Annotated in this window: 49 protein-coding genes and 1 riboswitch (1 of these 50 running past the window's edge); of the genes, 22 read left to right on the forward strand and 27 right to left on the reverse strand. The window is 70.7% G+C overall.

Annotation, left to right across the window (positions count from 1 at the left end):
• On the forward strand, positions 1 to 1,141 hold a 1,141-nt coding region (locus ABT367_RS13465), incomplete at its 5' end, for a potassium channel family protein (protein ID WP_352252758.1).
• Here ABT367_RS13465 and ABT367_RS13470 read toward each other — a convergent pair.
• A complete protein-coding gene (locus ABT367_RS13470) occupies positions 1,132 to 2,553 on the reverse strand; it encodes a uracil-xanthine permease family protein (protein ID WP_352252760.1) in 1,422 nt (473 codons plus the stop codon). The genes ABT367_RS13465 and ABT367_RS13470 overlap by 10 nt on opposite strands.
• The gene (locus ABT367_RS13475; protein WP_352252761.1) at positions 2,550 to 3,674 is read right to left on the reverse strand and encodes an aryl-sulfate sulfotransferase; all 1,125 of its coding nucleotides are present in this window, start codon (positions 3,672 to 3,674) and stop codon (positions 2,550 to 2,552) included. Before ABT367_RS13475 ends, ABT367_RS13470 begins: the two co-directional genes overlap by 4 nt.
• Positions 3,675 to 3,840: 166 nt before the next feature.
• Here ABT367_RS13475 and ABT367_RS13480 point away from each other — a divergent pair, with 166 nt between their 5' ends.
• Positions 3,841 to 4,416, forward strand: coding sequence for a helix-turn-helix domain-containing protein (locus ABT367_RS13480; RefSeq protein WP_352252764.1), 576 nt, complete (start codon positions 3,841 to 3,843; stop codon positions 4,414 to 4,416).
• Here ABT367_RS13480 and ABT367_RS13485 read toward each other — a convergent pair.
• Complete coding sequence (locus ABT367_RS13485; protein ID WP_352252767.1) at positions 4,310 to 5,269, reverse strand: EamA family transporter; 960 nt, start codon at positions 5,267 to 5,269, stop codon at positions 4,310 to 4,312. The genes ABT367_RS13480 and ABT367_RS13485 overlap by 107 nt on opposite strands.
• 64 nt (positions 5,270 to 5,333) lie before the next feature.
• Here ABT367_RS13485 and ABT367_RS13490 point away from each other — a divergent pair, with 64 nt between their 5' ends.
• From ABT367_RS13490 to ABT367_RS13515, 6 genes are all read left to right on the forward strand, one after another.
• A complete protein-coding gene (locus ABT367_RS13490; protein ID WP_352252870.1) occupies positions 5,334 to 5,858 on the forward strand; it encodes a MarR family winged helix-turn-helix transcriptional regulator in 525 nt (174 codons plus the stop codon).
• Between the two features lie 231 nt (positions 5,859 to 6,089).
• A complete protein-coding gene (locus ABT367_RS13495; RefSeq protein ID WP_352252769.1) occupies positions 6,090 to 7,136 on the forward strand; it encodes a type III polyketide synthase in 1,047 nt (348 codons plus the stop codon).
• Between the two features lie 126 nt (positions 7,137 to 7,262).
• A complete protein-coding gene (locus ABT367_RS13500; protein ID WP_352252771.1) occupies positions 7,263 to 8,204 on the forward strand; it encodes an aldo/keto reductase in 942 nt (313 codons plus the stop codon).
• A 31-nt stretch (positions 8,205 to 8,235) separates the two neighbouring features.
• The gene (locus ABT367_RS13505) at positions 8,236 to 8,640 is read left to right on the forward strand and encodes a nuclear transport factor 2 family protein (RefSeq protein WP_352252773.1); all 405 of its coding nucleotides are present in this window, start codon (positions 8,236 to 8,238) and stop codon (positions 8,638 to 8,640) included.
• A 15-nt stretch (positions 8,641 to 8,655) separates the two neighbouring features.
• Positions 8,656 to 10,254, forward strand: a complete 1,599-nt coding sequence (locus ABT367_RS13510; RefSeq protein WP_434975458.1) for an acyl-CoA carboxylase subunit beta — start codon at positions 8,656 to 8,658, stop codon at positions 10,252 to 10,254.
• Between the two features lie 86 nt (positions 10,255 to 10,340).
• Positions 10,341 to 10,553 carry a hypothetical protein gene (locus ABT367_RS13515; RefSeq protein WP_352252775.1) on the forward strand — a complete coding sequence of 71 codons (213 nt, stop codon included), beginning with the start codon at positions 10,341 to 10,343 and terminating at the stop codon, positions 10,551 to 10,553.
• 8 nt (positions 10,554 to 10,561) lie between these two features.
• Here the strand turns inward: ABT367_RS13515 and bglX are convergent, their stop codons facing one another.
• The 3 genes from bglX to ABT367_RS13530 form a co-directional block, all read right to left on the reverse strand.
• Entirely contained in the window at positions 10,562 to 12,733 is a 2,172-nt protein-coding gene (gene bglX / locus ABT367_RS13520) for a beta-glucosidase BglX (protein ID WP_352252777.1), read from the reverse strand.
• Positions 12,734 to 12,826: 93 nt separating this feature from the next.
• Positions 12,827 to 13,648, reverse strand: a complete 822-nt coding sequence (locus tag ABT367_RS13525; RefSeq protein ID WP_352252779.1) for a glycoside hydrolase family 16 protein — start codon at positions 13,646 to 13,648, stop codon at positions 12,827 to 12,829.
• A 73-nt stretch (positions 13,649 to 13,721) separates the two neighbouring features.
• The gene (locus ABT367_RS13530; protein WP_352252781.1) at positions 13,722 to 15,341 is read right to left on the reverse strand and encodes an extracellular solute-binding protein; all 1,620 of its coding nucleotides are present in this window, start codon (positions 15,339 to 15,341) and stop codon (positions 13,722 to 13,724) included.
• Between the two features lie 255 nt (positions 15,342 to 15,596).
• Between ABT367_RS13530 and ABT367_RS13535 the strand changes: the two genes are divergently transcribed.
• The 5 genes from ABT367_RS13535 (at position 15,597) to ABT367_RS13555 (ending at position 21,951) form a co-directional block, all read left to right on the forward strand.
• Positions 15,597 to 16,655: a LacI family DNA-binding transcriptional regulator gene (locus ABT367_RS13535; RefSeq protein WP_352252784.1), complete on the forward strand. Its 1,059-nt coding sequence runs from the start codon at positions 15,597 to 15,599 to the stop codon at positions 16,653 to 16,655.
• Between the two features lie 57 nt (positions 16,656 to 16,712).
• Positions 16,713 to 18,314 carry an FAD-dependent oxidoreductase gene (locus tag ABT367_RS13540; protein ID WP_352252787.1) on the forward strand — a complete coding sequence of 534 codons (1,602 nt, stop codon included), beginning with the start codon at positions 16,713 to 16,715 and terminating at the stop codon, positions 18,312 to 18,314.
• A gap of 28 nt (positions 18,315 to 18,342) precedes the next feature.
• Entirely contained in the window at positions 18,343 to 19,314 is a 972-nt protein-coding gene (locus ABT367_RS13545; protein ID WP_352252789.1) for an ABC transporter permease, read from the forward strand.
• A complete protein-coding gene (locus ABT367_RS13550) occupies positions 19,311 to 20,180 on the forward strand; it encodes a carbohydrate ABC transporter permease (RefSeq protein WP_352252792.1) in 870 nt (289 codons plus the stop codon). Before ABT367_RS13545 ends, ABT367_RS13550 begins: the two co-directional genes overlap by 4 nt.
• A gap of 127 nt (positions 20,181 to 20,307) precedes the next feature.
• Positions 20,308 to 21,951 (forward strand): alkaline phosphatase D family protein, encoded by a 1,644-nt coding sequence (locus tag ABT367_RS13555; RefSeq protein ID WP_352252794.1) that lies wholly within the window; start codon positions 20,308 to 20,310, stop codon positions 21,949 to 21,951.
• 70 nt (positions 21,952 to 22,021) lie between these two features.
• Here ABT367_RS13555 and ABT367_RS13560 read toward each other — a convergent pair whose 3' ends face one another.
• From ABT367_RS13560 to ABT367_RS13590, 7 genes are all read right to left on the reverse strand, one after another.
• On the reverse strand, positions 22,022 to 22,654 hold the full coding sequence (locus ABT367_RS13560) for a thymidine kinase (protein ID WP_352252796.1): 633 nt from the start codon (positions 22,652 to 22,654) through the stop codon (positions 22,022 to 22,024).
• Between the two features lie 22 nt (positions 22,655 to 22,676).
• Positions 22,677 to 24,266 (reverse strand): hypothetical protein, encoded by a 1,590-nt coding sequence (locus tag ABT367_RS13565; protein ID WP_352252798.1) that lies wholly within the window; start codon positions 24,264 to 24,266, stop codon positions 22,677 to 22,679.
• The gene (locus tag ABT367_RS13570) at positions 24,266 to 25,447 is read right to left on the reverse strand and encodes an FAD-dependent monooxygenase (protein ID WP_352252800.1); all 1,182 of its coding nucleotides are present in this window, start codon (positions 25,445 to 25,447) and stop codon (positions 24,266 to 24,268) included. Before ABT367_RS13570 ends, ABT367_RS13565 begins: the two co-directional genes overlap by 1 nt.
• A 367-nt stretch (positions 25,448 to 25,814) precedes the next feature.
• Positions 25,815 to 26,465: a thymidine kinase gene (locus ABT367_RS13575; RefSeq protein WP_352252803.1), complete on the reverse strand. Its 651-nt coding sequence runs from the start codon at positions 26,463 to 26,465 to the stop codon at positions 25,815 to 25,817.
• Positions 26,466 to 26,524: 59 nt separating this feature from the next.
• Complete coding sequence (locus ABT367_RS13580) at positions 26,525 to 27,718, reverse strand: alkaline phosphatase family protein (RefSeq protein ID WP_352252805.1); 1,194 nt, start codon at positions 27,716 to 27,718, stop codon at positions 26,525 to 26,527.
• Positions 27,718 to 28,305 carry a DUF5998 family protein gene (locus tag ABT367_RS13585; protein ID WP_352252807.1) on the reverse strand — a complete coding sequence of 196 codons (588 nt, stop codon included), beginning with the start codon at positions 28,303 to 28,305 and terminating at the stop codon, positions 27,718 to 27,720. Before ABT367_RS13585 ends, ABT367_RS13580 begins: the two co-directional genes overlap by 1 nt.
• A 75-nt stretch (positions 28,306 to 28,380) precedes the next feature.
• Positions 28,381 to 31,347 carry a bifunctional acetate--CoA ligase family protein/GNAT family N-acetyltransferase gene (locus ABT367_RS13590; RefSeq protein ID WP_352252809.1) on the reverse strand — a complete coding sequence of 989 codons (2,967 nt, stop codon included), beginning with the start codon at positions 31,345 to 31,347 and terminating at the stop codon, positions 28,381 to 28,383.
• Positions 31,348 to 31,540: 193 nt separating this feature from the next.
• On the opposite strand from ABT367_RS13590, the gene ABT367_RS13595 reads away from it, so the two are divergent.
• On the forward strand, positions 31,541 to 31,822 hold the full coding sequence (locus ABT367_RS13595; protein ID WP_073492738.1) for an HPr family phosphocarrier protein: 282 nt from the start codon (positions 31,541 to 31,543) through the stop codon (positions 31,820 to 31,822).
• Positions 31,823 to 32,008: 186 nt separating this feature from the next.
• Here ABT367_RS13595 and ABT367_RS13600 read toward each other — a convergent pair whose 3' ends face one another.
• The 4 genes from ABT367_RS13600 to ABT367_RS13615 form a co-directional block, all read right to left on the reverse strand.
• Positions 32,009 to 32,695: a GntR family transcriptional regulator gene (locus ABT367_RS13600; RefSeq protein WP_352252811.1), complete on the reverse strand. Its 687-nt coding sequence runs from the start codon at positions 32,693 to 32,695 to the stop codon at positions 32,009 to 32,011.
• A gap of 189 nt (positions 32,696 to 32,884) precedes the next feature.
• Complete coding sequence (locus ABT367_RS13605; protein ID WP_352252813.1) at positions 32,885 to 33,655, reverse strand: M23 family metallopeptidase; 771 nt, start codon at positions 33,653 to 33,655, stop codon at positions 32,885 to 32,887.
• A 14-nt stretch (positions 33,656 to 33,669) separates the two neighbouring features.
• Positions 33,670 to 33,828: riboswitch (cyclic di-AMP (ydaO/yuaA leader) on the reverse strand.
• 250 nt (positions 33,829 to 34,078) lie between these two features.
• Positions 34,079 to 35,446, reverse strand: coding sequence for a M16 family metallopeptidase (locus ABT367_RS13610; protein WP_434975461.1), 1,368 nt, complete (start codon positions 35,444 to 35,446; stop codon positions 34,079 to 34,081).
• Between the two features lie 14 nt (positions 35,447 to 35,460).
• A complete protein-coding gene (locus ABT367_RS13615) occupies positions 35,461 to 36,810 on the reverse strand; it encodes a M16 family metallopeptidase (RefSeq protein WP_352252818.1) in 1,350 nt (449 codons plus the stop codon).
• 213 nt (positions 36,811 to 37,023) lie between these two features.
• Between ABT367_RS13615 and ABT367_RS13620 the strand changes: the two genes are divergently transcribed.
• The gene (locus ABT367_RS13620; protein WP_352252819.1) at positions 37,024 to 39,477 is read left to right on the forward strand and encodes a DNA gyrase/topoisomerase IV subunit A; all 2,454 of its coding nucleotides are present in this window, start codon (positions 37,024 to 37,026) and stop codon (positions 39,475 to 39,477) included.
• 25 nt (positions 39,478 to 39,502) lie between these two features.
• Here the strand turns inward: ABT367_RS13620 and ABT367_RS13625 are convergent, their stop codons facing one another.
• Positions 39,503 to 40,681, reverse strand: a complete 1,179-nt coding sequence (locus ABT367_RS13625) for a CobW family GTP-binding protein (RefSeq protein ID WP_434975459.1) — start codon at positions 40,679 to 40,681, stop codon at positions 39,503 to 39,505.
• 328 nt (positions 40,682 to 41,009) lie between these two features.
• Between ABT367_RS13625 and ABT367_RS13630 the strand changes: the two genes are divergently transcribed.
• Positions 41,010 to 41,561, forward strand: coding sequence for a DUF6082 family protein (locus tag ABT367_RS13630; RefSeq protein WP_352252823.1), 552 nt, complete (start codon positions 41,010 to 41,012; stop codon positions 41,559 to 41,561).
• Positions 41,562 to 41,767: 206 nt separating this feature from the next.
• Positions 41,768 to 42,004, forward strand: coding sequence for a hypothetical protein (locus ABT367_RS13635; RefSeq protein ID WP_352252875.1), 237 nt, complete (start codon positions 41,768 to 41,770; stop codon positions 42,002 to 42,004).
• Between the two features lie 239 nt (positions 42,005 to 42,243).
• Here ABT367_RS13635 and ABT367_RS13640 read toward each other — a convergent pair whose 3' ends face one another.
• Positions 42,244 to 43,398 carry a citrate synthase/methylcitrate synthase gene (locus ABT367_RS13640; RefSeq protein WP_352252825.1) on the reverse strand — a complete coding sequence of 385 codons (1,155 nt, stop codon included), beginning with the start codon at positions 43,396 to 43,398 and terminating at the stop codon, positions 42,244 to 42,246.
• A 132-nt stretch (positions 43,399 to 43,530) separates the two neighbouring features.
• Here ABT367_RS13640 and ABT367_RS13645 point away from each other — a divergent pair, with 132 nt between their 5' ends.
• The 3 genes from ABT367_RS13645 (at position 43,531) to ABT367_RS13655 (ending at position 47,154) form a co-directional block, all read left to right on the forward strand.
• Entirely contained in the window at positions 43,531 to 44,775 is a 1,245-nt protein-coding gene (locus ABT367_RS13645; RefSeq protein WP_352252827.1) for a citrate synthase, read from the forward strand.
• A 143-nt stretch (positions 44,776 to 44,918) separates the two neighbouring features.
• Positions 44,919 to 45,929, forward strand: coding sequence for a LacI family DNA-binding transcriptional regulator (locus ABT367_RS13650; protein WP_352252829.1), 1,011 nt, complete (start codon positions 44,919 to 44,921; stop codon positions 45,927 to 45,929).
• 238 nt (positions 45,930 to 46,167) lie between these two features.
• Positions 46,168 to 47,154, forward strand: a complete 987-nt coding sequence (locus ABT367_RS13655) for a sucrase ferredoxin (RefSeq protein WP_352252831.1) — start codon at positions 46,168 to 46,170, stop codon at positions 47,152 to 47,154.
• Positions 47,155 to 47,221: 67 nt separating this feature from the next.
• Here the strand turns inward: ABT367_RS13655 and ABT367_RS13660 are convergent, their stop codons facing one another.
• Positions 47,222 to 47,998: an SDR family NAD(P)-dependent oxidoreductase gene (locus ABT367_RS13660; RefSeq protein ID WP_352252833.1), complete on the reverse strand. Its 777-nt coding sequence runs from the start codon at positions 47,996 to 47,998 to the stop codon at positions 47,222 to 47,224.
• A 107-nt stretch (positions 47,999 to 48,105) separates the two neighbouring features.
• Here ABT367_RS13660 and ABT367_RS13665 point away from each other — a divergent pair, with 107 nt between their 5' ends.
• Positions 48,106 to 49,854 (forward strand): sensor histidine kinase, encoded by a 1,749-nt coding sequence (locus ABT367_RS13665; RefSeq protein ID WP_352252836.1) that lies wholly within the window; start codon positions 48,106 to 48,108, stop codon positions 49,852 to 49,854.
• Positions 49,851 to 50,531: a response regulator gene (locus tag ABT367_RS13670; RefSeq protein ID WP_352252838.1), complete on the forward strand. Its 681-nt coding sequence runs from the start codon at positions 49,851 to 49,853 to the stop codon at positions 50,529 to 50,531. Before ABT367_RS13665 ends, ABT367_RS13670 begins: the two co-directional genes overlap by 4 nt.
• 9 nt (positions 50,532 to 50,540) lie before the next feature.
• Here the strand turns inward: ABT367_RS13670 and ABT367_RS13675 are convergent, their stop codons facing one another.
• From ABT367_RS13675 to ABT367_RS13705, 7 genes are all read right to left on the reverse strand, one after another.
• Entirely contained in the window at positions 50,541 to 52,133 is a 1,593-nt protein-coding gene (locus ABT367_RS13675; RefSeq protein ID WP_352252841.1) for a solute symporter family protein, read from the reverse strand.
• Positions 52,130 to 52,609 carry a DUF485 domain-containing protein gene (locus ABT367_RS13680; protein ID WP_352252843.1) on the reverse strand — a complete coding sequence of 160 codons (480 nt, stop codon included), beginning with the start codon at positions 52,607 to 52,609 and terminating at the stop codon, positions 52,130 to 52,132. Before ABT367_RS13680 ends, ABT367_RS13675 begins: the two co-directional genes overlap by 4 nt.
• 120 nt (positions 52,610 to 52,729) lie before the next feature.
• Positions 52,730 to 53,398: a response regulator transcription factor gene (locus ABT367_RS13685; RefSeq protein ID WP_352252845.1), complete on the reverse strand. Its 669-nt coding sequence runs from the start codon at positions 53,396 to 53,398 to the stop codon at positions 52,730 to 52,732.
• A 25-nt stretch (positions 53,399 to 53,423) separates the two neighbouring features.
• Positions 53,424 to 54,578 carry a sensor histidine kinase gene (locus ABT367_RS13690; protein ID WP_352252847.1) on the reverse strand — a complete coding sequence of 385 codons (1,155 nt, stop codon included), beginning with the start codon at positions 54,576 to 54,578 and terminating at the stop codon, positions 53,424 to 53,426.
• The gene (locus ABT367_RS13695) at positions 54,575 to 55,075 is read right to left on the reverse strand and encodes a DUF1453 domain-containing protein (RefSeq protein WP_352252849.1); all 501 of its coding nucleotides are present in this window, start codon (positions 55,073 to 55,075) and stop codon (positions 54,575 to 54,577) included. The genes ABT367_RS13690 and ABT367_RS13695 overlap by 4 nt, the downstream gene beginning before the upstream one ends.
• A 146-nt stretch (positions 55,076 to 55,221) precedes the next feature.
• Positions 55,222 to 55,647: an NUDIX hydrolase gene (locus ABT367_RS13700; protein ID WP_434975462.1), complete on the reverse strand. Its 426-nt coding sequence runs from the start codon at positions 55,645 to 55,647 to the stop codon at positions 55,222 to 55,224.
• 175 nt (positions 55,648 to 55,822) lie between these two features.
• Positions 55,823 to 56,771, reverse strand: partial view of a DNA gyrase/topoisomerase IV subunit B gene (locus ABT367_RS13705; protein WP_352252852.1) — the end only. 1,169 nt of this gene lie beyond the right edge of the window; 949 of the gene's 2,118 nt are visible here — the last part of the coding sequence; the start codon falls outside the window, past its right edge — the gene reads right to left on this strand; it ends in the stop codon at positions 55,823 to 55,825.

The following is a 56,771-nucleotide window of genomic DNA, read 5'->3' on the forward strand; positions in this document are numbered from 1 at the left end:
CCCTGGGCGCCTCGCGGGCCGCAGCGCCCCGCTGCGGGAACTCTTCTCGCGCCGGCTGCGCTGGTCGCTCGCCGGGCTCCTGACCGCGGTCCTCGCCCTGGCGGTCGCGTCCTGGCTCACCGGGGACGACCACCCGCTGCACGCCACGTATCTCACGCTCCTCGACCTGTTCGCCCTCAACGATCCCGCCACGGACGAACCCCACAGCCGGCAGATCCTCCAACTACTCGCCGCCCTGGCCGGGTTGCTGCTGCTGCCCGTACTGCTCGCCGCGGCACTCGAAGCCTTCGGCACCTTCCGTACGGCCGCCGCCCTGCGCCGGCCGCCGCGCGGTCTGTCCGGCCATCTCGTACTGCTGGGCCTCGGCAAGATCGGCACCCGGGTGCTGACCCGGCTGCGGGAACTCGGCATCCCCGTGGTCTGCGTCGAGGAGGACCCGGAGGCCCGCGGCATCCCGCACGCACGCCGGCTGCGGGTGCCGGTGATCGTGGGCGATGTCACCGAGGAGGGCGTCCTGGAGGCGGCGAAGATCCACCGCGCGCACGCCCTGCTCGCGCTGACCAGCGTCGACACCACCAACCTCGAGGCGGCCCTGTACGCACGCTCGGTCAAGCCCGACCTGGGCGTCGTCCTGCGCCTGTACGACGACGAGTTCGCCACGGCCGTCTTCCGCACCCTGCGCGCCGCGCACCCCGGGGCCAACACCCGCAGCCGCAGCGTCACCACGCTTGCCGCGCCCGCGTTCGCCGCGGCGATGATGGGCCGCAGGATCCTGGGGGCGATCCCCGTCGAACGCAAGGTGCTGCTCTTCGCCGCGCTCGACGTCGCCGACCACCCCGAGCTCCAGGACCGCACCGTCGCGGAAGCCTTCCGCCCCGGCGCCTGGCGCGTGGTCGCCCTGGACACCTCTGCTCCCGCCCAGCGCCTCCCCGACCTCTCGATCGGCCCGCCCCCGTACAGCCAGGGCCACACCCCCGGTCTCGTATGGGATCTGCATCCGGGCCATGTGCTGAGCTCGGCGGACCGCGTGGTGGTGGCGGCGACGCGGCGCGGGCTCGCTCAACTCCTGGGGCAGCGGCGGGAGTCGGGGCGCGTGGCCGGACCTCGTACGCCTGGGGCCGCGGCGCCCGGTCAGGAGTGAGAGCTCAACCGTGGCTCGCGATCAGGAGTACGAGGCCGCGGCTCCGGTGATACCCGCCCCGCCAGGCGCAGCACCGCGTGCAGCAGCACGGCCGTCAGCGTTCCCGCCACCACACCGCTCCCCAGCACCGTGCCCACCCAGCCGGGGAACGCTCCGTACAGGCCGGGTGCGACGACGGGTGCGAGACCGATGGCGAGGGCGAGCGCGGCCACCATGGCCTGCGCGTTGTCGCGGAGTTCGGCCCGGTGCAGCATGTCCGCACCCATGACCGCGATCATCGCGTAGACGACCAGTCCCGAGCCGCCGACCACGGGCGCCGGAATGCCCGCGAGCAGACGGGGCAGCGGGGCGAGCAGACCGGCCGCGAGCAGCAGGACGCCCGCGGCCGCGGTCACGTAACGGCTGCGTACGCCGGTGAGTTTGGTGAGGCCGACGTTCTCGGAGCTGGTGACCATCAGCGACGTACCGAAGACCCCGCCGAGGAGGGAGACCGCCGCATCCGCCCGTGCCACCCGCGGCACGTCCTGCGCCGGACGCGGATCCCGGCCGACGGTCTCGCTGTTGAGCACCGTCTGACCGGTGATCTCCGCCAGCGTGGTCAGGCTGAAGATCAGCAGCGGCAGCGCGGCGAGCAGGTCGAACTGCGGTGTTCCGTACGGGAACGGGCTGGGCAGCGCCCAGCCGGCGCCCTCGGCGGGGGTGAACTCCCCGAGGCCGGTCGCCGCCGCGACCAGCGTGCCGGTCACCATCCCGAGCAGCACCGCCGTCTGCCGCCACACTCCGCGCAGCAGGACGAAGGCGGCGAAGGTGGCCCCGATGGTGATCGCCGCCAGGACGACGGCCGAGCGGCCCGGATGCCCTTCCTGGCCGGTGACCAACTGCGCCGCCACCCGCACCATCGCGATACCGATGAGCAGCACGGTCACGCCCATGACCAGCGGCGGGAACAGCCGTACGACACGGGCGTAGAGCGGGAGCACGGCGAGCAGCAGACCGCCGGCGAGGAGCACGGATCCACTGGCCACCGCCGCTCCGTGGTCCTGCGCGATCTGCAGGAACAGCGCGGCCGCCGCCCCGCCGGGCAGCATCACGAACGGCAGCCTGGCGCCGAATCCGTACCGCCCGAGGGACTGCAGGAGCGCGCCGAGGCCGCACAGCACGAGCACCGTGCTGAGCAGCGAGGCGGTGCGGGCGGGCGTCAGGTGCAGGGCCGTTGCGGTGAGGAAGACCGTGGAGATGGGCGCCGCGATCATCGCAAGGACGTGCTGCACGGCCAGCGGGGCGAGGCGCCGCAGCGGGATGCGCTCGTCGACGGGGCTGCCCGCGGAACTGCCGCCGGGGCCGCCCGCGGAGCTCTCCCCAGGGCTGCCGGACCTCTCCACGGAGCCGCCCTTGCCGCTCGTCACGGTCATGCCCCGGCCTCCAGCCACGGCAGCTCCTCGGCCGCGTAACGGTAGGCGCGGAACACGGCGTTGGGCTCGGAGGGGAAGAGCGAGCGGACCGCGGAGTCCTCGTACGCGGCGAAGTGCGGGACCACGTACTCCCAGCACAGATAGCCGTCCGCGGTGACCTCGAAGAGGCGGCCCGCCGGGGAGTCGGTGATCAGGGTGTTGCCGTTCGGCAGGCGCTGGGCGGCGCCCATGAACGGCGCGAAGAAGGACTCCTTGGCCGGGTCGTGGTACTCCCACACCACCTTGCCGCTCCCCCGCTCGATCTCGATGACACGGGAGTACGGGACGTCCGAGCCGGGGCGGAAGACGCCGTTGTCGAAGACGAGGAGGTTGCCGCCCGGCAGCTCGGTCGGATGGTGCTGCTGGGAGACGGTGCCCTGGTCCGTGCGCCACAGGACCTCGCCGGTCGCGCGGCTGATCACGATCACGGCGGAGGTGCTGCGCAGCGAGGCGACGATGTTCCCGTCGGCCAGCTCCGCGACGGAGTTGATCAGGGGCCAGTGCTCGCGGGCGTAGTCCGGGTGCAGGGCGTGCGCGTCGCGGTCGAGGTGCTCGGCGGCGCGCCACGACCAGAGCTCGGTGCCGTCGGCGTCGACCTCCTTGATGGTGTCGGCCCATACAATGCCGCCGTCCGCCTCGGAGCCCGGCACCCCGCCGCGTACCGCCGCCGCGTCGGCGCCGACGAGGGGTTCGAGCCCGGTGTAGAGGATGCGGCCGTCGTCCAAGTGGTGGGCGTCGTGGTGCTGCAGCGGGTCGCGGTGCTCGCGCAGCACGGTGCCGTCCGGGGCGGCCTGGAGCATGACACCGCCTCGGTACTTGTGCCACATCGGGAAGCGCGCGGGTTCGCCCGGCAGCACTCCGTTGTAGGCCAGGTTCCCGCCGGGCAAAATGCGCGCGTGCCGGCCGGGACGGTAGGGCAGCCGCCACTGGTGTACGGCGCGGCCGTGCAGGTCGACGAGGTGGACCTCGCCGGATCCGGTGAGCGGGGCGAAGAGTGTGTAGCCGGGCGAGGCGGCCTCCCCGTCCAGCGCTATGAGGCCGGTTCCTCGACGGCGGCGGGAGTTCTGGTCGACACGCGGCATGGTGGCTGCCCCTCCGATGGTTCAAAGTTTCTTTGATGGCATCAACTGTCTTAGAAGCTAGGGGGAGTTTGTGTCTGCGGTGTTGCTGCCGTACGAAGCCTCCTTCCGCGGGTGCGTAGGCTGGCCGGCGGCGGTGGGGAGAGGGCACAGCGGAGGGGAGCCGGCCATGGCGGACGAGGACGAGGGCGGGCCACGCGTGGGCGCGGGAATCCGCAGGCGGCGCAGGTCACTTGACCTGACCCTCGCGGATGTGGCGGCCCGCTCGGGGCTGTCGTCGCCCTTCCTCAGCCAGATCGAGAACGACCGGGCCCGCCCGAGCATGCGCTCGTTGCAACGGGTCGCGGACGCGCTCGGCACCACGGCGGTGCAGCTGCTCGCCTCGGCGGAGCCACCGCGCACCGTGGATCTCGTACGGGCGGAGGAAGCGTCGGCGCTCGACCCGTCGGACGAGGCACGCGTCCGGCCCCTGGTGCGCGGCCATCACCAGCTGCACGCGCTGGAGTTCACGGGAGATCACGACGGGATGCGTGAATTCCGGCACCGCAACGACGAGTTGATGTACGTGGCGGACGGCGCCGCCGAGGTCGAGGCGGAGGACCGCAGCTACCGCCTGGTGCGCGGCGACACCCTCTACCTCAGCGGCGGCGTCCGGCACCGATGGCGGGCCACGGCGCCCGGCACGCGCGTCCTGCTCGTCGCGGTCGCGGACCACATAGAGGCCACGGGGGACCCGCGGGCCTGACGTCCGCCTTGGCCGAGGGCCGGGCGAACCCCACGCTCGCCAGGGTGAGCGCCAAGCCGAACAGCTGCCGCCCGGTCAGGCCCTCATGAGCGGCCACGACGCCCAGGAGGACACCGGTGACCGGGTTGAGCAGGCCCACGAGACCGACCGTGGCCGCGGGCAGGCGGCGCAGTCCGCTGAACCAGGCCACGAAGGCGAGCGCCGTGCCGACGAGCGCGACATAGGCGAACCCGGCCACGGCAGGAGCGTCGAGCGCCGGCGGGCTCCCCTCGACGATTGCGGCGGCCACGAGCAACACCAGGCCCCCGGCCAGGAGTTGCCAGGACGTCGACGCCAAGGTGCCGGCCCCTTCGCTCCACCGCTTGGCGAGGAGGTAGCCGCAGGAGGACATGGCCATGGCGCCCGCCGAGGCGAGGATGCCCACGGGATCGGCCGAGCCGCTCGCGGTGAGCAGCATGAGGCACACCCCGGCGGCACCGGCGACGGCGGCCGCCAGCTGCCGCGGCCGCGGCCTCTCGCCGACGAGCGGCCACGCGAGGACGGCCATGACCAGCGGGGCCAGGGCCATCACGGTCGAGGCCACACTGGTCGGCAGCCGCTGCGCCGCCACGTATACGAGGGCGAAGAACCCGCCCATGTTGAGGACCCCGAGGACCAGGGACTTCCACCACCAGGAACCGCTCGGCAGCGTCCGGCTCAGGGCGAGCAGCAGCAGACCGGCGGGCAGGGCCCGGATGGCCGCTCCGTAGAGCGGTCGGTCCGGCGGCAGGAACTCGCCCGTGACGTAGTAGGTGGTCCCCCATGCCACCGGAGCCACCGCCGTGATCATCGACCACCGCCATATACCTTCCATGGAAGGCAATATAGCTTCCACGGAAGGTATAGTGCCTGTCGTGACCGAAGACGGCTCCCAGCTCATGACGGAAGACAGCACCCAGCCCCTGGACCACGTCGCCCGCATCCAGGCCGAGTGGGCCCGCGAGCGCCCCGACGTGGACGTGACCCCGCAGGCCGTCATCGGCCGGCTGCACCGCCTGGGCGCCCTGCTGACCCGGCAGTTGTGCCTCGTCTACGACAAGTACGGCCTGAGCGAAGGCGAGTTCGACGTACTGGCGGCGCTGCGGCGCGCCGGACGTCCCTACGAGCGGGCACCCGGTGAACTGGCCGCGCACACCATGGTCACCACAGGCGCGATGACCAAGCGCATCGACCGCCTGGAACGCAACGGCCTGGTCACCCGGCGCCGGTCGGCCGAGGACGGCCGCGCCCGCGTGGTCGCGCTCACGCCGGCAGGACGCAAGCTGATCGACCGCGCCTTCACCGACCACATGCGCAACGAACGAGCCCTCCTGGACGCCGTCTCCCCCGAGGAGGCCGCTCAGCTGGAGACGCTCCTGACCGCCTGGCTGGCCCGGCTCGACACCCCCGCCGGCCCCGCTTGATACCCGTCCGACCGGCCGCAGCCGCCCGTCGCGACCCGAGGAGCGCCCCTCCCTCCTGGAGTGGCGAGCCGGACGAAGATCCCTGAGTCTTATGGAGTGCCTCCGAACGGACCGGGTGCGCCGCGGAGCGTCGCGCCCCTTGGTCCCGGCAGGCCCGTTTCCGCCTGAGGTGTACGCGCTGCCCGTCGTACACGCGGATGGACTCCAGGAAACACTCCCGGAAGGACTCACATGCCTGTCCTGTGCTGCCCTGCCGTAGACGTCCCCGAGCACGTCATCACGCTCGAAGAGACCCTCGAGTTGGCCGAACGCATCCACGCCGAACATGACGAGCTCCCCTTGGCGCTGAAGCTCATCACGAACACCGGTGTACAGACGCGTCACCTGGTGCAGCCCATCGAGACCACCCTGCGGCACCCCGGCTTCGAGGAACGCAACCAGGTCTACGAGCGTGAGGCCAAGGCCCGGATACCGGCCGTCGTCGAGCGGGCCCTGCGGCAGGCGGATCTCACCGCCGACCAGATCGACGCACTCATCTACGTATCGTGCACGGGGTTCACGATGCCCTCCCTGACGGCATGGATGATCAACAACCTGGGGTTCAGGTCCGACACCCGGCAGCTGCCCATCGCGCAGCTGGGCTGCGCGGCCGGCGGGGCCGCCATCAACCGGGCGCACGACTTCTGTGTCGCCCACCCTGGCTCCAACGCCCTCATCGTGGCCTGCGAGTTCTGCTCGCTCTGCTACCAGCCCGATGACATCACCGTGGGAAACCTGCTCTGCAACGGCCTGTTCGGAGATGCCGTCGCCGCGGCGGTGGTCCGTTCCGAAGGCGACCGCGGGGTGCTCTTGGAGCGCAACGGCTCCCGTCTGGTCCCGAATACGGAGGACTGGATCGCCTACGCGGTCAAGGCCACCGGGTTCCACTTCCTGCTCGACCGCCGCGTACCGGGCACGATGGAGCAACTGGCGCCGTCCCTGCGGGAAGTGGCCGCCGAGCAGGGCTGGAACGCCGAGGCCCTCGACTTCTACGTCATCCACGCCGGCGGTCCCCGCATCCTGGACGACCTGTCCCGCTTCCTCAAGGTCGCGCCGGACATGTTCGCCTGCAGCCGCGCCACCCTCACCCAGCACGGCAACATCGCCTCGGCCGTCGTACTGGACGCGCTACGACGCCTGTACGGCACGGAGAGCGTGCCGGTGGGCGCCCGCGGCCTCATCGCCGGGTTCGGCCCCGGTATCACCGCCGAGATCACGCTCGGCACCTGGCTGGGCTGATACGCCCGCCCCTCACGTACCCACCCTCGCGTACCCCACGAAGCGGCGTTCGCGCCACGGCACCCCATGCCGTGATCCGGCCCCGACCTCAACCTCGATCTCGATCTCGACGAGAGGAACATCAGCATGTCCACCAACACCCCGTACAACCCGCAGCAGTTGACCATCGGCGGCGACATGACCGTCAACCGTCTCGGCTACGGGGCCATGCATCTGACCGGCCACGGCATGTGGGGGCCGCCCGAAGACCCCGACCAGGCGGTCGCCGTGCTGCGCCGGGCCGTGGAGCTCGGCGTCACCTTCATCGACACCGCCGACTCGTACGGACCCGGCGACAACGAGCGCATCATCCGCAAGGCACTGCACCCCTACCCGGATGACCTGGTCATCTCGACCAAGGGCGGGCTGCTGCGCTCGGGGCGCGACGACTGGCTCGAGGACAAGGGCGCCCCGTACATCACCCCGTGCGGCCGCCCCGAATACCTGCGCCAGCAAGTCGAATTGAGCCTGTTCAACCTGGGTGTCGAGCGGATCGACCTGTACCAGCTGCACAGCATCGACCCCACCGTGCCGCTCGCCGACCAGTTCGGTGAGCTGGTCCGGTTGCAGCAGGAAGGCAAGATCCGCCACATCGGTCTTTCCGGACAGCCCGGGGTCACCCTCGACGACCTCGCCCACGCGAACGCCCACGCGGAGATCACCGCGGTCGAGAACCTGTACAACATCGTCGACCGCGCCGGCGAGGACGTCGTACGGCACGCGGAGCAGCACAACGTGGCCTTCATCCCGTGGTTCCCGCTGGGCCACGGCGGCCTGGTGGGCCCCGACAGTCCGCTGCGGCCGATCGCCGAGCAGTACGGCGCCACGCCCGCGCAGCTGGCCCTGGCCTGGCTGCTCCACCACTCACCGGCCACGCTGCTCATCCCCGGCACCACCTCGGTCAGCCACCTGGAACTCAACATGAAGGCGACCGGACTGCACTTCAGCGCCTCGGACATGGAGGCCATCACGGCCGCCGTCGACGCGGCCGAAGTCCCCGTCTGGCGGCCGGAACCGGCTGTCGCCTGAGCCTTGGCATCCCTGTGGAAAGGCAGTACCGATGACCAGCACGCACCCGAACGCCCTCAAGCTGCGCGAGCTGTACGAAGACCTGTCCAGGATCGGGGAGTTCGTGCACGACGACGTGGTGCTGCATCCGGCCACCCGGGCCGTCGACCCCACTGTCGGTGACCAGGTGGGCCGGGAAGCGGTCGTCCAGTGGGAGCGCGATCTCCTCGGCGCCACCGGCGACACCCTGGTCATGAACGTCCAGGACATCACCGCCAATGACCAGTTCGGCACGGTGCTCGGGACGCTCGAAGGGCGTTTCGGTGACATTCCCTTCGCCCAGGCCTTCTGCGGCGTATGGCGCTTCGAGGACGGCAGGGTCACCGAGCACTGGGAGAACATCTACACCCCGAACCTGCTCGCCTCCCTCGTCCAGGTCGCCCCCAGCAGGGCGTGAGAGAGGAAACACGAGATGACCGAGAGCACCGAAACGGCCGAGCTGCCGGACGACCTGATGGCCCCGTCCCTCGAGGCGCGCTGTGAGGCACTCGACGCACTCAAGGACTCCGTACGGATGACAGGAGGCGACGCGGCGGTCGAGCGTCAGCATCAGCGGGGCAAGCTCACGGTCCACGAGCGGCTCGAACTCCTCATGGACAAGGGGTCGTTCAGGGAGCTTCAGGGGCTTCGCCGGCACCAGGCCACGGGCTTCGGCCTGGAGAACCACCGGCCGCACTCCGACGGGGTGGTGACGGGCTGGGGCACCATCCACGGCCGCACCGTCTACGTGTACGCCCACGATTTCCGCGTGATGGGCGGCTCGCTCGGCGCCACGCACGCCGCCAAGATCCACCGTGTGATGGACCTCGCCGAGGCGTCGGGCGCGCCGCTGATCAGCCTCAACGACGGGGCGGGCGCCCGCATTCAGGAGGGGGTGTCAGCGCTCAACGGGTACGGCGGAATCTTCCTGCGCAACGTCCGCAGCTCCGGGGTCATCCCCCAGATCAGCGTCATCCTGGGGCCGTGCGCCGGCGGCGCCGCCTACTCCCCCGCCCTGACCGACGCCGTGTTCATGGTCCGGGGCATCGGCCAGATGTTCCTGACCGGCCCCGCCGTCGTCAAGGCGGTCACCGGTGAGGACGTCACGATGGAGGACCTCGGCGGCGCGGATCTGCACGGCTCCGTCTCCGGTCTCGCGCAGTTCGTGCACGACGACGAGGAGAGCTGCCTGGAGGAGGTCCGCAGGCTGATCTCCTTCATTCCGCACAACAACCGCTCGGCCGCGCCCGAGTACTTCTGCCAGGACCCCGTGGACCGCCGCAACGACGTCCTGACCGACCTGGTCCCCACCGACGGCAACCGCTGCTACGACATGCTCCAGGTCATCGAGGAGGTCGTCGACGAGGCCAACTTCATGCAGGTGCACGAGACCTGGGCCCGCAACATCCTGTGCGGCCTCGCCCAGATCGGCGGCCAGACCGTGGGGATCGTGGCCAATCAGCCCGCCCACCTCGCCGGCGTCCTGGACATCCACGCCTCGGAGAAGGCGGCCCGCTTCGTCCGGCTGTGCGACGCCTTCAACATTCCTCTGGTCACGCTGGTCGACGTTCCCGGCTTCCTGCCCGGGACCGACCAGGAGTCCGGCGGCATCATCCGGCACGGCGCCAAGCTCCTGCACGCCTACTGTGCGGCCACCGTGCCCCGTATCCAGGTCATCGTCCGCAAGGCGTACGGCGGCGCGTACATCGTCATGGACTCCCCGGCGATCGGCAGCGATCTCTCGCTCGCCTGGCCCACCAACGAGGTGGCGGTCATGGGCCCGGAAGCCGCGGCGGAGATCGTCTTCCGGCACGACATCGCGGCGGCCGACGACGCCGAGGAGGCCCATGCCCGGTACGCCCAGGAGTACCGCGACCGCCTGATGCATCCGCTGCACACGGCCGAACTCGGCTATGTCGACGACATCATCGATCCCCGTGACACCCGCCGGGTCCTGGCCGAGTCCTTGGCCGCCCTGCACACCAAGCGTGCGCAGCTCAGCCATCGAAAGCACAGCATCAGCCCGCTGTGACCCTCATATGCCGGTCACAGCCCGCTGTGACCGCCGTATGCCCGCGCCCTGCCAGGCCCGGCGTACGCCAGCCCGAGGAGCCGAAGATGACGAGCATCAACATGCTCGGCGCGCATCTGCGCAAGGAGCTGACCATCCTCACCCCCACCTGCACGGCCGAGGACCGCGAGGCCGTCATCCGAGCCCTCTGCCAGCACCTCGCCACCACCACCGCCCCACCTGCCGGCCCCCGTCTGCTCCCCGGCACGACGGCGTACCAGCCGCCGACGTCGTGGACCAGCCCGCCGGCGGCCGACTGATCAAGTCCTCAGGTGACGTCGAGGGTGCACCTGCTCCGCGTGACCGAACTCGTCCCCACATAGACATCGACCGCGCCCGGCTCCACCACGAAGACCCCCGTCGGGTCCCCGGTCCAGAAGCCCAGGTCCTCCGCCGTCAGATGGAAGCGCACCTCGGTGCTCTCACCAGGCGCCAGACGTACGCGCTCGAAGCCGCGCAGGCGCCGGACGGGCTGGACGATCGAGGCGGCCCGGTCGTGCACGTACAGCTGGACGACCTCGTCGCCCGGCCTGCCCCCCGTGTTCGTCAGCGTGGTCGTGACCTCGACCACGGCGCCCTCCCTCAGAGCGGCCGCGTCGATCGCGGACCGGCTGAGCCGGGGGTCCGAGGTGGTGAAGTCGGTGTAGCCCAGGCCGAATCCGAAGGGGAACTGGGGGCCGTCGGGCAGGTCCAGGTACTTCGACACGTACTTCTCGTCCGGCCGCGACGGGTCGTACGGGCGCCCGGTGGTTTCGCGGTTGTAGTAGATCGGGATCTGGCCCGCGGAGCGCGGGAAGGTGACCGGGAGCTTGCCGCCGGGGCCGACCGCTCCGGTCAGGACGTCGGCGACGGCATGGCCGGCCTCGATGCCGGGGTGCCACGCCATGACGACGGCCGCGGCCGATTCGAGCCAGCCGCCGATCGTCAGCGGCCGCCCGGCCACCAGGACCACGGTGAACGGCTTGCCCGTCGCGGCGACGGCGGCGATCAGCTCCTCCTGGTCGCCGGGCAGGCCCAGATCCGCCCGTGTCGCCGCCTCACCGCTGATCGCCGGCGGTTCGCCGGCCACGACGACCACCGCGTCGGCGGCCCGGGCGGCCGCGACCGCCTCGGGGATACCGGCGCGCGAGCCGCCCTCGGCAGGCACCCCCTGGGCATACAGGATGCTCGTGTGCGGGAGCGCGGACTTCAGGCCCTCGACGACCGTGACCGCCGGGAAGCGCTGCCGCGTGTCCGGGATGACCCAAGTGCCAAGGAGATCACCCGAGTCGGCGAACGGACCGACCACCGCGATCGTACGAGCCCCCGGGTCCAGCGGAAGCGCGGCGTGCTCGTTCTTGAGCAGCACCATGCACCGCGCGGCCGCCTCCCTGGCCGCCGCGCGGGTGGCCTCGGTCGGCGCGGACAAGGCCGCGTCCTCGGGCGCGTACGGCCTCTCGAAGAGACCGAGGCGGAACTTCAGCCGCAGGACGCGCGCTACTGCGTCGTCGAGGCGTTCGGGTGCGAGCCGGCCGCTGCGGAGCAACTCCCGTCCATGGTCGGCGATGCTGGTGCTGACCATCTCCATGTCGATACCGGAACCGAGCGCGAGTCGCCCCGCCTCCGCCGAGTCGGCCGCGTAGCCGTGTACGACCATCTCGGCCACGCCCGCCCAGTCGCTCACCACCACACCGTCGAAGCCCCATTCCTTCTTGAGGACGTCGGTGAGCAGATGGGTGTTGCCGTGGGCGGGGATGCCGCTGACGGTGTTGAACGCGGCCATGAAGGTCGCCGCTCCGGCGTCGACGGCCGCCTTGAACGGGGGCAGGTAGAGGTTGCGCAGGCGCTGCTCCGACACGTCGACGGTGTTGTAGTCGCGGCCGCCCTCCGCACCTCCGTATGCGGCGAAGTGCTTGGCGCACGCCGCCACTTGGTCAGCGGATGCCAGATCGTCGCCCTGGAAGCCGCGGACCTTGGCCGCCGCGTAACGGGCCGCCAGATACGGATCCTCGCCGGAGCCCTCGGCCACCCGGCCCCAGCGCGGCTCGCGGGTGACGTCCACCATGGGCGCGAACGCCCAGTGGACGCCGTTGGAGCGGGCCTCGCGCGCCGAGACGGCGCCGTCCGTCTCGGCGACCGCCGGGTCGAAGGCGGCGGCCTGCGCGAGCGGGATCGGGAAGGTGGTCCAGTAGCCGTGGATGACGTCGAGGCCGAAGACCAGCGGGATGCCGAGGCGTGACTCCTCGACGGCGATGCGTTGCAGGGCGTTGCTGCTCGCGGCGCCGAAGACGTTGAGGACCGAGCCGAGCAGGCCCTTGCGGGCCGCTGCCTCCGCGTCCTCGGTGGCGGCGCCCGCGCCCGGTCCTGTGTCCCAGGCCCAGGCGAGCTGCTGGAGCTGGCCGAACTTCTCCTCGACCGTCATCCGGCCGAGCAGTTCCCGGATCCTGTCCTCGTACGGCATGGGCAACGCGTCCTTTCACGGCGGGAGTTGACATGCGGAGCCCGCCTCCCCCGGCCGTCAGGCGCTGAGGGAGGCGGGAGAGCCGGGAGTTGCTCAGCCGAGGTTCGCGTCCTGGTAGACGCGCACCGAGTCGATCTTGAACTCCTGCGGGAAGGTCACACTCTCGTCCGGGTGACCGATCCAGGAGGCGCCCACGCCGGTGTTCATGATGATGTGCATCGGAGTGTTGAAGTAGTCGCCCTGCGGGGCCATCTGGCAGGTCTGCCGCCCGTCCACATAGAAGGTGATCTTCGGTCCGGGCTCCCAGACGGCGCTGTACGTGTGGTAGCCGGCGGACAGGTCGACGGAACTCACATGCTTGCAGCCCTGGTTGGCCCCGAGGTCCGTGCCGTTGGGGGTGTCGGCGTAGTGCAGGGCGTGCTTCACCTCGTACGGGGTGTTCCACATCTCGGCGAAGTCGATCTCGTTGCCGCCGGGGCCGGGCCAGTTGTAGGTCGCGTCGCCCTGCAACCAGAGCGCGGGCCAGATGCCCTTGCCCATCGGTGGCACCTTCGCGACCACTTCGATCTTCCCGTATGTGAAGGAGAACCGGCCCTTCGTCATGACCTTGCCGGAGGTGTAGGCCTTGGTGCCGTACTGTCGCTTCTCCGTCTTGAGGATCAGGTTGCTGCTCGCGGTGGTGGCGTCGAAGGTGGCGTAGGCCTGGTCGGTGCCGGGGCCGGTGGCGCCCTCGATGGCACCCCATTTCTGGGTGTCGAGGGTCCCGTCGAAGGTGTCGCCCCAGATGAACTGCCAGTTGGGGGCGGCCTGTTCGGCGGCAGGTGCCGCGTTGGTCGTGGCTCCGGCCTCGGCGGGTATCGCCACGGCGGCCAGCAGAAGGGCCGCGGTCAGCAGCCTCGCCGTTCTCTTGCGCATCGGACTCTCCTCTTGGTGGGCGGGTGAAGCGGGTTCACGTACAGAGGGCCACTCGCGAAGGCGGTCAGGGCGCTCAGCGCAGCTGGGCGTAGACCGTCTCGTACTCCTTGCGCACCTTGTCGCCGCCGGACTGACGCCAGCTGCGCACGACCGAGGACCAGTCGGACACGGGTTTGTTGCCGCGGACGATCTCGCTCACCGCACCGCTGAGGATCTTCGACAGGGCCTGGCCCTTGGCTGCCTGCGTGGCCGAGTACAGACCGACGGTGGGGTCCTCGACGAGCAGCGGCGCGGCCTTGCGGTGGAAGGCGTACTGCTTGTCGACCACGTCCTTGCCGCCCGGACCGATGACCGGTGGGCTGTCCACGAGGTACTGCATGGGGATCTTGACATCGGTGCCGCCCCGCTCGGTCGGCGTCGGCAGTCCGTCCTTCATCGTGTAGTCGGTGCCGGACGCGCCGAACTTGCGGAACAGGTGCTCCTCGGTGCCGAACGGCGCCGCCATCCAGTTGGCTATGGCGAGAAGTTGCTTGATCCGCTTCTCGTCACCCTTCTTGACGCCGGTGACCGCGAAGCTGCCGGGGCCGGTGAAATGCCGTCCCCGGCCGCCGCCGTCGAACGCAGGGGCGGTCATGGCGCCCACGTCGATGCCCTGGTACGTGGTGCGCAGGATGTCCCAGGCCGCATAGCCGTCGATCTTCAGGGCGATCTTCCCGGTGCCGAACCAGTCGCGGCCCTGCTGGAAGGTGGCGCTGAACGCGTCGGGGTGGAAGAGCTTCTTCTTGACCATGCCGGCGACCGCGTCGAGCGCCTCGGGATACGCATCGGTCTCGACGGCGTTGGTGAACTTGCCGCCCTTGACCCCCCAGCCGTTGGGGGCACCGGCCATCGCGAGCGCGAACATGAGGGCGCCGCCGCCCGCGACACCCGTGTCGCCGAGCGCCCAGCGTCCCGCCTTGGCGTCGGTCAGGCCCTCGCACAGTTCCAGGAACTCCGCGAAGCTCGCCGGCTGCGGGTTGAGGGAACGTTCGGAGATCAGGTCGTCACGGGTGAACATGATGTTGCCGATGCTCGCCCGTGGCGTGGGCAGACCGTAGATCCCGCCGTTGGCGATCATCGGCCGCCAGGAGAACTCCGGGATGTTCGCCAGGAACGGGTACTCCTTGACCGCGTCGCCCGAGAGATACGGGGTGAGGTCGGCGAACTTGGCCTTGAGCACGGCGGGCAGGTTCGGGGTCCAGGACTGGAGCATCACCAGGTCGGGCAGGTCCCCGCCGGCCAGCGTCGTGGTCAGCTTGGTGCCGTAGTCGGCGTCCGGGACGATGTTGAACGCCAGCTCCGCGCCGACCCGTTCGTTCAGCTGCTGCCAGTAGCGGTTGCTGCCGGCGCCCGGCGGCACCGGCGTGAAGGTGTTGACCAGGATGCTGACCTTCCCCGCCCCCTCGGCGGGCTTGCCTGACGCGGCGCGGACCAGGTCGGACGGATAGCCGTAGAAGCCGGGCAGCAGGTTCTCCCCTGCCGGCAGGTCCGGGTCGACCCCGGTGAACGGGACGTACGTCGGCAGCTTCAGCTTGGCGTTGGCGGCAGCGGTGTCCGTGCCGTCGGCGCCGCCGCCGCACGCCGTGACGAGCGGCGCCGCGGCGGCCGCGAGTGACAACGCGCCTGCGCCGCGCAGCAGTCCACGGCGGCTCACGAGTCGGTCCTTGTTCACGTGCGGGTCTCCCCTCCAGGACGGTGTGCGCCCGGCTCCAACACGGCCGGCGCACCCTTGAATCCACCGTGATAAAGCGCATCACCAGTTGGCGACGGACCCTAGGACTGGGTTTCCAGGCTGTCAACACCTCGTAAAACAAATGCCTGTTGAGAGATGTGTTGACCCGTCAGCAACCTCTGGCTAGCGTGTGCGGCCTCAACTGATAATGCGCGTAATCAGATTGGATCCCGCTACATGAATGGCACGGAGCCTCCCCGCAAGCGACCGACGCAGGCGGACGTGGCCCGGCTGGCGAAGGTGTCGCCCGCCGTGGTCTCCGCGGTCGTCAACGGCCGTTCGGGCGGGGGCGTCCGGGTGGGCGACCGCACCGCGGCCCGGGTCGAGCAGGCGATCCGGCAGCTCGGCTATGTGCCCAACGTCGCCGCACGGAACCTGGCCGGCGGCCGCAGCGACATCATCGGGGTGTTCACCTACGAGGCGCTGTTCCCGATGGACGCGATGAGCTTCTACCACCCGTTCCTGATGGGGGTGGAGGAGGCGGTGGAGGAGCTCGACTGCCATCTGCTGCTCTTCACCGGCTCGCATGTGGACGGCCGGCGCAGGGCGATCTACAAGAACGGGATCAACACCCTGCAGCACGCCGACGGCGCGGTCATCGTCGGACAGGCCGAGAACCGCGAGGAGTTGACCGCGTTGCTCCGCGAGGGCTTCCCCGCGGTCTTCATCGGCCGCCGCGAACTGCCCGGCGCCGAGGCCTCGTACGCGGCGGCCGACTACAGCGGTGCCACCCGCGGTCTCGTGGAACGGATCAGCGGGCTCGGCCACCGCCGGATCGCGCGGCTGCACGGCGGCTCGGCCCATGAGTCGATCGTGGACCGCGACGCGGGCTTCGCCGCCGCGCGCGAGCAGCTCGCGGGCCGGCTCGACGCCGCGGACGTGTTCGTCACACCCCACTCCGGCGCGGTGACCGAACTGGTCCCCCGTCTCGTCGAGCAGGGCTACACCTGCCTCATCGCGGACGACTGCGACCGGGCCGACGACGCCTGCGCCGCGGCGGAGCAACTCGGCCTGTCCGTGCCGGGCGATCTGTCCGTGGCGGCGCTCAGTGAGTTCTCCCTCGCCCCGACGGCCCGCGATGTCACCACCGTGGTGACGCCCGGCCGGGAGATGGGCGCCGCGGCGGTACGGCTGCTCGCGGACATCCTCAAGAACCCCTCGGACCGATCACCGCGCCGCACCGTCCTCGACTGCGGCCTCCACGACGGCGGCACGCTGGCCGCGCCCCGCGCCTGAAGCCCGCTGCCCATCCCCCGCGCCCCCTCTCTCGGTCGCCCCCAACAAGGAGCCTTCATGCAGGAGTTGAACTGCGATGTCCTGGTCATCGGCGGCGGACTCGGCGGCGTCGCCGCCGCGCTTGCCGCCGTGCGCATGGGCCGGCAGGTCGTCCTCACCGAGGAGACCGACTGGCTCGGCGGCCAGCTGACCTCGCAGGCGGTGCCCCCGGACGAGCACCCGTGGATCGAGCAGTTCGGGTGCACAGCCACCTACCGCCGGCTCCGTGACACGATCCGCTCGTACTACCGGCGCGCCTACCCGCTGACGGAGTCGGCGCGTGCCACCGAGTACCTCAATCCCGGCCAGGGCGTGGTCAGCCGGCTCTGCCACGAGCCCCGGGTCGCCGTGGCGGCGATCGACGAACTCCTCGCGCCGCATCGCTCATCGGGGCGGCTTCAGGTTCTGCTCCAGCACCGGCCGGTCGCCGCCGAAACGGAGGGCGACCGGGTCACATCCGTACGGCTCCTGGACACCGGCACCGGCCGCGAACTCACCGCCTCCGCCCCGTACATCCTCGACGCGACCGAGGACGGAGAGCTCCTGGAGCTGGCCGGCGTGGAGCATGTGACGGGCTCGGAGAGCCGCGCCGACACCGGCGAGCCGCATGCGCTCGACGGTCCGGCGCAGCCGCTCGACCAGCAGTCCTTCACGTACTGCTTCGCCCTGGACCACCGGCCCGGCGAGAACCACACCATCGACCGGCCGCGGATGTACGGCTTCTGGCGCGACTACGCGCCGGATTTCTGGCCCGCGCCGCTGCTCAGCTGGTCACAGGTGTCGCCCGAGAAGCTCTTCCGGTACGAGAAGAACGTCTTCGAACCGGACAGGGATTTCGACCTGTGGCGCTTCCGCCGCATCCTGCACGGTCCGCACCTGGTGGAGGGGGACGCCTCCCGGGACATCACGCTGGTGAACTGGCAGCAGGTGGACTACTGGCTGGGCCCGGTGATCGGCGTCGACGCGGCGGAACGCGAGCGGCACCTGGACGCGGCCAAGCAGCTCAGCCTGTCCTTCCTGTACTGGATGCAGACCGAGGCCCCCACCCACGACGGCGGCACAGGCTACCCAGGGCTGCGCCTTCGCCCTGACGTGGTGGACACGGCGGACGGCCTCGCCAAGTACCCGTATCTGCGCGAATCCCGCCGTATCCGGGCCGAGTTCACCGTGACCGAACAGCATGTCGGGGTGGCCGCCCGCGGCGAACTGGAAGGTGCGGAGGAATTCCGTGACTCCGTCGGCATCGGCAGCTACCGCATCGATCTGCACCCCTCGACCGGCTCAGTCGCCGGGCCGCGCCAGTACATCGACGTGGAGAGCTGGCCGTTCCAGATCCCGCTCGGCGCGCTGCTTCCGGTGCGGGTGGAGAACCTGCTGCCCGCGGCGAAGAACATCGGCACCACCCACATCACCAACGGCTGCTACCGGCTGCACCCCGTCGAGTGGAACATCGGCGAAGCCGCGGGCGCGCTGGCCGCGTACTGCCTGGAGACCGGCTCGGCGCCCCGTCAGGTGCATGCCGACCCGGTGAAGCTCGACGAGTACCAGAAGCTCCTCACCGACCTCGGCATCGAGCTCAGCTGGCCGCGCGAGGTCCGTACCCAGAAGAAATACAACTGACGACTGACCGGATGTGAGGCAGGACGAGATGATTGTGCTCGACAAACCGGTCGCCGCACAGGAGGCCGTCGAGGCCGCGGCGCCACCGAAGAGCCGCCGACGCGGGCGGCTGCGCCGGGACCGGCTGCTCCTGGCGTTCGCCCTGCCCGGCCTCGGCGTGATCCTGTTGTTCCACTACGCACCGCTGCTCGGCCATGTCATCGCGTTCAAGGACTACCAGCCGTACATCGGCATAGCCGACTCGCCCTGGGTCGGTCTGGACAACTTCCAGGCCATCTTCAGCGGTGACGTGGTCTTCCTCAACGCGCTCAGCAACACCCTGGTCATCTCGCTGCTGCAGCTGGTATTCGTCTTCCCGCTGCCGATCGCGGTGGCGCTGCTCCTCAACTCCCTTGTCTCGGAGCGCATCAAGCGCCTCGTCCAGTCGGTGCTCTACCTGCCGCACTTCATGTCCTGGGTGATCGTGGTGGCGATCTTCCAGCACATGCTGGGCAACGCGGGGATGCTGAACAGCTTCCTTCAGGACCACGACCTCGGCAGCGTCAGCATCATCGGCAACCCGTCGATGTTCAAGGAGCTGATCGTCGCCCAGGTGATCTGGAAGGACACCGGCTGGAGCACGATCCTCTTCCTGGCGGCGATGTCCCGTATCGACCCGGCCCTGTACGAGGCGGCGGCGGTCGACGGCGCCTCGCGGCTGCGCCAGCTGTGGCATGTGACGCTGCCCGGCATCCGCTCGGTGGTGATCCTGCTCGCCATCCTGCGGCTCGGCGACGTGCTCAGCGTCGGCTTCGAGCAGATCATCCTGCAGCAGCAGGCGGTGGGCCCGGGCGCCTCGGAAGTCCTCGACACCTACGTATTCAACAACGCGGTCGGCGCCGGCGTCTGGGGCGGATCGGCCGCCGCCGGCCTGGTCAAGGGCGTGATCGGCGTCATCCTCGTACTCGGCGCCAACAAAGTCGCCCATCTCTTCGGCGAACGGGGGGTCTACCAGAAATGAGCGCCTCAGTGACACCGGCCGGTGTGCCGGTACGGACGGCCAAGGGGTTCGTACTCACCGTCTGCTGCCTGCTCGTGATCCTCCCCTTCCTCGCGGTCATCTCCACGAGCCTCGCGGACCAGCAGCAGGTCACGGCGGCCGGCGGGTACGTGCTGTGGCCGGAGAACCCCAGCCTGGAGGCGTACAAGGCGCTGTTCTCCGGGGGCGTGGTGACCCGGGCCGTGGCCGTCTCGGTCGGCATCACGGTGGTCGGCACCACCTTGTCCCTGGCCTGTACGACACTTCTGGCGTACGGGCTGTCCCGGCCCGGCAGTTACGGCAGCAAGCCGATCCTGATGCTGCTCCTGTTCAGCCTGCTCTTCACGCCCGGCATCATCCCGATGTACCTGACGGTCAAGCAGCTGGGCCTGCTGGACAGTTACTGGTCGCTGATCCTGCCGACCCTGATCAACGCCTTCAACGTGATCGTCATGCGGGCGTTCTTCCTCGACCTGCCCCAGGAACTCCTCGACTCGGCGAAGATCGACGGCGCCGGCGAACTGACCGTCCTGACACGGATCGTGATGCCGCTCTCGAAGGCGATCATGGCGGTGATCGGCCTCTTCTACGCGGTGGCCTACTGGAACAGCTTCTTCTCGGCCCTGCTCTACATCACCGACAACGAGAAGTACCCGCTGTCCCTCGTCCTGCGCACGTACGTGGTCAACAACGCCACGATCGGCACCGGCGACACCGGGGCCGCACTGCCGCAGCAGTCCCTGCAGATGGCCATGCTGGTGGTCAGCATCCTGCCGATCCTGTGCGTCTACCCGTTCCTGCAGAAGCACTTCGCGAAGGGGATCATGATCGGGGCGGTCAAAGGCTAGCCGTCACGCCGCACACGGTGATTTCAACCAACTCTTGCGCGGCGTTGGCCTGCCTGTGACCCCACACGCTCCTTCTCACCTCAAGGTCAACAGGGTTCTCAACTTCTCGGCTCACCCAGGAGAACCCGTGAACCCTGACTCAACTCCGGCCCGGCGTACCGTACTTGCCCAGGGAGGCCTCGCAGCCCTGGCGTTCGGCGTCCCCACGCTGCTCGGCGCGCCCACGGCCGCGGCAGCCGAACTCAGCGGCAGCGCAGGCTCCTTGCCTCCCGGCCTGTTCACCCTCGGCGTCGCCTCCGGCGATCCGCTCCCCGACGGTGTCGTCCTGTGGACACGGCTCGCCCCGCAGCCGCTGGCCGGGGGCGGCATGCCGCAGCGCAACGTACCCGTGCTCTGGCAGATCTCCGACTCCCCGCGCTTCGGCCGGATCGTGAAGTCCGGTGTGGAGCTCGCGCGTCCCGAGCACGCCCACAGCGTCCACGCGGAGGTCCGCGGCCTGCGCCCGGACCGCGAGTACTACTACCGCTTCCGCGTGGGCAACGAGCTCTCGCCGGCCGGCCGTACCCGCACCTCGCCCGCGCACGGCGCGCGGGTGACAAACCTGCGTTTCCTGTTCGCCAGCTGCCAGAACTGGCAGGACGGCTACTTCACCGCCTGGCAGCACGCCGCGCAGGAGGACGTCGACTTCATCGCCTTCCTCGGCGACTACATCTACGAGTCGGTGCCCAGAGACACCACGGTCCGCCGCCACGAGGGCACCGACGAGCCCTACAGCCTCGCCGACTACCGCAACCGGCACGCCCAGTACCGTACGGACCCGGACCTGCAGGCGGCGCACGCCCACGCACCGTGGATCGTCACGCTCGACGACCACGAGATAGACAACAACTGGGCCGACGAGATCCCCCAGGATCCCGACAAGCAGACCCCCGAGGCGTTCCGCGCCCGGCGGATCGCCGCGCTCAAGGCGTACTGGGAGCACATGCCGCTGCGGCGTTCCTCGATGCCCCGGGGCCTCGACATGCAGCTGTATCGCTCTTTCTCGTACGGGCAGTTGGCCTCGGTGCACGTCCTCGACACGCGCCAGTACCGCAGCGACCAGATCGCCACGCTGGCCGAGTCCTACGATCCGACGCGCACCATGACGGGCATCGAACAGGAGCGCTGGCTGGTGCGGGGCATGGAGCGCTCGGGCGCCCGCTGGAACCTCCTCGCCAACCAGCTGATGTGGGCGCAGAACGACCGCAAGGCCGGCCCGGAGCAGGTCTTCGACTTCGACAACTGGGACGGCTACCGGGCGCAGCGCCGCCGGCTCCTGGAGTTCTTCGGCTCGGGCCGCACCCAGAATCCCGTCATCCTCACCGGAGACCGGCACGCCACCTGGGTATGCGATCTCAAGCCCGACTTCGACGACCCGGTCTCCCCCGTCGTCGGCGCCGAGATCACCGGCTCGTCCATCTCGTCCGGCGGAGACAGCGACCCGGTGCCCTTCCATGCGACATACGACCCGATCATGGCCGAGAGCCCGCACTGGAAGTACATCGACAACCGGCGCGCGTACGTGCTCTGCGAGGTGACACCCGAGCGCATGCTGGCCTCGCTGCGCCTGGTGGACACCGTGTGGCGGCCCGAGGGCACGTCGGTGTCGACGGGCGCGGAGTTCGTCGTCGAGGCGGGCCGGCCCGGCGTCGAGCTCGCGTCGTCCGCGGCGCCGCCGAAGCCGATGCGGCTGACGGGCCGGCGTTACGAGGTCGACGACGACCAGTTCTGATCCCGCTCTGGGGCGCTCGGCCTCGCGCCACTGAGCCGGGGCCGAAGCCCTGTGCGACGCGGCCGTCGCCTCAGGCCGTGCCCACCGGCAGCACATCCGGCGACAACGCCCCCGCCCGTGCCGCCGCCGCCGTCATCCGCCGCCGGTGGCGGCGGCACAGCACCTCGTAGCCGACCTCCTCGGCCGACCGGTTCACATCGCCGACCACGACCTGCGCACCGTCGACGACCATCTCGCCGCCGACGGTCCGCGCATTGTGCGTGGCCCGCGCCCCGCACCAGCACATCGCCTCGACCTGCAGTGTCTCTATGCGATCGGCCAGCTCGATCAGCCGCTGCGAGCCCGGGAACAGCTTCGTGCGGAAGTCCGTCGTGATGCCGAACGCGAAGACGTCCAGCTCCAAGTCGTCCACGATCCGCGCCAGTTGGTCGATCTGGTCCGGCGCCAGGAACTGCGCCTCGTCCACGATCACGTAGTCGACCCGGCCGCCGCGCGACAGCTCGTCCACCACATACGCGTAGAGGTCCATGTCCACGCCGGCCTCGACCGCGTCCGTGACCAGGCCGAGCCGCGAGGAGAGCTTGCCCTCGCCCGCGCGGTCGTCCCGCGTGAAGATCATGCCCTGCAGGCCGCGTGCCGAGCGGTTGTGGCCGATCTGGAGAGCGAGGGTGCTTTTGCTGGAGCATCCACCATTTCCCGGCATGCCCCGGCAGACTCCCGCGTCATCAGGAGCCGTGGTCGGCTGCACCACGCGATGGGGCACCACTCGGCAGCGTCCCGTCAGTGGGTCGCTCCGGCGTCTTGGCGCACAGGTAGGGGCGTGCGAGCAGCAGGCCGGTGGCGGTGATGGCGATGCCCAGGTAGACCGGCGCGAGGTGGACGAAGTCGGTGTAGTGGATCGTGCCGTGCACCACGACCGCCGGCAGGAAGCCGGTGGCGGCCGCCACGGCCAGGGTCCAGAACACCCACGCCTCACCGCGCCGCCAGCCCCACGCGCTGAGCAGCATGATCGCTGCGCCTGCGGCCATCAGTGCGCCGCCGAAGCCTGCGCGGTCGTGGGCGACGAACGACACCAGGCGGGGGTTCACCGCTTCCAGCATCTGTGTGCTGGTGCCCAGGAAGGTCAGGTCGGTCGGCACGAACACACCGGTCAGACCGACCACCGAGATGACCGCTCCGCCGGCGAACAGCCCCGCTCCCGTGATGATCAGCAGCAGTTGGCCGACGAGCGCGCGGCGGCGCTCCGGCTCCGGCCCCTCGGGCGCCAGTCGCCACCGCGGTGCGGGTAGGGGCCGGCGGACCGCGGCCACGAACATGGGAAACAGGACGAGCGCGGTGGCCGTGTGCAGGGGTTCCACGAAGCCGGTGGCCAGGAAGTAGAACAAGGTGGGGAAGCCGATCACCCCGGAGATCAGATACGCCTCGCGGGCCCAGGGCCAACCGCGTCTGATTCCGCCCACCGCGAGGCCGGTGTAGAGGGCGCCGGTCGCCACCATGGTGCCGGCCATGGTGATCCGGTCGTGCTGGAGGAAGTGCACGAGGTGGTGGTTGGCACCGTGCAGGTCGTGCAGCGTCATGCCGAGGTAGTCGACGTCGTACCAGAGCAGCACCGGGCCCAGGGTGATCACCGCGGCGCCGAGGCCGGCGCCCACCATGCCGAGCCCGACGAGCAGCGCCCAGCACCAGGTGGGCCAGCGGCGCGGATCGCGGCCGATGTCACGCAGCGCCGGGGCGGGGGCGGTGGGCGTGGCCGCCTCGGTGACACGGGCGAACCAGCCGGGTCCGGCCGCGACCAGCACCCCGGGCCGGGCTATGACGACGGCAGCCGGATCCTCGAGTGCGCCGGCCGCGGCGGTGACCGACGGGTCCCCGACCCGAGCCACGTGCCGGTCCTCGCCACCGGTGAAGCCGTCGACGTACGGCTTCAGGGCGGCCTCGGTCTCCGGGTCGTCTGCGCGGACGACCAGCGGAATCGTACCGCCGGCGGCGGCCTGCCGTACGGTCTCGGCATCGTCCGCACCGACCGGCGCCACCTCGATGAAACCGGCCCCGAGCGGGGGCATGGCGCGCACCGCTTGCTGAGCGAGCGAGGGCGGAACGGAGAGGCCGAGCCGGACGGCCACGGGCACGCCGGCGATCTCACCGGCGAGCCGGCGATGCGGATGGCGGTGACCGAACCCTCGGGCGATCAGCCGTGCCCCGGCGGGGCGGGAGCCGATGGCGGCCAGCAGCCGCAGCGCGGTGCGCTGGGAGCGGCGCTGCCCGAGGGCGGCGGCGGCCGCGCCGCGCAACGGGTGATAGGTCCAGTCCGGCATCAGTGGTCCTTGCTCTGTGTGGCACTCGCCCGGTCATCGGGCGCGGTCCAGCCGAGCACCGGCGCCATGGAACGCAGCGTCGCCCGCATGGGCATCAGCCGGGCGGCGGTGTCGCGCAGCAGCACCGCGGGCGGCCAGGACAACTGACCGACCGCGCCGAGCCGGGCCGAACGGCGGGTGATGGCCCGGGTCCTTCGGCGTCGCAACCGGTCGTACGAGCACAGTGCGTCGGCCACGCCGGAGGTGGTGTCGAGGCAGTGGGCGAGGGTCACCGCATCTTCCAGCGCCTGGCAGGCGCCCTGGCCCAGATTGGGGGTCATGGCATGGGCCGCATCGCCGAGCAGCGCCACCCGGCCGCGGACAAAGGAAGCCAGCGGCGGCAGGTCGTACAGATCGTGCCGGAGCACCGCGTCCCCAGGGACGGCGGCAAGCAGCGCGGGGATGGGGTCGGGCCAGGAGCCGAACCGGCGCAGCAGTTCGGCGTACTCGGACGCATCTGAGGCTGCGCCCGCCGGGAGTGAGGCTGTCGCGAAGCAGTACATCCGCCCGTCCGGCAGCGCCGTGTAGCCGAACCTGGCTCCGCGGCCCCAGGTCGCCGCGCCCTGCGCGGGCGGCTGGGTGAGCGGGTCGGTCACCATGCGCCAGGCCGTGTAACCGGCGTACCGGGGACCGGCCGCGTCCGGCCACAGGGCACCACGCACCGCACTGCGCAGCCCGTCGGCGCCGACCACCAAGTCGGGCCGCGACTTACCCCCGCTGTGCTCCACGACCAGGTCGTGGCCGCTGTCATGGACCGCCGACACCTCGTGGCCGGCCCGCAGGCTGCCCGCGGGCAACTCCTGGGCGAGGACCCGCAACAGGTCCGCGCGGTGCAGGACCACCAGGGGTTGGCCGAACCGGCGCACCAGCTCCGCGTTGTCCGTACGCGACAGCCAGCGGCCCCGAAGGTCGCGTACGCCTCCCGTGGCCTCAACCGCGCCCAGCGCCCTGACGGCGTCGGCCAGGCCAAGTGACTCCAGCGCGTGCAGCGCGTTCGGCCACAGTGAGATACCGGCGCCGACCTCGGCGAACTCAGGGGCCTGCTCAAGGACTTCGACGTGCCAGCCGCGACGATGAAGGGCGAGGGCCGCCGCGAGGCCGCCGATCCCACCGCCGACGATGGTCGCCGCGCGCTGCGACATGGTTCCTCGCTCTGTGTTCGGGGGCGCCGCCCCGATCCAGCGGCCATCGATCCGATGCCCGCACGAGCCGCGACGCAAGGCAGGCCCGGCCGAGCAGCGCCCTATAGCAACATGTCGACAGAAACCTGTCAACGCACCGCGGAGCGGGCCGGCCCACCTCCGGATTCGGGGCAGGCCGCGCGGATCCGCCGCGCAGGACACCCGTCTGCACTGCTACAGCGGTGCCGCCTTCACCGACGAACTCCACCGGCCCGCCAAGCGCGATAACAGCCTCCGGCTCGATCCGGGCCTGGATCGGATTCTGCGCGCGGACCTGCCTGCGCGGACCGGAGCGCCGGCCGATCGCACTCAGCACCTGCGTCATTGCTCAACCGGCGGAAACCGGCAGCACATCCGGCGACAGCGCCCCGGCCTGCGCGGAAGCGCTCGTCATCCGCCTGCGGTGGTGCCGTCGGCACAGCACTTCGTAACCGACATCCGCCGCAGGCCGGTTCACGTCCCCCACCACGACCTGCTCACCGTCGACCACCATTTCCCCGCCGACCGTCCGCGCATTGTGCGTGGCCCGAGCCCCGCACCAGCACATCGCCTCGACCTGCAACGTCTCTACACGGTCCGCCAGCTCGATCAACCGCTGCGAACCCGGGAACAGCTTCGTACGGAAATCCGTAGTGATCCCGAACGCGAAGACGTCCAGCTCCAAATCATCAACGATCCGTGCCAGTTGATCGATCTGCTCCGGCGCCAGGAACTGAGCCTCATCCACGATCACGTAGTCGACCTTGCCGCCACTGGACAGCTCGCCCACGACGTACGCATACGGATCGAACCCCGGGCCGGCCTCCACCGCGTCACTCACCAGACCCAGACGCGAGGAAATCTTGCCCTCACCCGCACGGTCGTCCCGCGTGAAAATGACGCCCTTAAGGCCTCGGTTTGATCTGTTATGCACCAGTTGGAGCGCGAGTGTGCTCTTTCCGCAGTCCATCGTTCCGGAGAAGAACACCAGCTCGGGCATGGGAGGTTGAGCGCCTTTCGAATACGGGGTCACGGGGAGGAAGGAGGCGGGGCGGAGCCTCAGGTTCGGACTTGCAGCAGCGGGACCAGCTGCTCGACGGGTGTCATCGAACCGTGGTTGCCCGTCATCAGGGACTCCTTCGGCTCGCGTTCCGTCGCGATGATCAGGACGTCGTCGCGGGCCGCGGCGACGACATCGCCCAGGCGGTCGTAGACGCGTGGGTCGTACGCGCCCGGCGGGCCGAACCAGCCGGCCGCCAGGGCCTCGTCGCGTGAGGCGACCCAGAACTGCTCGCCGAGCACCTCGCGCCAGCAGGCGAGGACGTCGGACTGCGCACCGGGCACGGCGTAGACATGGCGGGCGCGGCCCTCGCCGCCGAGCAGGGCGACGCCGGCGCGCAGCTCCCAGTCGTGGTCGAAGTCGATGCGGTGCTCGTCGTCGAAGGGGACGTCGAGCATGCCGTGGTCGGCGGTGACGTACAGGGCGCTGCGCGGCGGAAGCTGCTCGGCGAGGCGCTGGACGAGCCGGTCGACATACATCAGCTGGCCGCGCCAGGCGTCGGAGTCCACTCCGTAGCGGTGGCCCTTGCCGTCGACCTCGGCGTAGTACGTGTAGACCAACGAGCGGTCACCGGCGGCGAGTTGCTCGGCCGCGAGGTCCATGCGGTCCTCGCCGGAGAGCCGGCCGTGGAAGGTGCCGCCGCTCAGTGCGATCTTGGTCAGCGGGGTGTTCTGGAAGTGCGGCGCCGAAACCTGCGCGGTGTGCACACCGGCCCGGTCGGCGAGCTGGAAGACCGTCGGATACGGCTGCCAGGCGGCCGGGGAGGTCCACGGCGTCCAGCGCAGCTGGTTCATCAGCTCGCCGGTGTCCGGGTTGCGTGCCGTATAGCCGGGGAGGCCGTGGTTGCAGGGCGGCAGGCCGGTGCCGACCGAGGCGAGCGAGGTCGCGGTCGTCGCCGGGAAGCCGACGGTGATCGGGCGGCCGGAGCCGCCGCGCGAGCTCGCGATCAGGCTGCTGAGATACGGCGCCTCGTCGGGGTGCGCGAGCAGCTGCTCCCAGCCGAGGCCGTCGATGAGGAAGACGCAGTTGCGGTCGGCGGGCTCGAGCTCGGCGATCCGCGGCTCGAATCCGGGGACCTCCATACCGGCGGCCAGGGTCGGCAGCAGATCGGCCAGCGAACCGCTGCCGTACGCGGGAACAGGGGCGCTCTCGACCGGGAGGATCTCCGGGTCCGGCCAGGCGGGCTCGGCCATCAGCGCTGCGTGGCCGCGGTCGCCTCGGACAGCGCCTGCGCGAAGGCCAGGGTCTGGCGCACGGTCTCGGGGCCGTCACCGGCCTCGCTGACCCGAAGGCTCAGGTCGTCGGCCGTGGAGCTGCCCGTGTAGCCGTGGTCCGCCTCGCAGTTGGAGTCGCCGCAGGCGGCGGGCTCCAGGTCGATACGGGAGACGGCGCCCCAGCCGATGGTCAGAAGGACCTCGCGGGGCAGGGTGCCCGGCTGGTACTTCTCCGGGTTCGCGACGACGCGGCTGACGACCACGGACGAGATACGGCCGAGCTTCACGGACTCCGTGGACGTCGTGGCGTACGGCGTCGGGGAGCTGGAGTCGGCGGCCTGCTCGTCGGTGTGGCTGACGATGAAACGGGTGCCGGTCAGGACGAGGACCGTGACATGGCGGCGCACCTCGTTGGCATCGAAGGTGGTCTCCTGGTGCACGAGGTACGACACGATCGGCTCCCCACCGACGGCGGCCTCCACCGCCTCGGCCACAAGGGCCGGGTAGTAGCCGCTGCGCTCGATCGCCGCGCGCAGCCCCTGGGTCGTCGTACCGGTCTTCGCCATGGGGCCCATCCTACGGGGGTGAGGTGACAGGGGTGACCGGCTATGTCAGCCCCGTCCGGTGCCGTACGCGGACCGTCAGTACGCGGGCAGCGTCCGCGGCCCCAGATCATCCCGCACCGGCGGCGGCGCCAGCCGGACCCGGGCGCTCAGGACGTGGGCGCCCCGGTGCGCGACGACCACCGGCTCCAGATCCACGGCCACCACCTGCGGGTGATCGTCGAACAGGCGGGACAACCGCAGCAGGAGCTCCTCCAGGGCCGCCGTGTCCACGGGATCCGAGCCACGCCAGCCGAACAGCAGCGGTGCCGTACGGATCGACCGGATCAGCGCGGCGGCGTCACGGTCCGTGACCGGGATCAGCCGGTGGGCGGTGTCGCCGAGCAGCTGGGAGGGCGCGCCGGCGAGACCGAAGGAGAGCACCGCTCCGACGCCGGGATCCAGTGAGGCCCGTACGACCGTGTCCACTCCCCTGGGCACCATCGGCTGGACGACGAGCCGCGCCTCCTCGCCCTTGCCGAACAGACCGGTCAACTCGGCGTGCGCGGCCCGCAGTTGCTCCTCGCTCGCGAGATCGAGGCGTACGGAGCCGAGGTCGGGGCGGTGGCGCAGATGCGGCGCGGTGGCCTTGAGCGCCACGGGGTAGCCCATGAGCGCGGCCGCCTCGACGGTGGCGCTCTCGTCCCACGCGGGCCTGGACCCGGTCACTTCGATGCCGTAGTCGGCGAGCAGCGCCTCCGCCTCGGGGCCGCTCAGCTCGAAGCCCCCATCGTCGGTGCGCCCGCGGCCGGCCGCCTCGATCCGCTCGTCGGCCGCCTGCTCGTCGATCCGCTCGAGCTCGGGGACCTTGCCGGGCTCGGCGGCCTCCCGCCGCCACTGCGCGTAGACCCAGGCCTCGCCGAGGGCACGGGCGGCGCGCTCGGCGGCGGGGTAGGTGGGGATGGCCAAGGGGGGCGCGGGCCGCGGTGACGCGGAGGCCTCGGCGCCCGGGGGCGACACCTGGCCGGCGGGCCCCGGGCTCGCGGACGGCGGCTGTCCGGGACCGCCGGTTCCGGCCACCGGTGCGTCACCGGCCCCGGCCACCGGTGTCTCACTGATCCCGGCCACCGCTGTCTCACTGCTCCCGGCCACCGCGCCGAGGCCGCCGGAACGCCCCGGCGCCGTCCTGGTCGCCGCCGACAGCGCCTCCGCGAGACCGCCCAGCTCCACCGCCACGACCACCACCGGTTTCGCCGGACCCGCGGCCACGGTCTCGCGCACGGCCGCCGCGAGCGCCTCGCGGTCGGCGGCTTTGTCGCGCCCCTCCCGTACCCAGGGAATCGCCGTGATGACCACGGCGTCGCACCCGTCGTCCGCGAGCGCGCGCGACAGCGCGGCCCGGAAGTCCGCGGGCGTGGCCGAGGTCGTCAGGTCGATCGGGCGCTGCGGCCGCAGGCCCTGGGCCAGGCAGGCGTCGTACGTGAGGAGCCCCAGGGACTCCGAGTTGCCCAGGATCCCCACGCGCGGCCCGGCCGGCAGCGGCTGCCCCGCGAGCAGCAGGCCGACATCGACCAGCTCGGTGACCGTGTCGACCCGGATCACCCCGGCCTGGCGCAGGAGCGCCGAGACCGTGGCGTGCGGCAGCCGGGTGCCCGGCACCGCATGCCCCGCCGGCGCGACCCCGCCGTGCCGCGCGCCCTGCACCACGACCAGCGGCTTGGCCAGCGCGGTGCGGCGCGCGAGGCGGGTGAACTTCCGGGGGTTGCCGATCGACTCCAGGTACATCAGGACGACGTCGGTGCGCGGGTCGTCGTACCAGTACTGCAGCACGTCGTTGCCCGACAGGTCCGACCGGTTCCCGGCGCTGACGAACGACGAGAGTCCGGCGCCGCGCCGGTGCAGTCCCGCGAGCAGCGCGATGCCGATGCCACCCGACTGGGTGAAGAGCCCGATCCGTCCCTGGGCGGGCAGCTCGGGGGCGAGCGAGGCGTTGAGTCTGACGTCGGGTGCGGTGTTGAGGACGCCGAAGGCGTTCGGGCCGATCAGGCGCATGCCGTACGAACGGGCCTGGCGCACCAACTCCCGCTGCCGCTCGCGCCCTTCGGGCCCGGACTCGGCGTATCCCGCGGACAGGACCACGAGTCCCCGTACGCCCTTGTCACCGCATTCGGCGACGACGGCGGGCACCTGCGCGACCGGCACGGCGATCACGGCGAGGTCGACCGGTTCCTCGATGTCCCGTACGGAGGCGACCGCGGGCACCTCGTCCAGCGAGCCGGACGCCGCCGGGTTCACCGCGTACAGCCGGCCGGTGAAACCGCCCCGGACCAGGCTCTGCAGCACGGTCCGTCCGACGCCGCCGGGCTGCCGCCCCGCCCCGATCACCGCGACGGAGGCGGGCGCGAGCAGCCGCTGCACCGAGCGGGCCTCGGCGCGCTGTTCGCGGGCGCGCTGCACGGCGAGCGAGGCCTCGGTCGGTTCCAGGTCGAACTCCAGGCGGACGACACCGTCCTCGAAGCTGCGCTTCTGGGTGTATCCGGCGTCCCTGAAGACCTTGATCATCTTGTTGTTGTTGGGCAGCACCTCGGCCGCGAACCGCCGGATGCCGCGCTCGCGGGCCACGGCCCCGATGTGTTCGAGCAGCGCGGAGGCGACTCCCCGGCCCTGGTGGGCGTCCTGCACGAGGAAGGCGACCTCGGCCTCGTCCGCGTCCCCGGACGCGGGCCGCCCGTTCTCGTCGATCCGGTCGTAGCGCACCGTGGCGATGAACTCGCCGCCCACGGTGACCGCGAGGCCCACCCGGTCCACGTAGTCGTGGTGGGTGAAGCGGTGCACGTCCTTGTCGGACAGGCGCGGGTAGGGCGCGAAGAAGCGGTAGTACTTCGACTCGTCCGAGACCTGCTCGTAGAAGCTGACCAGGCGTCCGGCGTCCTCGGTGGTGATGGGCCTGATCCGGGCGGTGCCGCCGTCGCGCAGCACGATGTCCGCCTCCCAGTGCGCGGGATACGTCTGCTGCGCATCCTGAGCGGCGGGCTGTTGCGGCATCGGCTCCGGCGGCTGCTGCATGGGGCCAGGGTACGGGTCGCGCGCCCGGCGGGAGCGTTGCAGTCTAGGAAGACCTCGGCCAGCGGGCCGGGTGACCGCGGGCGCCAGGCCCTAGGTCGGACGGGCTGCGGACCTTTGGCCTGCAGGACCATCCACCGCAGCATGAGAGACTGGTCTAGACAAGGCTTGAGTGAAATCTGAAGGGCAGCATCACATGGCTGAGCGCCGCGTCAACGTCGGTTGGGCCGAGGGCCTCCACGCCCGTCCCGCCTCCATCTTCGTCCGTGCGGCCACGGCCGCCGGCGTCCCCGTGACGATCGCCAAGGCCGGCGGCAACCCCGTCAACGCGGCCTCGATGCTCGCGGTGCTCGGTCTGGGTGCCCAGGGCGGCGAGGAGATCGTGCTGGCTTCCGAGGCCGAGGGTGCGGACGCCGCGCTCGACCGCCTGGCGAAGCTGGTCGCCGAGGGCCTCGAGGAGCTCCCCGAGACGGTCTGATTTTTTTCTTCAGCGCTGAGCCGCCATCACCGAATCGGTGATGGCGGCTCAGTCGTTTCCGCGCACCGCTCCCCCAGCGTGCGCGAATTTCCGCATTCGACCGCGCCTTGAATAAAGCGCGGCCGATCGAGCGGGCACACAAAAGAAGCCCCCCGCGGAATTACCTCTTTGTATACGGCCCATGTGTTAAGCCCGGCCGCCCGCCATGTTTACGCGATGTTGCGAACCGCTCACACGCGCCGTCGGGGGCTGGCCGCGCAACCGGTGGGCGCGGGTGGCGCGTTCGGTGTGCTGGGCGGTGAGCAGACGGGCGCGTTCGGCGTCGCCGCGGGCCACCGCGTCGACGATCGCGCCGTGTTCGGCCCAGGATTCGGCGGGCCGCTCCGGTGACTCCACCGCGTACATCCAGGCGATCTTATGGCGCAGCTGCGTGAGCAGGGTGATCAGACCGGGGCTGCCCGAGGCTTGCGCGAGCGTCTCGTGGAACCAGCCGCCGAGGCTGCGCAGATCCTCGCTCTGCCCGCGTCTGGCCCGCTCCTGCCCCAGTCTCACCAGGCCGCGAAGCACCTTGAGGTGCGCCTCGGTGCGGCGCTGCGCGGCGCGTGCGGCGCCCAGGGGTTCGAGCAGCATCCGGACTTCGAGGAGATCCGCCGCCTCCTGCGCGGTGGGCTCGGCGACATGGGCGCCCGCATGCCGGCGGGTGACGACGAAGCCCTCGGCCTCGAGGGTGCGCAGGGCTTCGCGGACGGGGACCCTGGAGACTCCGTAGCGGCGCGCGAGCACCTCCTCGGTGAGCCGGCTGCCGCGCTCGAAGACCCCGGAGACGATGTCGTCCCGGATGGCCGTGCATACCGACTGCGCGGGAATGCGCATGATCGAACCACCGCCTTTGCTGCCCACAAGTTACTCAACTGTCAGCGACTCTATTGCAGGCTCCCTCAATTCCCGGAAGAGTGGCGGGAATTCATGGGGTTGCATTTCGGCCCGAGTTGGGCCCTGCGGACAAAAGGCGAAGGCCCCGGCGGATGCCGGGGCCTTCGGTGCGACTGCGTGCGCCGTATGTCAGATGCTGACGCCGTGCGCGCGCAGATACGCGACGGGGTCGATGTCCGAGCCGTAGTCGGGGCTGGTGCGGGCCTCGAAGTGGAGGTGCGGTCCGGTGACGTTGCCGGTCGCGCCCGAGATGCCTATCTGCTGGCCGGGGGTGACCTGCTGGCCGACCGAGACGCCGATGGACGAGAGGTGGCCGTACTGGGTGTACGTGCCGTCGTTCATCTTGATCACGATGTTGTTGCCGTACGCGCCGCCCCAGCCGGCCTCGACGACGGTGCCCATGCCGACCGAGCGCACCGAGGTGCCGGAGGCGGCGTGGAAGTCGACGCCGGTGTGGCTGCCGGAGGACCAGACGGCGCCGCCGGCCTTGTAGCCGGTGGAGACGTAGGAGCCGGAGATCGGCGTGGTGAAGGAGTTGAGGCGCTTGCGCTCGGCCTCGCGGGCGGCACGCTCCTTGGCCTCGCGCTCCTCCTTGGCCCTGGCCTCGGCCTTCGCCTTGGCTTCCGCCTCGGCCTTGGCCTCGGCGGCGGCCTTCTCGGCCTCCTCCTGCTGGGCCTCGGCCTGGGCGTCGATCCGCTCGGTGAGGGTGTCACCGATGGAGACAGCCTTGGTGAGGCCGGTGTCCTCGACTGTGGACTTGGCGTCCGCGGCGTAGGCGGTGGAGCCGAGCGAGCCGATCACGCCGGTGGTGGTGAGGGCGGCGACGCCCGCGATGCTCGCCGTCTTGCGGGTGAGCGCGCTGGGACGACGGTGCTTCCCGGTGGCACGGGAGAAAGCCATGGAGCGGCGGTGTCCTTTCCTTCCTTCTCGCCTACCGGGTTAGCTGACGGGTTCGGAGCAGGAAGGTCTCCTACGGACGGCCGCCGGGCGGCTGTCCGATTCACCCCAGGGACTGCGTGTGGGTCCCCGGCTCCCCAGGCTCGCGCCTGACGGGGACTCGGCGATGACTGTTCGTTGCCGCGGATGCGGCGTACAGCGGACGAACAGCCGGACCGACGCTAAGCGGGACATCTTTCAATCAACAAACGGAATGGGCCTTTTGTAGCGCATGCCACAGGGCAGACCCTCAACCTCCGTACCAATTCGGACATAAAGGCATAACTCAAGAGAACAGGGACCCCGGAGATCTCCGGAGTCCCTGTCGTCCGCAGCGCTCCCGACTGGCCCGTGACAACCGTCACTTAGCCGAGGACGCCTCTTCACTCAGCCCGTGACAACCGTCACTTCACCGATACCGAGCGCCTTCACCGGCTCCGCGATCGCGGCCGCGTCGCCCACGAGCACCGTCACGAGGTGGTCCATCGGGAACGCGCTGACGACCGCGGCCGTCGCCTCCACCGTGCCGGTCTCGGCGAGCATCCGGTACAACTGCGCCTGGAAATCGTCCGGGAGGTGCTGCTCGACCTGGTCGGCAAGCGTGTTGGCGACGGCTGCCGCGGTCTCGTAACGCAGCGGCGCCACACCCACGAGGTTCTGCACGGCCGTCTCGCGCTCGGCGTCGGTCAGGCCTTCTGCGGCGAGCGTGCGCAGCACCTGCCACAGGTCTTCGAGCGCGGGGCCCGTATTCGGCGTGTCCACCGAGCCGTTGATGGCCAGCATCGCCGCGCCCGAACCGTCCGGCGCAGAGCGCAGCACCTGCCCGAAGGCCCGTACGCCGTACGTATAGCCCTTCTCCTCGCGCAGCACGCGGTCCAGACGGGACGTCAGAGTCCCGCCCAGGCAGTACGTGCCGAGCACCTGGGCCGGCCACACGCGGTCGTGCCGGTCCGGGCCGATGCGTCCGATGAGCAGCTGTGTCTGGATGGCGCCGGGCCGGTCGACGATGACCACGCGGCCGGTGTCGTCGGCGGTGACCGGCGGCACGGGGCGCGCCTGTCCCGGCGTGCCCGTCCACTGGCCGAGGGTCTCGGCGAGCAGCGCGTCGAGGTCGGTGGCGGAGAGGTCGCCCACGATCACGGCGGTGGCGGTGGCGGGACGCACCCACGCCTCGTAGAACTTCCGCACGGCCTCGGCGTCGATGCGGCCGACCGTCTCCTCGGTGCCCTGGCGCGGACGCGACATGCGCGCGGTGGCCGGGAACAGCTCCTTGTAGAGCTCCTTGGCGGCGCGGCGGGCCGGGTTGGCCAGCTCGTGCGGGATCTCGTCGAGGCGGTTGCGTACGACGCGGCTGACCTCGCTGTCCGCGAACGCCGGGGCGCGCAGGGCGTCGGCGATCAGTCCGAGCGCCTTCGGCAGCCGGGAGACGGGGACTTCGAGCGAGACCCGGACGCCCGGGTGATCGGCGTGCGCGTCCAACGTGGCGCCGCAGCGCTCCAGTTCGGCCGCGAACTCCTCGGCGCTCAGCTTGTCGGTGCCCTCGGACAACGCGCGCGCCATGATGGTCGCGACCCCGTCCAGGCCCTCCGGCTCGGCGTCGAGCGGCGCGGCGAGGAAGATCTCGACGGCGACGACCTGCTGGCCGGGGCGGTCGCAGCGCAGCACGGTGAGACCGTTGGGCAGCACCCCGCGCTCGGGCGCGGGGAACGCCCACGGCTTGGCCTCGCCGGCCTGCGGCTGCGGGTGGAATTCCATGGTGGAGAGCTCGGTCACTGCCCCGCCTCCTCTTCCTCTACGTCACTGGCGTCGGCGTCGGCGTGCACGGGCTCGTACACGAGCACCGCCCTGTTGTCCGGGCGAAGGCGGGCCTTGGCCACGGCCTGGACCTCCTCGGCCGTGACCGACAGGACACGGTCGACGGCGGTGAGGGCGAGCTGCGGGTCGCCGAACAGGACCGCATAGCGGCACAGTTCGTCGGCGCGGCCCGCGACGGTGCCGAGCCGGTCCAGCCACTCGCGCTCCAACTGGGCCTGGGCGCGCTCCATTTCCTCAGCCGTCGGGCCCTCGGCGGCGAACCGCGCGAGCTCCTCGTCGACGGCGGATTCGATGACCGGCACCTCGACATCGCCGGAGGTCTTCACGTCGAGCCAGCCGAGCGAGGGCGCTCCGGCCAGGCGAAGGAGACCGAACCCCGCGGCGACCGCGGTCTGGTCACGCCGTACGAGACGGTTGTAGAGCCGCGAGGACTCACCGCCGCCGAGCACGGTCAGGGCCAGGTCGGCGGCGTCGCACTCGCGGGTGCCGTCGTGCGGCAGCCGGTAGGCGGCCATCAGCGCGCGGGCCGGCACCTCCTCCTCGATCACCTCGCGCTTCTGCCCGCCGTGGATCTCGGGCAGCGCACCGTCGCGCGGCGGCTGCTTGCCGTCGTGGGACGGGATCGAGCCGAAGTACTTCTCGATCCAGGCGAGCGTCTGCTCGGGGTCGATGTCGCCGACGACCGAGAGCACCGCGTTGTTCGGCGCGTAGTACGTACGGAAGAAGTTCCGCGCGTCCTCGAGCGTGGCCGCGTCCAGGTCGGCCATCGAACCGATGGGCGTGTGGTGGTACGGGTGGCCCTCGGGGTACGACAGGGCGGTCAGCTTCTCGAACGCCGTGCCGTAAGGAACGTTGTCGTAGCGCTGGCGCCGCTCGTTCTTCACCACATCGCGCTGGTTCTCCATCGACTCGTCGTCGAGGGCCACGAGCAGCGAGCCCATGCGGTCGGCCTCCAGCCAGAGCGCCAGCTCCAGCTGGTGGGCGGGCATGGTCTCGAAGTAGTTGGTGCGCTCGAAGCTGGTCGTGCCGTTGAGCGAACCGCCCGCGCCCTGCACCAGTTCGAAGTGCCCGTTGCCCTTGACCTGGCCCGAGCCCTGGAACATCAGGTGCTCGAAGAGATGGGCGAGGCCCGTGCGGCCCTTGACCTCGTGGCGTGAACCGACGTCGTACCAGAGGCAAACCGCCGCAACAGGGGTCAGGTGGTCCTCGGAGAGCACGACGCGCAGGCCGTTGGCCAGCCGGTGCTCGGTCGCTGTCAGGCCGCCGGAGCCGGCCTCGGCGGTGGCCGTGTGACCCATGGGCATGTGGTCCCTTCGATTGCGGGGAATACGTACGGGCGATGAGTTCTGTCACTGTATGCAAGCGCGCGGACATCCGGGTAAGTTCCCGCTCCCGCTCCGCTCTGAGCGATCGCGTCGGGTGGCTGTGGCCGGGTCGACGTCCGCGTTGTCAGTGGCGCGGTCCACAATGGTCCGCGTCAGAGAACCGCACATGTAGGTGAAGGAGCCGCAGCAGCGATGGCCCGCCGCACTACGAAGACCCCGCCACCGCCGGACGACTTCGAGGAGAGGATCCTCGACATCGACGTCGTCGACGAGATGCAGGGCTCCTTCCTCGAGTACGCGTACTCGGTCATCTACTCGCGCGCCCTGCCGGACGCCCGCGACGGCATGAAGCCGGTGCACCGCCGGATCGTCTACCAGATGAACGAGATGGGGCTGCGCCCCGACCGCGGATACGTGAAGTGCGCCCGCGTCGTCGGCGAGGTCATGGGTAAGTTGCACCCCCATGGCGACGCGTCGATCTATGACGCGCTCGTGCGCATGGCGCAGCCCTTCTCCATGCGCCTGCCGCTGGTCGACGGCCACGGCAACTTCGGTTCGCTCGGCAATGACGACCCGCCGGCCGCGATGCGGTACACCGAGTGCCGGATGGCCGACGCCACCTCGCTGATGACCGAGTCCATCGACGAGAACACGGTGGACTTCACGCCCAACTACGACGGGCAGGAGCAGGAGCCGGTCGCCCTCCCGGCCGCGTACCCGAACCTGCTGGTCAACGGCGCGTCCGGCATCGCGGTGGGCATGGCCACCAACATGCCGCCGCACAACCTCGGCGAGGTCATCGCCGCGGCCCGCCACCTGATCAAGCACCCGGGCGCCGACCTCGAGACGCTGATGCGCTTCGTCCCCGGTCCCGACCTGCCCACGGGCGGCCGGATCGTCGGGCTCGCCGGCATCAAGGACGCGTACGAGAGCGGCCGCGGCACCTTCAAGATCCGCGCCACGACCACGGTCGAGACCGTGACGGCACGCCGCAAGGGCATCGTCGTCACCGAACTGCCGTTCACCGTGGGCCCCGAGAAGGTGATCTCCAAGATCAAGGACCTGGTCGGCTCGAAGAAGCTGCAGGGCATCGCCGACGTCAAGGACCTCACCGACCGCGCGCACGGGCTGCGTCTGGTCATCGAGATCAAGAACGGTTTCGTCCCCGAAGCCGTTCTCGAGCAGCTCTACAAGCTGACGCCGATGGAGGAGTCCTTCGGCATCAACAATGTGGCGCTCGTGGACGGCCAGCCCCTCACGCTCGGCCTAAAGGAGCTCCTCGAGGTCTACCTCGACCACCGCTTCGAGGTCGTACGGCGCCGCAGCGAGTTCCGCCGCACCAAGAAGCAGGACCGGCTCCACCTGGTCGAGGGCCTGCTCGTCGCCCTGCTCGACATCGACGAGGTCATCCGTCTGATCCGCTCCAGCGAGAACTCCGCGCAGGCCAAGGAGCGCCTGATGGAGCACTTCTCGCTGAGCGAGGTGCAGACGCAGTACATCCTCGACACCCCGCTGCGCCGCCTCACCAAGTTCGACCGCATCGAGCTGGAGTCGGAGCGCGACCGCCTGAAGGCCGAGATCGCCGAGCTGACCGCGATCCTCGACTCGGACGCCGAGCTGCGCAAGCTGGTCTCGGCCGAACTGGCCGCGGTGGCCAAGAAGTTCGGCACCGACCGCCGCACCGTGCTCCTGGAGTCGGCGGGCGCCCCCGCCTCCGCGGTCCCGCTCGAGGTCGCGGACGACCCCTGCCGGGTGCTGCTGTCATCGACGGGCCTCCTTGCCCGTACGGCCAATGGCGAGGTCTCCTTCGACGCCGACGCCAAGCGGGTCAAGCACGACGTGATCGTCTCCTCGGTGCCGGCGACCCAGCGCGGCGAGGTGGGCGCGGTGCTCTCCTCGGGCCGGCTGCTGCGGCTCCAGGTCATCGATCTGCCCCAGCTGCCGGACACGGCCTCGGCGCCCAACCTCTCGGGCGGTGCGCCGATTTCGGAGTTCCTCTCCATGGAGGACGACGAGAGCCTGATCTGTCTGATGACGCTCGACGAGTCCTCGCCGGGCCTGGCGCTGGGTACGGAGCAGGGCGTGGTCAAGCGCGTCGTCCCGGACTATCCGTCCAACAAGGACGAGCTCGAGGTCATCACCCTGAAGGACGGCGACAAGATCGTCGGAGCGTGCGAACTGCGCACCGGCGAGGAGGACTTGGTCTTCATCACGGACGACGCCCAGCTCCTTCGCTACCAGGCCGCACAGGTCCGTCCGCAGGGCCGGCCGGCCGGCGGCATGGCCGGCATCAAGCTGGCGGACGGCGCGAAGGTCATCGCGTTCACGGCGGTCGACCCGGCGGCGGACGCGGTGGTGTTCACCATCGCGGGCTCGCGCGGCACGCTTGACGACTCGGTCCAGACGACGGCCAAGGCCACCCCGTTCGACCTGTATCCGCGCAAGGGCCGTGCCACGGGCGGCGTCCGGGCGCAGCGCTTCCTCAAGGGCGAGGACTGCCTGTCCTTCGCCTGGGCGGGCCCGGTGCCGGCGAAGGCGGCCCAGCGCAACGGCACTCCGGCCGAGCTCCCGGAGCTCGACCCGCGCCGCGACGGCTCGGGCATCTCGCTGGGCAAGCCGGTGGCCGCGGTTTCCGGACTGGTCTAGCCGACGACCGCACGGGGGGCCGGACTCAGGCGTCAGCCGGGTCCGGCCCTTCGTCGTTCGGCCCCTCGTCTTCCGTGGTGTGCTCGGCCTCTTCCGCGCCGTCCCGCCGTACGAAACGCAGCACGCCCCACATCGCCTCGGGCCGGACATCCTGCGGTACGTCGTCGGCGCAGCGCCCTAGTCCGGCCTCGAGGCCGGCCGCATCGATCCCGGCCCCGATCAGGACGAGTTGGGTCCCCCGTTCCTCACCCGTGCCCCACGGTTCGGGTGTGAACCGCAGAAATCGGCCGACCGCGTGCAGGGCGTAACGGTTGTGCGGATCGTGCGCCCCGAAGTCGACGAACCCCTTGATGCGGTACAGACCGACGGGCCGTACGTCGAGGAAGTCGAGCAGCCGCCGTGGGCTCATCGGGATCCGAGCCGTGAAGGAGACGGTCTCGTAGCCTGCGTGCAGGTGCCCGCCACGGTCTGCCTCAGAGTGCGCGTGCCCCTCGGCCTCCTCCCGTACGTCGTCGAAGGACAGTTGCCCGACGCGCTCCGCACTCGGCCGCCGCTCGAAGAGCAGCTCCGGATCGATCCGGCCGTACGAGGCCTCGACGACCGCGGCCGTCGCACCGGTCGCGGCCAGAGCACCCCGCAGGCGCCCGCGCGCCTCGGCATTGATCCGGTCAACCTTGTTGAGCACGATCAAGTCGGCCAGCGCCAGATGCCGCTCGAGCTCCGGATGCCGCTCCCTCGTGTCCTCGAACTCGGCGGCGTCGACCACCTCGACGAGTCCGCCGTACACCACGTACGGGTTCTCGCTGGCGAGCAGCATCCGCACCAGCTCCTGCGGTTCGGCGAGCCCGCTGGCCTCGATCACGATGACGTCGAGTCCCACCGACGGGTGGGTGAGCTTCTCCAGATACGTATCGAGTTCACTGCCGTCGACGGCACAGCACAGACAGCCGTTGCCCAGCGAGACGGTGGAACCGGCCTGTCCGGACACGGACATGGCGTCGATCTCGATCGCCCCGAAGTCATTCACGACAACGCCGACGCGGGTGCCGCCGCTGCCGCGCAGGAGGTGATTGAGCAGGGTTGTCTTTCCTGCCCCGAGAAAACCGGCGAGGACGACCACGGGAATCTGCCGCCCGGCCTCCGGATTCTGCCGCTCGGTCACGCTGCGCCTTTCGTACGGCGACGGTTCGAACCGGAACAGCATAGGCAGGGCCTCACTCGAGGCACTCGGGGCCCTGTGAGCCGGTACATCCGGCACTGAGTGCAGACTTTTGCCCGAAGTAAACGATTGTTCGCACCCCATGCGGGGCAATGAAACTGCACGGCGCATGTCACGACATCAGTACGCGACTGTGCGCCGTCCTCTCCGCCCTCCCGCCGACCAGAGCCGCTCGGCACCCTGGGGGGTGGCAAGCGCACCGCCCACCGCTCGCCGGTCCCGCTCCCCTGTCGCCCCGCACCCGACGGCCGGCGGACGGTCGCCTGAATCGAGGGTTGACATGGCCACACGGAAGTCTGGGGTCCTCCGGCTGTTGTCGGTCACCCTGGGGGGAATCGCGGCCGGCAGTGCCGCTCTCGCCGCGATGCACCCGCGGAAGCTGAACCCGCAGCTGCAGCGCGAACTGCTCGACCAGCAGCGGGAGCTGATCAGCCAGCAGCGCGAGCTGCTCGACCATCTGCGCAGTCAGCATCGCCATGCCCGGCTGATCGCTCAGCAGCAACTCCAGCTGGACCTTCTGGAGAAGGTTCTGCGGGATCCCTCGCTCGCCGCCGTGTTCGATCTGCACGAGGGCGAGGCCAGTGCCGAGCGGCGCCGGCAGTACCTCGTCGCCAATGCCATGTACACCAACGCGCTGCTCGCCTGGAGAATCGAGACGATCACCAAAGAGGGTTTCCTCGGCTATGTGCGCGGGATGCTGCAGAACCCGGTCTTCCGCGAGTACTGGGACGCCACCCGCAAGCAGCGCCTCACGCTCGACGACTCCGACGAGGCCCGGATGGGGCGCGAGGTGGACGAGCTGGCGGAGCAGTTGGACGAGTCCGAGTCGGACGAGTGGTGGGTCGTGGGCAGGCCGGCGGTCTGAGCGGAGGGGGTTCGCGAGAGTTCACCTCCACGAGCGGCCTGATCTCGGCCAACTTCTCCGGGCAAGGTTCCCTGGCCACAAGGTTCAAGCCACGCAAGTCCACGTCAGCCAGGTCCGCTATTGGCCTGAAGTAAGCGCTACGGAGCTGCCGCGTGTTTGATCCGGAGACCTGTGTCCCGTATGAAACTGCAGTGACTCCTGATCCCTTGTCTGTTCGCCGCCGTATCGGCGCGTCTCCTGCACAGCGCGGAAGCCTCAGCGGCAGCAACTGCCCCGACATCTTCGAGTTGTCGGACGGCTCATTCGCGATCATCGGTACCGACCGTACCGACCTCCTCGAAGGCAACCTGCCGGCGGACGCGTCGCGCGGCGCTCATGAGCGGATCGTGGTGATCACACGCGAAACCCTACTAAGGGCGAAGAGTGATATCCCCGAAGCCTGACCGCCCCGACAGTCAGGCCCTTATCCCCTCGCTCCCCGTTCCCCCAGGCCCGGTATTCGCTCCCCGAGCGTTGAATACCGGGCCTTCGCCTGTGTACGCAGGCACTTCAGACGAGGTACGCGACGTCAGCCGAGGCACGCGACGTCAGCCGAGGCACTCGGCGTCAGCGGAGGCACGCGACGTCAGCCGAGGCACTCGGCGTCAGCGGAGGCACTCGGCGTCAGCGGAGGCACGCGACGTCAGCCGAGCACCGGCACCTGGACGGGCGGCTCCGCCCCCACATACCTCGCCGCAGGGCGGATGATCTTTGAATCCTGGGCCTGCTCCAGGATGTTGGCGCTCCAGCCCACCACCCGGGCCGCCGCGAACGTGGGCGTGAACATCTCGCGCGGCAGGCCGCACAGCTCCATGACCACACCCGCGTAGAACTCGACATTGGTGTGCAGCTCGCGGCCCGGCTTCAGCTCCGCCAGGATCGCCTCCACCTGACGCTCCACCTCGATCGCGAACTCGACCAGAGGACCGCCGAATTCCCGGGCGATGCCCCGCAGCATGCGCGAGCGCGGGTCCTCCGTGCGGTACACGGGGTGGCCGAAACCCATGATCCGGTCGCCGGCCAGAACCCGCTCCCTGATCCAGGGGTCGATACGGTCCGGCGTACCGATCGCGTCCAGGGTGTCCAGAGCCCGGCTCGGCGCACCCCCGTGCAGCGGCCCCGAGAGCGCACCGACCGCGCCGACCAGACAGGCCGCCGCATCCGCTCCGGTGGAGGTGATGACACGGGCCGTGAAGGTTGACGCATTGAATCCATGGTCGATCGTCGAGATCAAGTAGCGCTCGATCGCCCTGGTATGCGACGCATCCGGCTCCGAACCGGTCTGCATGTAGAGGTAGTTGGCCGCATAGGAGAGGTCCGTACGCGGCTCGATCGGCCCGAGTCCCTGCGCAAGCCGGTGCAGCGCGGTCAGCAGGGTCGGTACGACGGCACTCGCGGCGAGCGTGTCCGCGAGCCGCTGCTGCGGGGAGATGTCGTACACCGGCCGGAAGCCCTTGGCCGCGCCGAAGAGCGAGAGCGCCGAGCGCAGGCCGGCCAGCGGGCCCGACAGGGCCGAGGCGCGGGCGATCGCGGGGAGGGCCGCGCGCACTTCGTCGGGCAGGGCGCGCAGGGCCGCCGTCCGCTCGGTGAAGGCCTGGAGCTGTGCGGCGTCCGGCAGTTCGCCGTGCACCATCAGATGCCATACGTCCTCGAAGCCGCGGCGCTCCGCGAGCTCCACGGCCGAGTACTGGCGGTAGTGGTAGAAGCCCTCGCGGCCTCGTACGTCCCCGAGTGCGGTGTCCGTGACGACCACCCCGGCAAGCCCGCGCGGAACCTCACCGATCAGACCTTGCGCCATCGTCCTGCTCCCCTCACGCCTTCAACTCTGCTTCGACCTCTGCCTCAACTTGATTTGACTGTCTATCCTTGACTTCATCACTGTCAATATTGATTGAATCAATACACCGAGATCACGGATACGGTGAGGGCCATGAGCGGTGAGCAGGGCGGCAGCCGGCGGCTGTCCACCAAGGAGGCGGCGGAGCGGCTCGGCGTGAAGCCCGAGACCGTGTACGCGTATGTGAGCCGCGGGCTGCTCAGCAGCCGGCGGGAGGCGAACGGACGCGGATCCTCTTTCGACGCCAAAGAGGTCGACGCACTGACCCGGCGCAACACCCGTGCCGCCGCGGCGAGTTCGGCGGCGGGCGAGCTCGCCGTCAAGACGCGGATCACGCTGATCGAGAAGGACCGCTACTACTTCCGCGGGGTCGACGCGACCGAGCTCGCCGAGCACTACTCGTACGAGCCGGTGGCCGAATGGCTGTGGACCGGTGTCCTGCGCGAGGACGTCCGGTTCACCGCCCCCGAGGAGATCGTGGGCGCCGCGCGCCGGGCCGTACAGGCGCTGCCCGCGCACAGCGGACCGATGGACCGGCTGCGGGTCGCCACCATCGCCGCGGCCGCGGCCGATCCCCTCCGCTTCGACCTCGACGAGCAGGCCGTCCTCGGCACCGCCCGCGCGCTGGTGCCGACCCTCGTCGACGCACTGCCCCCCGTGAGCGACTGGGCGCGCGACGAGCACACGATCGCGGGCCGGCTGTGGCCGAGGCTCACCCGGCGCGCACCCGACGGCCCCTGGATGAGCGCGCTGGACAAGGCACTTGTCCTCCTCATCGACCACGACCTCGCCGCCTCCACGCTGGCCGTCCGGGTCGCGGCCTCGGCCCGCGCCCATCCGTACGCCGCGGTCTCCGCCGGACTCGGCGTCCTCGAAGGCCCCCTGCACGGAGCGGCCAGCGGTCTGGCACACCGGATGCTCACCGAAGTGCTCGACCGGGGCAGCGCCGCCGCGGTCGTGGCCGACCATCTGCGGGCGGGCCGGCGGGTACCGGGCCTCGGCCACCGCCTGTATCCGCGCGAAGACCCGCGCGCGCAGGCACTGTTCGCGGCTCTGGCCGAGGTGCCGCAGGCGCGTGAGGCGCTGGATGCGGCGCGCGATGTGGTGGCCACGACCGCACGGCACACCGAGCTGTACGCCAACGTCGATCTCGCGCTCGCCGTACTGACGGTGGCGAGCGGGATGCCACCGGAGGCGGGCGAGACCGTGTTCGCCGTGTCCCGTACTGCCGGCTGGATCACGCACGCCTTGGAGGAGTACGGCGAGCGGCCGCTGCGGATGCGCCCCAGCGGCCACTACACCGGAGCGCGACCACCGCAGCCCTTGCCGCTGCCATGAACCCGTCGGCCCGCCAGCCCTCTCGGCCCCACCAGCCCCTTCGACCCCATCGGCCTCCCCCGCAGCCCTTGCCGTAAGCCCGGTTTTCAGTCAACTCCGACGCGCCGCAAGCAGAATGCAAAGCTTGCGCTAATCTTGCGCCCATGACGCGACGACTTGCTCAAGTGGCCAAGAAGGTCGGGGTCAGCGAGGCCACGGTCAGCCGAGTGCTCAACAACAAGCCCGGCGTCTCCGAGGCCACCCGGCAGTCAGTGCTCTCCGCCCTCGATGTGCTCGGGTACGAACGCCCCACCCAGCTGCGCGGCGAACGCGCCCGCCTGGTCGGCCTCGTCCTGCCCGAACTCCAGAACCCGATCTTCCCGGCGTTCGCCGAGGTCATCGGCGGCACCCTCGCCCAGCAGGGCCTCACCCCCGTGCTCTGCACCCAGACCAAGGGCGGGGTCTCCGAGGCTGACTACGTGGAACTGCTGCTCCAGCAGCAGGTCTCCGGAGTGGTCTTCGCGGGCGGTCTGTACGCCCAGGCCGACGCGCCGCACGACCACTACAAGCAGCTCGCCGCGCGCAATATCCCGGTCGTGCTGATCAACGCGGCCATCGCCGATCTCGGCTTCCCCGCCGTCTCCTGCGACGACGCCTCGGCCGTGGAGCAGAGCTGGCGCCACCTCGCCTCGCTCGGCCATGAACGCATCGGTCTGGTGCTCGGCCCCGCCGACCACATGCCCTCGCAGCGCAAGCTGATCGGGGCGCGCGCGGCGGCCAAGGCGGCCGGCGGCTCGCTGCCCGACGAGCACGTGGTGCGCGGCATGTTCTCGCTCGAAGGCGGTCAGGCCGCGGCCACCCGCCTGATCGACGCCGGCGTCACGGGCCTCATCTGCGCGAGCGACCCGCAGGCGCTCGGCGCGGTGCGCGCGGCCCGCAGGCGCGGGCTCGACGTCCCGCGCGAGGTCTCGGTGGTCGGGTACGACGACTCCGCATTCATGAACTGCACCGAGCCCCCGCTCACCACCGTCCGCCAGCCCATCGAGGCGATGGGCCGCGCCGCGGTGGAGCTGCTCTCGCTGCAGATCGCGGGCAGTTCGGTGCCGTCGGAGGAGCTGCTCTTCGAGCCGGAGCTGGTGGTGCGGGGTTCGACCGCGCAGGCCGTACGCGACTGAACTCGACGGGGCGTACGCGACCCATCCGTGCGGGACCGCTCAGTCCCTGCAGGCCACGACGCTGATTCACGCAGGCAGCACGCGAGACCTCGCACGAACCATGACCCCCACGTGTCGATGATTTGCGATCTGTGCGCGGAATTTCACATCCCGCTGCCGAGATCGCCACAGCTCCGCCTTGCTAACGGAGTACGGAGCCCCGCGAGAGCCCTCGCCCGCTCAGGCTAGGCTCACCTGCGTGAGTACGTGCGCCACCGCCTCCCGCGACCTCGACGAACCCGTCGCGGGAACCGCGGCCACCGCCAACACCTGGCTGCTCCTGGAGCAGCCGGGTCCCTGGGGTGCCAAGGCGCTCACATCCAGCCATCTCGACGCCACGCTCGGCGCCGCGCTCGAGGCCGCCGCCAAGGACACCGGCGTACGGATCGCGCTGATCCGCCGCCCGGGCCGGCATGCCGACTCCCACTCCCCCGTCGAGCGCCAGGTGTACGCGGCCCACGTCCGGCCGGACGGCGCCTGGCTGCACAGCGCCGTGATCACGGATCCCGCCCGGCTCCTCGACCTCGACTTCGCGGCGCTCGGGCGGGGCGAAGTCGGCTCGTTCGACGCCGAGTTGGCGGGCGCCGAGCACACCGGCGCACCACTCGCCCTCGTCTGCACCAACGGCAAGCGCGACCGCTGCTGCGCCCTCCTCGGCCGCCCTCTCGCCGCCGAGCTGGCCGCCGCCGGTGCGAGCGGCACCTGGGAGATCACCCACCTCGGCGGCCACCGTTTCTCGCCGACGCTGCTCGTCCTGCCGTACGGCTACGCGTACGGCAGGCTCGATGCCGCCGCTGTCAAGGAAGTCCTGACGGCCGTCGGCGACGGCCGCATCGTCACGGACGGCTGCCGCGGCAACTCCGCCTGGGACCGCCCGGGCCAGGCCGCCGAACTCGCGGTGCGTACGACGGTGGGCGAGCAGCGGGCCGGGGCGCTCTCGGTCGTCGGCAGTGAGGCCGTCAGCAGCGAGGCCGTCAGCAATGACGTCGAAGGTGGTGAGGTCGAACGTGGTGAGGACGCCGCTCCCCGGTGGCGGATCACCGTCGCCCACCGCGACGGCCGCGCCTGGGCCGTGACGGTCGCACAGGGCGCCGCCCGCCCGCCGCGTCCGGAGAGCTGCGGCGGCGCGCTGGGGACGCCGGCGCGGATGGATGTGGTGGCGGTGCGGGAGCTGGCCGGGGTCTGACGCCCGCCTGCGGGCCCGCACCCTGCGCGGGAGCCCAACTCCCTTTCCGTACAGGAAAGCCGGCGCCCTACGCCGAGCCCTTCACCACGCTCCACCCACCGTCCACCACCAGGCTCGCCCCGGTGATGTACCCCGCCTCGTCCGCCGCCAGGAACGCGATGGCCGCCGCCACCTCCTCAGGCGCACCGAACCGTCCGGCCGCCGTCTCGGCCACGCTGCGTGCCCGGTCCTCCTCGCCGACGCGGTCCCATGCGCCGGTCAGGATCGGGCCCGGCAGCACGCAGTTGACGCGTACCTCGGGTCCGTATTCGACCGCGAGCTGGCCGCACAGCGAGAGCAGCGCGCCCTTGCTCGCCGCATAGGCGGGGTGGCCCGGGATCCCCTTGTGGGCGTGGACGGACGAGGTGAGGACGACCGCGCCGCGCTGTGCGCGCAGGTCCGGGAGTACGGCCTTGAAGCCCAGGAACGAGCCGGTGAGGTTGACCGAGAGCTGGCGCTGCCAGGACTCGAGGGAGAGTTCGTGGGCGGGGGCCACCTCGACCGTGAAGGCGTTGTTGACGAGGACCCCGACCGGCCCGAAGGAGTGCGCGGCCGCGACGACCCGGTCCCAGTCGGCGGGATCGGACGCGTCGGCCCGTACGAAACCGGCGCGGCCGCCCTTGCTCCGGATCCGTTCGGCGAGATCGGCACCCCGCTCGGCGGCGACATCGGTGAGGACCACGGCGGCGCCTTCGGCGGCGAGTCGTTCGGCGGTGGCCGCGCCGATCCCGGAGGCGGCTCCGGTGACGATGGCGACGCGGTCGGCGAAACGGTGACCTGCGGAGGGCTCATGGGGGCTCGTCATACGGACATCCCACCTCCCCGCGTGGCCCAGGACAATACGTGAGGCCGATCACTTCGCACCCCGGCGCATTTCGGCAGCGGGCCCGTACCGCCGTACCGTTCGTAGACATGACCCCCTCCGCCTCCGGCAGCGCGCGCCGGCGCCCGCGCAGACCGCGCCTGGGGCTGCCGCGCAAGGTGTTCTCGCAGGTGCTCCTGATGCAGCTGGGGATCGCCGCCGGGGTCGCCGTCCTCGCGACCGGTCTGTTCCTCGCGCCCCTCGGCAAGGAGATGGACGACCAGGCGATGCGCCGGGCGCTCGCGATCGCCGAGGCCACCGCCGCCGCCCCGCGGATCGCCGAGGATCTCCAGCGCACCGAGCCCACCGCGGACGGTCCCGTACAGGAGGAGGCCGAGCGGATCCGTGCGGCCACCGGGGCCGAGTACATCGTGGTGATGGACCGGCGCGGGGTGCGCTGGTCTCATGCGAACCCCCGGCAGGTGGGCCGGGTCGTCTCCACCGACCCCAGCGACGCACTGGCCGGGCGCGACGTGATGGAGATCGACGACGGCACGCTGGGGCGCTCGGCCCGCGGCAAGGTGCCGCTGCGCGACGAGGACGGGGCGATCGTCGGCGCGGTCTCGGTCGGCATCGAGTACGACAGTGTGCGGGCGCGGCTGCTCAACGCGATCCCGGGGCTCTTCGCGTACGCGGGCGGTGCGCTCGCGGTCGGTGCGCTCGCCGCGTATCTGATCTCACGCCGGGTGCAGAAGCAGACCCGAGATCTGGCCTTCTCGGATATCTCGGCACTGCTCGCCGAACGTGAGGCGATGCTGCACGGCATCCGCGAAGGGGTGGTCGCGCTCGACCGCCACGGCCGGATCCGGCTGCTCAACGACGAGGCGGAGCGGCTGCTCGGACTCGACGGCGAGGCCGTCGGCAAGCCGCTCGACGAGGCGCTCGGCGCGGGCCGCACCACCGATGTGCTCGCGGGCAGCGTGACCGGCACCGATCTGGTGACGGTGCGCGGCCGACGCGTCCTGATCGCGAACCGGATGCCCACCCATGACGGCGGCGCGGTGGCCACGCTGCGCGACCGCACCGAACTCGAGCAGCTCGGCCGTGAACTCGACTCGACCCGCGGTCTGATCGACGCCCTGCGGGCCAAGGACCACGAGCACGCCAACCATCTGCACACGCTCCTCGGCCTCCTCGAGCTGGAGATGTACGAGGACGCCGTGGAGTTCGTCGGCGAGGCGGCCGGGGCCCAGCGTGTGACTGCCGAGCAGATCACGGAGAAGATCCACGACCCCCTGCTCGCGGCACTGCTCGTCGGCAAGGCGACAGTGGCCTCCGAGCGCGGGGTCACGCTGCGGCTGTGCGAGGGCACGCTGCTGCCCGACCGTCTCGTGGGTCCCCAGGATCTGGTGACGATCGCGGGCAACCTCGTCGACAACGCGCTCGATGCCGCGACCGGCAGCACCCGGGCGCAGGTCGAGGTCGAGGTGCGGGCCGACGGCAGCGGGGCCGTCCTTCGCGTACGGGATTCGGGGCCCGGAGTGCCGCCCGAGCAGCGGGAGTTGATCTTCACGGAGGGCTGGTCCACCAAGGAGTCCCCGGCCCATCGCGGTCGCGGGATCGGTCTTGCGCTTGTCCGCCGCCTCGCCGAGCGCCAGGGCGGCAGTGCGCGGGTGGACGAAGCGGCGGACGGAGGCGCCGAGTTCATCGTCGTACTGCCTCAGGCGCTGCGCGACGAGGCGCCGCGGACGAAGATCGGCGGGCCGCGGGAGGCACCCGGATCCGCTGGAGCAGCCGAAGCGGCCGCAGCCGGCCGAGCGGCCCCTGACCGTACGGAAGCGATCGAGGAATCACGATGATCGAAGTCCTGGTCGTGGACGACGACCTGCGCGTCGCCAAGGTGAACGCCGCCTACGTGGACAAGGTCCCCGGCTTCCAGGTGGCCGCCCAGGCGCACAGCGCCGCCGAGGCCCTGGAGCGGATCGAGTCCACGGGCCCGTTCGACCTGATCCTGATGGACCACTATCTGCCGGACGGCACCGGTCTCTCGGTCGTACGGCGGCTGCGCGAGCGCGGCGACCGCACCGACGTGATCATGGTGACCGCCGCCCGCGATGTCGCCACGGTGCAGGCCGCGATGCGGCTCGGGGCGCTGCAGTACCTGGTCAAGCCGTTCACGTTCGCGGGTCTGCGAGGCAGGCTCGAGGCGTACGCGGCGCTGCGGCGGACCCTGGACGGCGGCGGCGAGGCCGAACAGTCCGAGGTGGACCGGATCTTCGGCGCCCTGTCGACGGACACCGCACCCCAGCTGCCCAAGGGCCACTCCGCCGAGACCGCCGAGCTGGTCCGCCGCGCCCTGATGGGCGCCGAGGGCCCGCTCTCGGCGGCGGAGATCGCCGACCGCACGGGCCTGAGCCGCCAGACCGCGCAGCGCTACCTCAAGCTCCTGGAGCGCTCCGGCCGCGTCCGCCTCGGTCTCAGGTACGGGGACACGGGACGGCCCGAGCACCGGTACGAGTGGGCGGCGAGCCTGTGACTCCCGGCGCTACACGGCCCCCGCGCCCGTGAGCGAACGCACCTCTGTCTCCGCGTGCTTGGCCTTGTCCGGGCCCTGAGGTGAGGTGGCCGTGCCCGCCCAGCCGGCAAGGAAGCCGAGCGGGATGGAGATCAGGCCTGGGTTCTCCAGCGGGAAGAGATGGAAGTCCACGCCGGGGAACATCGCCGTCGGGGAGCCCGAGACCACCGGCGAGAAGATCACCAGGATGAGGGCGGGGATCAGCCCGCCGTAGACGGACCAGACCGCGCCCCGGGTGGTGAATCGGCGCCAGAAGAGCGAGTACAGGAGCACCGGCAGATTCGCCGAAGCGGCCACCGCGAAGGCCAGTCCGACGAGGAACGCCACGTTCAAGTCCTTTGCCAGCAGCCCGAGTCCGATCGCGGTGAGGCCGATGCCGACCGCCGCGACCCGCGCGACCGCGACCTCGCTGCGCGGCTTGGCGTGCTTGCGCCGCAGCGAGGCGTAGAGGTCGTGGGCGACCGAGGCCGATGAGGCGAGCGTGATGCCGGCGACGACGGCGAGGATCGTGGCGAAGGCGATCGCGGCGACCACCGCGAAGAGAACCGTTCCGCCCGTGGAACCGGCGCCCCCGCCCAGATCCAGGGAGAGCAGCGGGATCGCCGTGTTGCCCGAGGCGTTGGAGGACTTCACCTCGCTGGTGCCGACGATCGCCGCCGCGCCGAAGCCGAGCACGATCGTCATCAGATAGAAGCTGCCGATCAGACCGATCGACCACACCACGGACCGGCGTGCGGCCCGCGCGGTGGGCACGGTGTAGAAGCGCGACAGGATGTGCGGCAGCCCCGCCGTGCCGAGCACGAGCGCGAGACCGAGGCTGATGAAGTCAAGGCGCGCGGTCCAGTCCCCGCCGTAGCGCAGGCCCGGGGCGAGGAAGTCCTTGCCGTGGCCGCTCTTCTCGGCGGCGGTGTTGAGCAGGCTGTTGAAGTCGCCGTGGAAGCGCACCAGGACGAGCACGGTGAGGGCGATCGCGCCGCCCATCAGGAGCACGGCCTTGACGATCTGGATCCAGGTGGTGGCCCGCATCCCGCCGAGCGACACGTACACGACCATGAGCGCGCCGACTCCGATGACGGTCCAGGCCTGCGCCGCCTCGCTCGTACCGCCGAGCAGCAGCGCGACGAGACTGCCCGCGCCGACCATCTGCGCCACCAGGTAGAGCACGGAGACGGTCACGGACGAGGTGCCGGCCGCGATCCGCACCGGACGCTCGCTCATGCGGGCGGCGACCACGTCGGCGAGCGTGAACCGGCCGCAGTTGCGCACCAGTTCGGCCACCAACAGCAGCACGACCAGCCAGGCGACGAGGAAGCCCACCGAGTACAGGAGCCCGTCGTAGCCGTAGAGGGCGATGAGTCCGGAGATGCCGAGGAAGGAGGCGGCGGACATGTAGTCGCCCGCGATGGCGAAACCGTTCTCCATAGGCGAGAACAGCCGTCCGCCCGCGTAGAACTCCTCCGCGCTGCCGTGCCGGTTACGGCTCACCCACGTGGTGATGCCGAGCGTGACCGCGATGAACGCGCAGAACAGCAGCAGCGCCAGTGTCTGATGGTCGCCCGTCAACGCCCGACCCCCCGCGTCAGCTCCTGGGTGTCCCAGCGCAGATCCAGCGCGGCCCGGTCCCTGCGCAGCCGCGCATGGCGGGCGTACGCCCAGGTCAGCAGGAAGGTCGTGAGGAACTGTCCGAGGCCCGCGACCATCGCGACGTTCACGGCGCCCGCGACGGGCTGCGCCATCAGGCCGGGCGCCATGGTGGCGGCCAGGATGTACGCGACGTACCAGGTGAAGAAGGCGATCACCGCGGGGATCACGAAGCGGCGGTACCGGCTGCGCACCTCCTGGAAGGCGGCGCTGGCCTGCACTTCCAGATAGATACTGGCCGCGTCGGGGCGCTTCTCCGCCGCCCTGGGGGCGGGCGGTGCGGGCGCGGACGCGGGGGCGCCGGTGCTGTCCAGCTCTCCCCAGCCCGAGGCCAGTGCGTCGTACCAGGGGTCGTCGAACCGGATCTGTCCGGTCCGCCGCCCGTCGTGCTTCTCCACCGAACTCTCCTTGTCCGCGGCCGGTTTGGCCGCGTGCCCAAGGATGGGCGGACCAGGAAGATCCCGGACACTTCACGCCGATCTGTTCACTCCATCAGGTGAAGCACGGCCGAAGTGACCTCAACGTCGCGGCGGTTCGGCGAGCCCGTGCCGGTAGGCGTAACGCACCGCCTGGGTGCGGTCCTTGAGGCCGGCCTTGGCGAAGAGGTTGTTGATGTGCGTCTTCACGGTGGCGGTCGAGACCTGCAGTGCCCTCGCGATCTCGGTATTCGTCAGGCCGTCGGCGATGTGTGCGAGCACCTCGGCCTCACGGGCGGTGAGACCGTCGGGCAGGTCCGCGGGGGCCTGTGCGGGAGCGGCCGGCTCCGACAGGCGCTCCAGGAGCCTGAGTTGCACCTGTGGAGCGAGCCCGGCGTCCCCGGACATCACGGCTTCGACGGCCCGTACGATCTCGTCGCCTCCGGCGTCCTTGGTGAGATAGCCGCGCGCTCCGGCCTTCAGGGCGGGGAAGAGAGAGGCGTCGTCGGCGTAGGTGGTGAGCACCACGACCTGGGTGCCGGGGTGTTCGGCGCGGATACGGCGGGTCGCCTCCACCCCGTCGACGCGGGGCATCCGCAGGTCCATGAGGACGACGTCCGGGGCGAGTTCGGCGACAAGGCGTACGGCCTCCTCGCCGTCGCCCGCCGAGCCGACCACCTCCATGCCGGGCAGCAGCCCGAGCAGCATGACGATGCCTTCGCGCACCACGGTCTGATCGTCGGCGACGACCACACGCACCTGCTCACTCATGCGGTCACCGTCCGCACACGCCCGCTCATTCCGGCACCCGCAACCGCACCACGAATCCTCCGTCTGCGTCCTCGGCGGGACCCGCGTCGAGCGATCCGCCGAGCAGTTCGGCGCGCTCGCGCATCCCGAGCAGACCGTATCCGCTGCCGCTCACGGCGAGCTCTCCCCCGGGGCGCACGCCGCCGGAGTCCCGCACTTCCAGGGCGACTTCGCCCTCCTCGTACGAGAAACGCAGCCGCACCGAAGCGCCGGGCGCGTGCTTGCGTACGTTCGTCAGGGCCTCCTGCGCGACCCGTCGTACGGTCCCCGAGGTCTCGGCGCTCAGCAGGCGCGGGCTGCCGTTCACCTCGACGTCGACGTCGACGAGCGCCCGCAGGAAGTCCTCCACGGGCACCATGTCGCCGCGCAGCGCGGACAGCGCCTGGCGGGTCTCCGCGAGCCCTTCGCGGGCCATCCCCCGTGCGGCGACGACGCGTTCGAGCACCTGGTCCTTGGGCGCGTCACGCTCGACGAGCAGCCGGGCTGCCTCCAGGTGCACGAGCTGCGCGGAGAGGCTGTGGGCGAGGACGTCGTGGATCTCACGGGCGATCCGGGCCCGTTCGGTGAGCGCGGCGGACTCGGCCTCGGCGGCCAGTGCGGCGCGTTCCTGGTCGAGCAGCCGGCGCTCCCTGCCACGGCCCTCGGCGTCGAGCCGCAGTACGTAGCCGACGAGACAGAACGTCGCGGCGGTCAGGACGGTGCTCGTCCAGGGCTTCTCGGCGACCGGTACGAATCCGCCGAAGGCGGCCAGGGCCGCTGCCACTCCCGCGGCCAGGGGCAGCCGCTTGAGCGCCAGCACGATCCCGGAGCACCACACCACCATGCCGACCGTGGTGAATCCGGCCGCCTGGGCGCCGATCGCACCGCCGGACAGGGCGGCGAGCACGGCGAGGGACGGCACCAGGCGATGGGCGAGTGTGGTCCGCAGAAAGAGCTGCCAGAGGAGTGCGCAGGCCAGCAGGACGGCCACGTCGACCGCGCTCTCCCAGGTCGGCGTGGCCGGCTCGGTGATCACGTTCCACAGCACGAACCCCGCGATCGCCGCCCTGCCGATCCAGGCGAGCGTGGAGCGCTGCCGCCCCAGCCGCTCGCGGGTGAGGGCCTCCCGCGAGGGCCAGCGCAGCCAACTGTTCCGGGTCACATGTGGTCCTTCCACGCGGGCCGCGGGTAGCCGACGACCTCACGGTACGTGCGGGTGCGCCACTGCAGGAGCCCGGCCCGCGCGAGCAGCATCGCGGAAAGTCCCAGCATCAGCGCGGCACTGCTCTGGTGTACGCCGAAGGCGGCACCGATCCCGTAGAGGCCGGCGCGGACGGCGATTCCGCCCACCCACACGGCGAGCGTCAGCCTGCTGCCCTTGGACCACACGGCGCCGTCGTCCGCCCGCCACACCTGGGTCGTACGGGCGAACAGCGCGCCCATGGCCAGCGAGAGCACCAGTTCCACGGCGAGCAGCGTCGCGGCCTGGGCGGTCTGTCCTTCGCCGAGCAGATCGGGCTTGCCCAGCGCCACGAACCCGAGCACGACCGGAAGCACCCACCAGCGCCGCTCGTCGCCGATCCGTCGCGCCTTGAATTGAGTCAGCACGATGAGTGCGACGACCCCGATGATCACCAGCCCGTTGACGATCTCCGACATGACGTCCTCCCAGTCCTCCGCCGGTTTCCCTATGTTTCGAAAGTAGGGAAAAGCACAGGTCACAGGATCGGAGCGAGGGTGGAAACGAGGTGGAAAAGCGGCCTCCACCCTGGGGTGGAGACCGCTTGGCCGGACGCGGGAAGCCCTCAGACCTCCACCCGCCGGTGGATCAGCTCGCGGTGCACGGGCATCAACGTGTCCGGGAGCGCGTCGGGTTCGAACCACCCGGCTTCGAGGATCTCGAACGAGTCGATCTTCAGCGTTCCCCCGGCGAGTACCGCCTCGTACGCCACCTCGACCCGCAGCCGGAACCCGCTGTTGAGCATGACGAGCCGGCCGGGCACCACGTCGAGACCGGTCTCCTCCTTGACCTCCCGCACCACGGTCCCCGGGAAGTCCTCTCCCCGCGCCGCATGCCCGGTCGGCAGCCCCCAGCACCGGTCGCGGGGCCACATACGGTGGCGCAGCAGCAGCACCCGCCCCCGCTCGTCGCGCACCACCCCGGTCACCCCGACGGTGAACTTCGCGTGCGCGAGCCACATGAGCCGCCACTGCCACGGCCCCCGCATCATCCGCCACAACCGCGCGGCGATCCCGTACACCTTGTTCCTCCGACCCACGCACGACGCCGAACTGGCGACGCTACCGCAGGCCGCGGAGGCCTCCCGCGCCCTCCCCGTCCGCCCGCTGCCGGGACGCGGAAGCGGGCCCCACCCGTGGGGTGGAGCCCGCTGGTGCCGACGAGCGTCAGGCGTCGATGCGCGAACGGTCCAGCGTCGCCGCCGAGCTGGTGATGAACTCCTTGCGCGGCGCCACGTCATTGCCCATCAGGAGGTCGAAGACCTGCTCCGCGGCCTCCAGCTCCCCGATGTTGATCCGCCGCAGCGTACGGAAACGCGGGTCCATCGTGGTCTCCGCCAGCTGGTCCGCGTCCATCTCGCCGAGGCCCTTGTAGCGCTGGATCGAGTCCTTGTAGCGGACGCCCTTGCGCTGGAACTCCAGGATCGTCTGCCGCAGCTCGTTGTCCGAGTACGTGTAGACGTACTTGTCCTGGCCCTTCTTCGGCTGGACCAGCTCGATCCGGTGCAGCGGCGGCACCGCGGCGAAGATCCGTCCGGCCTCGACCATCGGCCGCATGTACCGCTGGAACAGGGTCAGGAGCAGCGTGCGGATGTGCGCGCCGTCCACATCGGCGTCCACGAGCAGGATGATCTTGCCGTAGCGCGCGGCGTCCACGTCGAAGGTCCGTCCGGACCCAGCTCCTATGACCTGGATGATCGCGCCGCACTCGGCGTTCTTCAGCATGTCCGAGACGGATGCCTTCTGAACGTTGAGGATCTTGCCGCGGATCGGAAGCAGCGCCTGGAACTCGGAGTTCCGCGCGAGCTTCGCGGTGCCGAGCGCCGAGTCGCCCTCGACGATGAACAGCTCGCTGCGCTCCACGTCGTCGCTGCGGCAGTCCGCGAGCTTGGCCGGCAGCGAGGAGGACTCGAGCGCGGTCTTACGGCGCTGCGCCTCCTTGTGCTGACGGGCCGCGATCCTCGTACGGGCGGCGGCGACGGCCTTGTCCATGACGGCCCGGGCCTGCGCCTTGGCGTCCCGCTTGGTCGAGGTCAGAAACGCCTTGAGCTCCTTGGCCACCACATTGGCCACGATGCGATTGGCCGCCGAGGTGCCGAGCACCTCCTTGGTCTGC

The organism is Streptomyces mesophilus, from assembly GCF_040300965.1.
Taxonomy (GTDB): domain Bacteria; phylum Actinomycetota; class Actinomycetes; order Streptomycetales; family Streptomycetaceae; genus Streptomyces; species Streptomyces mesophilus_A.

Excerpts from the sequence above, each read along its gene's own strand:
- ABT367_RS13700 (WP_434975462.1), bottom strand. The coding sequence starts at position 55,647 with ATGATGCGGGGGCCGTGGCAGTGGCGGCTCATGTGGCTCGCGCACGCG.
- ABT367_RS13620 (WP_352252819.1), top strand. The coding sequence starts at position 37,024 with ATGGCCCGCCGCACTACGAAGACCCCGCCACCGCCGGACGACTTCGAG.
- ABT367_RS13570 (WP_352252800.1), bottom strand. The coding sequence starts at position 25,447 with ATGTCGCAGCGCGCGGCGACCATCGTCGGCGGTGGGATCGGCGGCCTC.
- ABT367_RS13640 (WP_352252825.1), bottom strand. The coding sequence starts at position 43,398 with ATGGCGCAAGGTCTGATCGGTGAGGTTCCGCGCGGGCTTGCCGGGGTG.
- ABT367_RS13540 (WP_352252787.1), top strand. The coding sequence starts at position 16,713 with ATGCAGGAGTTGAACTGCGATGTCCTGGTCATCGGCGGCGGACTCGGC.
- ABT367_RS13695 (WP_352252849.1), bottom strand. The coding sequence starts at position 55,075 with ATGTCGGAGATCGTCAACGGGCTGGTGATCATCGGGGTCGTCGCACTC.
- ABT367_RS13605 (WP_352252813.1), bottom strand. The coding sequence starts at position 33,655 with ATGGCTTTCTCCCGTGCCACCGGGAAGCACCGTCGTCCCAGCGCGCTC.
- ABT367_RS13565 (WP_352252798.1), bottom strand. The coding sequence starts at position 24,266 with ATGCCGGACTGGACCTATCACCCGTTGCGCGGCGCGGCCGCCGCCGCC.
- ABT367_RS13665 (WP_352252836.1), top strand. The coding sequence starts at position 48,106 with ATGACCCCCTCCGCCTCCGGCAGCGCGCGCCGGCGCCCGCGCAGACCG.
- ABT367_RS13525 (WP_352252779.1), bottom strand. The coding sequence starts at position 13,648 with ATGCGCAAGAGAACGGCGAGGCTGCTGACCGCGGCCCTTCTGCTGGCC.
- ABT367_RS13645 (WP_352252827.1), top strand. The coding sequence starts at position 43,531 with ATGAGCGGTGAGCAGGGCGGCAGCCGGCGGCTGTCCACCAAGGAGGCG.
- ABT367_RS13580 (WP_352252805.1), bottom strand. The coding sequence starts at position 27,718 with ATGGCCGAGCCCGCCTGGCCGGACCCGGAGATCCTCCCGGTCGAGAGC.
- ABT367_RS13650 (WP_352252829.1), top strand. The coding sequence starts at position 44,919 with ATGACGCGACGACTTGCTCAAGTGGCCAAGAAGGTCGGGGTCAGCGAG.
- ABT367_RS13545 (WP_352252789.1), top strand. The coding sequence starts at position 18,343 with ATGATTGTGCTCGACAAACCGGTCGCCGCACAGGAGGCCGTCGAGGCC.
- ABT367_RS13600 (WP_352252811.1), bottom strand. The coding sequence starts at position 32,695 with ATGCGCATTCCCGCGCAGTCGGTATGCACGGCCATCCGGGACGACATC.
- ABT367_RS13585 (WP_352252807.1), bottom strand. The coding sequence starts at position 28,305 with ATGGCGAAGACCGGTACGACGACCCAGGGGCTGCGCGCGGCGATCGAG.
- ABT367_RS13610 (WP_434975461.1), bottom strand. The coding sequence starts at position 35,446 with ATGGAATTCCACCCGCAGCCGCAGGCCGGCGAGGCCAAGCCGTGGGCG.
- ABT367_RS13560 (WP_352252796.1), bottom strand. The coding sequence starts at position 22,654 with ATGCCGGGAAATGGTGGATGCTCCAGCAAAAGCACCCTCGCTCTCCAG.
- ABT367_RS13470 (WP_352252760.1), bottom strand. The coding sequence starts at position 2,553 with ATGACCGTGACGAGCGGCAAGGGCGGCTCCGTGGAGAGGTCCGGCAGC.
- ABT367_RS13515 (WP_352252775.1), top strand. The coding sequence starts at position 10,341 with ATGACGAGCATCAACATGCTCGGCGCGCATCTGCGCAAGGAGCTGACC.
- ABT367_RS13495 (WP_352252769.1), top strand. The coding sequence starts at position 6,090 with ATGCCTGTCCTGTGCTGCCCTGCCGTAGACGTCCCCGAGCACGTCATC.
- ABT367_RS13500 (WP_352252771.1), top strand. The coding sequence starts at position 7,263 with ATGTCCACCAACACCCCGTACAACCCGCAGCAGTTGACCATCGGCGGC.
- ABT367_RS13590 (WP_352252809.1), bottom strand. The coding sequence starts at position 31,347 with ATGCAGCAGCCGCCGGAGCCGATGCCGCAACAGCCCGCCGCTCAGGAT.
- ABT367_RS13625 (WP_434975459.1), bottom strand. The coding sequence starts at position 40,681 with ATGCTGTTCCGGTTCGAACCGTCGCCGTACGAAAGGCGCAGCGTGACC.
- ABT367_RS13505 (WP_352252773.1), top strand. The coding sequence starts at position 8,236 with ATGACCAGCACGCACCCGAACGCCCTCAAGCTGCGCGAGCTGTACGAA.
- ABT367_RS13475 (WP_352252761.1), bottom strand. The coding sequence starts at position 3,674 with ATGCCGCGTGTCGACCAGAACTCCCGCCGCCGTCGAGGAACCGGCCTC.
- ABT367_RS13490 (WP_352252870.1), top strand. The coding sequence starts at position 5,334 with ATGACGGAAGACAGCACCCAGCCCCTGGACCACGTCGCCCGCATCCAG.
- ABT367_RS13550 (WP_352252792.1), top strand. The coding sequence starts at position 19,311 with ATGAGCGCCTCAGTGACACCGGCCGGTGTGCCGGTACGGACGGCCAAG.
- ABT367_RS13595 (WP_073492738.1), top strand. The coding sequence starts at position 31,541 with ATGGCTGAGCGCCGCGTCAACGTCGGTTGGGCCGAGGGCCTCCACGCC.
- ABT367_RS13480 (WP_352252764.1), top strand. The coding sequence starts at position 3,841 with ATGGCGGACGAGGACGAGGGCGGGCCACGCGTGGGCGCGGGAATCCGC.
- ABT367_RS13615 (WP_352252818.1), bottom strand. The coding sequence starts at position 36,810 with ATGCCCATGGGTCACACGGCCACCGCCGAGGCCGGCTCCGGCGGCCTG.
- bglX (WP_352252777.1), bottom strand. The coding sequence starts at position 12,733 with ATGCCGTACGAGGACAGGATCCGGGAACTGCTCGGCCGGATGACGGTC.
- ABT367_RS13660 (WP_352252833.1), bottom strand. The coding sequence starts at position 47,998 with ATGACGAGCCCCCATGAGCCCTCCGCAGGTCACCGTTTCGCCGACCGC.
- ABT367_RS13510 (WP_434975458.1), top strand. The coding sequence starts at position 8,656 with ATGACCGAGAGCACCGAAACGGCCGAGCTGCCGGACGACCTGATGGCC.
- ABT367_RS13535 (WP_352252784.1), top strand. The coding sequence starts at position 15,597 with ATGAATGGCACGGAGCCTCCCCGCAAGCGACCGACGCAGGCGGACGTG.
- ABT367_RS13575 (WP_352252803.1), bottom strand. The coding sequence starts at position 26,465 with ATGCCCGAGCTGGTGTTCTTCTCCGGAACGATGGACTGCGGAAAGAGC.
- ABT367_RS13485 (WP_352252767.1), bottom strand. The coding sequence starts at position 5,269 with ATGGAAGGTATATGGCGGTGGTCGATGATCACGGCGGTGGCTCCGGTG.
- ABT367_RS13685 (WP_352252845.1), bottom strand. The coding sequence starts at position 53,398 with ATGAGTGAGCAGGTGCGTGTGGTCGTCGCCGACGATCAGACCGTGGTG.
- ABT367_RS13670 (WP_352252838.1), top strand. The coding sequence starts at position 49,851 with ATGATCGAAGTCCTGGTCGTGGACGACGACCTGCGCGTCGCCAAGGTG.